57 protein-coding genes and 2 tRNA genes (2 of these 59 cut by a window edge) are annotated in these 56,760 nt (G+C 51.0%); 30 read left to right on the forward strand and 29 right to left on the reverse strand.

From position 1 onward, the window contains the following. The 3 genes from ACNA05_RS03735 to ahcY all read right to left on the reverse strand — a co-directional run. Positions 1 to 56 carry the 5' end (the start) of an amidohydrolase family protein gene (locus ACNA05_RS03735; protein ID WP_415810032.1) on the reverse strand. The gene continues 1,363 nt to the left of window position 1, outside the view, so the window shows 56 of its 1,419 coding nt (coding positions 1–56); the start codon lies at positions 54 to 56; its stop codon lies beyond the left edge, outside the window. 136 nt (positions 57 to 192) lie between these two features. After that, entirely contained in the window at positions 193 to 1,386 is a 1,194-nt protein-coding gene (metK, locus tag ACNA05_RS03740) for a methionine adenosyltransferase (protein WP_415810033.1), read from the reverse strand. Positions 1,387 to 1,513: 127 nt separating this feature from the next. Then, a complete protein-coding gene (ahcY, locus tag ACNA05_RS03745) occupies positions 1,514 to 2,923 on the reverse strand; it encodes an adenosylhomocysteinase (protein WP_415810034.1) in 1,410 nt (469 codons plus the stop codon). 205 nt (positions 2,924 to 3,128) lie between these two features. Here ahcY and ACNA05_RS03750 point away from each other — a divergent pair, with 205 nt between their 5' ends. The 3 genes from ACNA05_RS03750 to ACNA05_RS03760 are packed head-to-tail and all read left to right on the forward strand — an operon-like array spanning position 3,129 to position 7,398. Then, on the forward strand, positions 3,129 to 4,106 hold the full coding sequence (locus ACNA05_RS03750; protein ID WP_415810116.1) for a glycosyltransferase family 2 protein: 978 nt from the start codon (positions 3,129 to 3,131) through the stop codon (positions 4,104 to 4,106). 22 nt (positions 4,107 to 4,128) lie between these two features. After that, complete coding sequence (locus ACNA05_RS03755) at positions 4,129 to 5,649, forward strand: phosphomannomutase/phosphoglucomutase (protein ID WP_415810035.1); 1,521 nt, start codon at positions 4,129 to 4,131, stop codon at positions 5,647 to 5,649. A gap of 12 nt (positions 5,650 to 5,661) precedes the next feature. Then, positions 5,662 to 7,398 (forward strand): alkaline phosphatase D family protein, encoded by a 1,737-nt coding sequence (locus ACNA05_RS03760; protein ID WP_415810036.1) that lies wholly within the window; start codon positions 5,662 to 5,664, stop codon positions 7,396 to 7,398. On the opposite strand, the gene ACNA05_RS03765 is transcribed toward ACNA05_RS03760, so the two are convergent. Continuing rightward, positions 7,395 to 8,309, reverse strand: a complete 915-nt coding sequence (locus ACNA05_RS03765; protein ID WP_415810037.1) for a sterol desaturase family protein — start codon at positions 8,307 to 8,309, stop codon at positions 7,395 to 7,397. The two genes, ACNA05_RS03760 and ACNA05_RS03765, sit on opposite strands and share 4 nt — an antisense overlap. Before the next feature lie 114 nt (positions 8,310 to 8,423). Between ACNA05_RS03765 and ACNA05_RS03770 the strand changes: the two genes are divergently transcribed. Together ACNA05_RS03770 and galU are read left to right on the forward strand one after the other, a co-directional pair. Continuing rightward, a complete protein-coding gene (locus ACNA05_RS03770) occupies positions 8,424 to 9,743 on the forward strand; it encodes a UDP-glucose dehydrogenase family protein (RefSeq protein ID WP_415810038.1) in 1,320 nt (439 codons plus the stop codon). Positions 9,744 to 9,760: 17 nt separating this feature from the next. Continuing rightward, positions 9,761 to 10,660 (forward strand): UTP--glucose-1-phosphate uridylyltransferase GalU, encoded by a 900-nt coding sequence (gene galU, locus ACNA05_RS03775; RefSeq protein WP_415810039.1) that lies wholly within the window; start codon positions 9,761 to 9,763, stop codon positions 10,658 to 10,660. Here galU and ACNA05_RS03780 read toward each other — a convergent pair. Next, complete coding sequence (locus ACNA05_RS03780; protein WP_415810040.1) at positions 10,657 to 11,679, reverse strand: zinc-binding dehydrogenase; 1,023 nt, start codon at positions 11,677 to 11,679, stop codon at positions 10,657 to 10,659. The genes galU and ACNA05_RS03780 overlap by 4 nt on opposite strands. A gap of 253 nt (positions 11,680 to 11,932) precedes the next feature. On the opposite strand from ACNA05_RS03780, the gene ACNA05_RS03785 reads away from it, so the two are divergent. Further along, entirely contained in the window at positions 11,933 to 12,349 is a 417-nt protein-coding gene (locus tag ACNA05_RS03785) for an SET domain-containing protein (RefSeq protein WP_415810041.1), read from the forward strand. A gap of 123 nt (positions 12,350 to 12,472) precedes the next feature. Here the strand turns inward: ACNA05_RS03785 and ACNA05_RS03790 are convergent. After that, positions 12,473 to 12,548 (reverse strand) — tRNA-Ala (locus tag ACNA05_RS03790). 98 nt (positions 12,549 to 12,646) lie between these two features. Further along, on the reverse strand, positions 12,647 to 13,117 hold the full coding sequence (locus ACNA05_RS03795) for an FYDLN acid domain-containing protein (protein ID WP_415810042.1): 471 nt from the start codon (positions 13,115 to 13,117) through the stop codon (positions 12,647 to 12,649). 169 nt (positions 13,118 to 13,286) lie between these two features. On the opposite strand from ACNA05_RS03795, the gene aroA reads away from it, so the two are divergent. From aroA to ACNA05_RS03845, 10 genes are all read left to right on the forward strand, one after another. Beyond that, positions 13,287 to 14,636 (forward strand): 3-phosphoshikimate 1-carboxyvinyltransferase, encoded by a 1,350-nt coding sequence (aroA, locus tag ACNA05_RS03800; protein WP_415810043.1) that lies wholly within the window; start codon positions 13,287 to 13,289, stop codon positions 14,634 to 14,636. Next, positions 14,633 to 15,304 carry a (d)CMP kinase gene (gene cmk / locus ACNA05_RS03805; RefSeq protein ID WP_415810044.1) on the forward strand — a complete coding sequence of 224 codons (672 nt, stop codon included), beginning with the start codon at positions 14,633 to 14,635 and terminating at the stop codon, positions 15,302 to 15,304. Before aroA ends, cmk begins: the two co-directional genes overlap by 4 nt. 28 nt (positions 15,305 to 15,332) lie before the next feature. Beyond that, entirely contained in the window at positions 15,333 to 15,887 is a 555-nt protein-coding gene (locus tag ACNA05_RS03810) for a hypothetical protein (RefSeq protein ID WP_415810045.1), read from the forward strand. Positions 15,888 to 16,026: 139 nt separating this feature from the next. Beyond that, complete coding sequence (locus tag ACNA05_RS03815) at positions 16,027 to 17,127, forward strand: hypothetical protein (RefSeq protein ID WP_415810046.1); 1,101 nt, start codon at positions 16,027 to 16,029, stop codon at positions 17,125 to 17,127. A gap of 40 nt (positions 17,128 to 17,167) precedes the next feature. Further along, entirely contained in the window at positions 17,168 to 18,265 is a 1,098-nt protein-coding gene (locus ACNA05_RS03820; RefSeq protein ID WP_415810117.1) for a hypothetical protein, read from the forward strand. Between the two features lie 7 nt (positions 18,266 to 18,272). After that, positions 18,273 to 20,225, forward strand: coding sequence for an ATP-binding protein (locus ACNA05_RS03825; protein ID WP_415810047.1), 1,953 nt, complete (start codon positions 18,273 to 18,275; stop codon positions 20,223 to 20,225). Then, entirely contained in the window at positions 20,225 to 21,130 is a 906-nt protein-coding gene (locus tag ACNA05_RS03830; protein ID WP_415810048.1) for a restriction endonuclease, read from the forward strand. Before ACNA05_RS03825 ends, ACNA05_RS03830 begins: the two co-directional genes overlap by 1 nt. A gap of 3 nt (positions 21,131 to 21,133) precedes the next feature. Then, positions 21,134 to 22,588: a DUF6638 family protein gene (locus tag ACNA05_RS03835; RefSeq protein WP_415810049.1), complete on the forward strand. Its 1,455-nt coding sequence runs from the start codon at positions 21,134 to 21,136 to the stop codon at positions 22,586 to 22,588. A gap of 2 nt (positions 22,589 to 22,590) precedes the next feature. Then, positions 22,591 to 22,857, forward strand: coding sequence for a hypothetical protein (locus ACNA05_RS03840; protein ID WP_415810050.1), 267 nt, complete (start codon positions 22,591 to 22,593; stop codon positions 22,855 to 22,857). A 30-nt stretch (positions 22,858 to 22,887) separates the two neighbouring features. Beyond that, on the forward strand, positions 22,888 to 23,538 hold the full coding sequence (locus tag ACNA05_RS03845) for a DUF1523 family protein (RefSeq protein WP_415810051.1): 651 nt from the start codon (positions 22,888 to 22,890) through the stop codon (positions 23,536 to 23,538). A 22-nt stretch (positions 23,539 to 23,560) separates the two neighbouring features. On the opposite strand, the gene ACNA05_RS03850 is transcribed toward ACNA05_RS03845, so the two are convergent. Next, positions 23,561 to 24,382 (reverse strand): SDR family NAD(P)-dependent oxidoreductase, encoded by an 822-nt coding sequence (locus ACNA05_RS03850; protein WP_415810052.1) that lies wholly within the window; start codon positions 24,380 to 24,382, stop codon positions 23,561 to 23,563. Positions 24,383 to 24,462: 80 nt separating this feature from the next. Further along, the gene (locus tag ACNA05_RS03855) at positions 24,463 to 24,636 is read right to left on the reverse strand and encodes a YdcH family protein (RefSeq protein WP_415810053.1); all 174 of its coding nucleotides are present in this window, start codon (positions 24,634 to 24,636) and stop codon (positions 24,463 to 24,465) included. Between the two features lie 137 nt (positions 24,637 to 24,773). Between ACNA05_RS03855 and ACNA05_RS03860 the strand changes: the two genes are divergently transcribed. Beyond that, complete coding sequence (locus ACNA05_RS03860; protein ID WP_415810054.1) at positions 24,774 to 25,016, forward strand: YdcH family protein; 243 nt, start codon at positions 24,774 to 24,776, stop codon at positions 25,014 to 25,016. Here ACNA05_RS03860 and ACNA05_RS03865 read toward each other — a convergent pair. Continuing rightward, positions 25,013 to 25,654 (reverse strand): GGDEF domain-containing protein, encoded by a 642-nt coding sequence (locus ACNA05_RS03865; protein ID WP_415810055.1) that lies wholly within the window; start codon positions 25,652 to 25,654, stop codon positions 25,013 to 25,015. The two genes, ACNA05_RS03860 and ACNA05_RS03865, sit on opposite strands and share 4 nt — an antisense overlap. A gap of 173 nt (positions 25,655 to 25,827) precedes the next feature. On the opposite strand from ACNA05_RS03865, the gene purE reads away from it, so the two are divergent. After that, entirely contained in the window at positions 25,828 to 26,319 is a 492-nt protein-coding gene (purE, locus tag ACNA05_RS03870; protein ID WP_415810056.1) for a 5-(carboxyamino)imidazole ribonucleotide mutase, read from the forward strand. Positions 26,320 to 26,322: 3 nt separating this feature from the next. After that, positions 26,323 to 27,396, forward strand: a complete 1,074-nt coding sequence (locus ACNA05_RS03875; protein ID WP_415810057.1) for a 5-(carboxyamino)imidazole ribonucleotide synthase — start codon at positions 26,323 to 26,325, stop codon at positions 27,394 to 27,396. 29 nt (positions 27,397 to 27,425) lie between these two features. On the opposite strand, the gene ACNA05_RS03880 is transcribed toward ACNA05_RS03875, so the two are convergent. The 3 genes from ACNA05_RS03880 to ACNA05_RS03890 all read right to left on the reverse strand — a co-directional run bounded on the left by ACNA05_RS03880 (position 27,426) and on the right by ACNA05_RS03890 (position 30,635). Beyond that, positions 27,426 to 28,115 carry a COQ9 family protein gene (locus tag ACNA05_RS03880; protein ID WP_415810058.1) on the reverse strand — a complete coding sequence of 230 codons (690 nt, stop codon included), beginning with the start codon at positions 28,113 to 28,115 and terminating at the stop codon, positions 27,426 to 27,428. Between the two features lie 67 nt (positions 28,116 to 28,182). Further along, complete coding sequence (locus tag ACNA05_RS03885) at positions 28,183 to 29,658, reverse strand: ABC transporter permease (protein ID WP_415810059.1); 1,476 nt, start codon at positions 29,656 to 29,658, stop codon at positions 28,183 to 28,185. 2 nt (positions 29,659 to 29,660) lie between these two features. Then, complete coding sequence (locus ACNA05_RS03890; RefSeq protein WP_415810060.1) at positions 29,661 to 30,635, reverse strand: ABC transporter ATP-binding protein; 975 nt, start codon at positions 30,633 to 30,635, stop codon at positions 29,661 to 29,663. Between the two features lie 99 nt (positions 30,636 to 30,734). Between ACNA05_RS03890 and ACNA05_RS03895 the strand changes: the two genes are divergently transcribed. Continuing rightward, on the forward strand, positions 30,735 to 30,920 hold the full coding sequence (locus tag ACNA05_RS03895; protein ID WP_415810061.1) for a DUF3008 family protein: 186 nt from the start codon (positions 30,735 to 30,737) through the stop codon (positions 30,918 to 30,920). Here the strand turns inward: ACNA05_RS03895 and ACNA05_RS03900 are convergent. The 5 genes from ACNA05_RS03900 to ACNA05_RS03920 form a co-directional block, all read right to left on the reverse strand. Further along, complete coding sequence (locus tag ACNA05_RS03900) at positions 30,917 to 31,714, reverse strand: alpha/beta hydrolase (RefSeq protein WP_415810062.1); 798 nt, start codon at positions 31,712 to 31,714, stop codon at positions 30,917 to 30,919. The genes ACNA05_RS03895 and ACNA05_RS03900 overlap by 4 nt on opposite strands. Before the next feature lie 11 nt (positions 31,715 to 31,725). Next, positions 31,726 to 33,138, reverse strand: a complete 1,413-nt coding sequence (locus ACNA05_RS03905; RefSeq protein ID WP_415810063.1) for an NAD(P)(+) transhydrogenase (Re/Si-specific) subunit beta — start codon at positions 33,136 to 33,138, stop codon at positions 31,726 to 31,728. A gap of 2 nt (positions 33,139 to 33,140) precedes the next feature. Further along, positions 33,141 to 33,452, reverse strand: coding sequence for a proton-translocating transhydrogenase family protein (locus ACNA05_RS03910; protein ID WP_415810118.1), 312 nt, complete (start codon positions 33,450 to 33,452; stop codon positions 33,141 to 33,143). Between the two features lie 21 nt (positions 33,453 to 33,473). Then, the gene (locus ACNA05_RS03915) at positions 33,474 to 34,718 is read right to left on the reverse strand and encodes a Re/Si-specific NAD(P)(+) transhydrogenase subunit alpha (protein WP_415810064.1); all 1,245 of its coding nucleotides are present in this window, start codon (positions 34,716 to 34,718) and stop codon (positions 33,474 to 33,476) included. Positions 34,719 to 34,789: 71 nt separating this feature from the next. Continuing rightward, positions 34,790 to 35,092, reverse strand: a complete 303-nt coding sequence (locus ACNA05_RS03920; RefSeq protein WP_415810065.1) for an aa3-type cytochrome c oxidase subunit IV — start codon at positions 35,090 to 35,092, stop codon at positions 34,790 to 34,792. 281 nt (positions 35,093 to 35,373) lie between these two features. On the opposite strand from ACNA05_RS03920, the gene ACNA05_RS03925 reads away from it, so the two are divergent. From ACNA05_RS03925 to ACNA05_RS03940, 4 genes are all read left to right on the forward strand, one after another. Then, complete coding sequence (locus ACNA05_RS03925; RefSeq protein WP_415810066.1) at positions 35,374 to 36,855, forward strand: sigma-54-dependent transcriptional regulator; 1,482 nt, start codon at positions 35,374 to 35,376, stop codon at positions 36,853 to 36,855. 155 nt (positions 36,856 to 37,010) lie between these two features. After that, the gene (locus ACNA05_RS03930) at positions 37,011 to 37,397 is read left to right on the forward strand and encodes an EF-hand domain-containing protein (protein ID WP_415810067.1); all 387 of its coding nucleotides are present in this window, start codon (positions 37,011 to 37,013) and stop codon (positions 37,395 to 37,397) included. A gap of 194 nt (positions 37,398 to 37,591) precedes the next feature. After that, positions 37,592 to 38,434 carry a hypothetical protein gene (locus tag ACNA05_RS03935; RefSeq protein ID WP_415810068.1) on the forward strand — a complete coding sequence of 281 codons (843 nt, stop codon included), beginning with the start codon at positions 37,592 to 37,594 and terminating at the stop codon, positions 38,432 to 38,434. A 203-nt stretch (positions 38,435 to 38,637) separates the two neighbouring features. Next, positions 38,638 to 39,753, forward strand: coding sequence for a hypothetical protein (locus tag ACNA05_RS03940; RefSeq protein WP_415810069.1), 1,116 nt, complete (start codon positions 38,638 to 38,640; stop codon positions 39,751 to 39,753). 92 nt (positions 39,754 to 39,845) lie between these two features. Here the strand turns inward: ACNA05_RS03940 and ACNA05_RS03945 are convergent, their stop codons facing one another. Both ACNA05_RS03945 and ACNA05_RS03950 read right to left on the reverse strand, forming a co-directional pair. Then, entirely contained in the window at positions 39,846 to 40,472 is a 627-nt protein-coding gene (locus tag ACNA05_RS03945; protein WP_415810070.1) for a hypothetical protein, read from the reverse strand. A gap of 144 nt (positions 40,473 to 40,616) precedes the next feature. Next, complete coding sequence (locus ACNA05_RS03950; RefSeq protein ID WP_415810071.1) at positions 40,617 to 40,883, reverse strand: DUF2312 domain-containing protein; 267 nt, start codon at positions 40,881 to 40,883, stop codon at positions 40,617 to 40,619. A gap of 173 nt (positions 40,884 to 41,056) precedes the next feature. Here ACNA05_RS03950 and ACNA05_RS03955 point away from each other — a divergent pair, with 173 nt between their 5' ends. Further along, a complete protein-coding gene (locus tag ACNA05_RS03955; RefSeq protein ID WP_415810072.1) occupies positions 41,057 to 41,257 on the forward strand; it encodes an HIG1 domain-containing protein in 201 nt (66 codons plus the stop codon). 4 nt (positions 41,258 to 41,261) lie between these two features. Beyond that, on the forward strand, positions 41,262 to 41,837 hold the full coding sequence (locus ACNA05_RS03960) for a cob(I)yrinic acid a,c-diamide adenosyltransferase (protein WP_415810073.1): 576 nt from the start codon (positions 41,262 to 41,264) through the stop codon (positions 41,835 to 41,837). 51 nt (positions 41,838 to 41,888) lie between these two features. On the opposite strand, the gene ACNA05_RS03965 is transcribed toward ACNA05_RS03960, so the two are convergent. Continuing rightward, positions 41,889 to 42,509 (reverse strand): SCO family protein, encoded by a 621-nt coding sequence (locus ACNA05_RS03965; protein ID WP_415810074.1) that lies wholly within the window; start codon positions 42,507 to 42,509, stop codon positions 41,889 to 41,891. Positions 42,510 to 42,663: 154 nt separating this feature from the next. Between ACNA05_RS03965 and ACNA05_RS03970 the strand changes: the two genes are divergently transcribed. After that, positions 42,664 to 44,025, forward strand: a complete 1,362-nt coding sequence (locus ACNA05_RS03970; RefSeq protein ID WP_415810075.1) for an ActS/PrrB/RegB family redox-sensitive histidine kinase — start codon at positions 42,664 to 42,666, stop codon at positions 44,023 to 44,025. Positions 44,026 to 44,133: 108 nt separating this feature from the next. Then, positions 44,134 to 44,679 (forward strand): ActR/PrrA/RegA family redox response regulator transcription factor, encoded by a 546-nt coding sequence (locus ACNA05_RS03975; protein ID WP_415810076.1) that lies wholly within the window; start codon positions 44,134 to 44,136, stop codon positions 44,677 to 44,679. 65 nt (positions 44,680 to 44,744) lie between these two features. Here ACNA05_RS03975 and ACNA05_RS03980 read toward each other — a convergent pair whose 3' ends face one another. From ACNA05_RS03980 to ACNA05_RS04010, 7 genes are all read right to left on the reverse strand, one after another. Beyond that, entirely contained in the window at positions 44,745 to 45,818 is a 1,074-nt protein-coding gene (locus tag ACNA05_RS03980) for a phytase (RefSeq protein ID WP_415810077.1), read from the reverse strand. An 11-nt stretch (positions 45,819 to 45,829) separates the two neighbouring features. After that, on the reverse strand, positions 45,830 to 48,676 hold the full coding sequence (locus ACNA05_RS03985; protein WP_415810078.1) for a TonB-dependent receptor: 2,847 nt from the start codon (positions 48,674 to 48,676) through the stop codon (positions 45,830 to 45,832). A 144-nt stretch (positions 48,677 to 48,820) separates the two neighbouring features. Next, positions 48,821 to 49,921, reverse strand: coding sequence for a sensor histidine kinase (locus ACNA05_RS03990; RefSeq protein WP_415810079.1), 1,101 nt, complete (start codon positions 49,919 to 49,921; stop codon positions 48,821 to 48,823). Between the two features lie 128 nt (positions 49,922 to 50,049). Beyond that, a tRNA-Met gene (locus tag ACNA05_RS03995) sits at positions 50,050 to 50,123 on the reverse strand. A gap of 67 nt (positions 50,124 to 50,190) precedes the next feature. Next, positions 50,191 to 51,729 (reverse strand): 2-oxo acid dehydrogenase subunit E2, encoded by a 1,539-nt coding sequence (locus tag ACNA05_RS04000; protein WP_415810080.1) that lies wholly within the window; start codon positions 51,727 to 51,729, stop codon positions 50,191 to 50,193. Between the two features lie 3 nt (positions 51,730 to 51,732). Then, entirely contained in the window at positions 51,733 to 52,749 is a 1,017-nt protein-coding gene (locus ACNA05_RS04005) for an alpha-ketoacid dehydrogenase subunit beta (protein WP_415810081.1), read from the reverse strand. After that, a complete protein-coding gene (locus tag ACNA05_RS04010) occupies positions 52,749 to 54,026 on the reverse strand; it encodes a thiamine pyrophosphate-dependent enzyme (RefSeq protein ID WP_415810082.1) in 1,278 nt (425 codons plus the stop codon). Before ACNA05_RS04010 ends, ACNA05_RS04005 begins: the two co-directional genes overlap by 1 nt. A gap of 188 nt (positions 54,027 to 54,214) precedes the next feature. Here ACNA05_RS04010 and ACNA05_RS04015 point away from each other — a divergent pair, with 188 nt between their 5' ends. Together ACNA05_RS04015 and ACNA05_RS04020 are read left to right on the forward strand one after the other, a co-directional pair. Then, a complete protein-coding gene (locus ACNA05_RS04015) occupies positions 54,215 to 54,709 on the forward strand; it encodes an Lrp/AsnC family transcriptional regulator (RefSeq protein ID WP_415810083.1) in 495 nt (164 codons plus the stop codon). A gap of 129 nt (positions 54,710 to 54,838) precedes the next feature. After that, positions 54,839 to 56,506 (forward strand): homoserine dehydrogenase, encoded by a 1,668-nt coding sequence (locus tag ACNA05_RS04020; RefSeq protein ID WP_415810084.1) that lies wholly within the window; start codon positions 54,839 to 54,841, stop codon positions 56,504 to 56,506. An 18-nt stretch (positions 56,507 to 56,524) separates the two neighbouring features. Here the strand turns inward: ACNA05_RS04020 and ACNA05_RS04025 are convergent, their stop codons facing one another. Next, on the reverse strand, positions 56,525 to 56,760 hold the 3' portion of the coding sequence (locus tag ACNA05_RS04025) for a cation efflux transmembrane domain-containing protein (RefSeq protein WP_415810085.1). The gene runs 385 nt beyond the window's last position; only the last 236 of its 621 coding nucleotides appear in the window; its start codon lies off the right edge, out of view; the stop codon is at positions 56,525 to 56,527.

Raw genomic sequence — 56,760 nt, forward strand, 5'->3', positions numbered from 1 at the left:
TGATCACAGGCAATAAAGGTCAGGCTTGCCAAAAGGCCGAGATATAAAGATTTCATACGGCACCCCCGACATCTGCAGTGGATTGGTTTGTCACAATAGAAAACCCCATAACGCTCTCCAATTAATTCTGGGAGCCTTATGGGGTGATTTTCAAGGCCTGTCTATCAGACCATAAGATTAGCTGTTTAAACCTTAAACGGCCTTTTTGATCGCCTCGACCAAATCAGTCTTCTCCCAAGAGAAGTGACCTTCTTCCGTCGGCGTCCGGCCAAAGTGCCCGTAAGCAGAGGTCGGCGCATAAATCGCTTGGTTAAGGTTCAAATGCGAACGAATGCCGCGAGGCGTCAAAGACATCAGCTTGGGCAATACTTCCTCCAAACGCTCAGCGAGAGCAGAATGTTCTCCGTCTAGTTCAACATAAATAGACGTCGGCTCTGACACCCCAATCGCGTAGGAGAGTTGAATATTCGCCCAGTCAACGAGACCGGAGGCGACAATATTTTTCGCAAGGTAGCGAGACGCGTAGGCCGCAGAACGGTCAACCTTCGTTGGATCTTTACCGGAGAAAGCGCCGCCGCCATGAGGCGCCATTCCGCCGTAGGTATCGACAATAATTTTACGTCCTGTCAGTCCGGCGTCGCCATCTGGCCCGCCAATGACAAATTTACCTGTCGGGTTGATGTGGAAGATCGTTTCATCGGTGATCCAGCCTTCGGGCATGACTTCTCGGATGTAAGGCATGACAATGTCAGACACGTCGGCAGAGGATAGACCGTCTTTGTGCTGTGTCGACAACACAATCGCGGAGGCGCCGACTGGCTTACCATCTTCATACTTCACAGAAACCTGGGATTTCGCATCGGGCTCCAAGCCGGATTCTTTGCCGGAATGGCGAACTTCGGCCAAACGCTCAAGAATCTTGTGGCTGTAATAAACCGGGGCCGGCATTAACGCCTCCGGCACTTCATTCGAAGCATATCCGAACATGATGCCCTGATCCCCTGCACCCTCTTCTGTATGAAGCCCAGTACCTTCATCTACGCCCGCTGCAATATCAACGGACTGAGCGTGGAGAAGAACTTCGACATCTGCGTGGGCGTGGTGAAAGCCGGACTGCTCGTATCCAATGTCTTTAATGGCGGCGCGGGCGACAGCCTCAACATCGTCTTTGGACACATCCATCCCGCGCGTTTCACCTGCAATAACGACTTTATTGGTCGTCGTCAGAGTTTCAGCGGCCACACGTACCTCCCATGGGGACATGCCCGCTGCGATAGATCTGCGGAAATACAGATCAACAATTTCGTCGGAAATACGGTCGGCGACTTTATCCGGGTGACCTTCAGAAACAGACTCGGACGTGAAGTGATAGGTTTTACGGGCCATTTTGGGCACCTTTCAGATTTTAAGGCTCTTCGCTTTTTATTATTATTAAGAGGCTTTTGGATGGAAGCTTGATTTAAAAGGGTAAAACGGGGCGTTGCCGCCCCGCATTTTATTAGAAATACGCCGCCTAGTAGCGGTAATGTTCTGGCTTGTACGGCCCCTCTTTAGACACGCCGATATAATCAGCTTGTTCTTGAGACATTTCTGTGAGTTTCACGCCGATTTTTTCGAGGTGAAGACGGGCGACTTTTTCGTCCAGATGCTTAGGCAGCATATAGACCTTGTTTTCATATTTACGATTAGACGCTTTGGAGTCTTCCCAAAGTTCCATTTGTGCCAGAACCTGGTTTGTGAAAGAGGCTGACATCACAAAAGACGGATGGCCTGTTGCATTACCGAGGTTCAGCAAACGCCCTTGAGACAAGAGGATCATGCGGTTGCCTTTTGGGAAGGTCACCATATCCACTTGGTCCTTAATATTTGTCCATTGCAGGTTTTTCAGGGATGCGACTTGGATTTCATTATCAAAGTGACCGATATTGCCGACAATGGCCATGTCTTTCATCTCGCGCATATGCTCGAGGCGGATGACGTCTTTGTTGCCTGTGGTCGTGACAAAAATATCCGCCGTGGAAAGCGTGTCTTCGAGTGTCGTAACCTCAAACCCGTCCATAGCCGCTTGAAGCGCACAAATCGGATCAACTTCGGTGACCTTCACACGCGCGCCCGCACCGCGAAGAGAGGCGGCAGAGCCTTTGCCGACGTCGCCATATCCGAGCACAACGGCCGTTTTCCCTGCCATCATCGTGTCCGTCGCGCGGCGAATGCCGTCCACGAGAGACTCTTTACAGCCGTATTTATTATCGAATTTGGACTTGGTGACGGAGTCGTTCACGTTAATAGCCGGGAAAGGCAGACGACCTTCACGCTGTAATTCGTAAAGGCGGTGAACCCCTGTAGTGGTTTCTTCGGACACACCCACGATCTGGTCGCGCATTTTTGTAAACCAGCCCGGGCTGGCGTCCAGACGCTTCTTGATCTGAGCGAACACGGCCGCTTCTTCTTCGGAGCCGGGCTCGCCTTCGATCAGGTTTGTTTCCCCGGCTTCGACACGAGCGCCCATGATAATATAGAGCGTTGCGTCGCCGCCATCATCGAGAATGATATTTGGGCCGTCTTCGAACAGGAATGATTTGTCGAGATAATCCCAATGCTCTTCTAGTGTCTGGCCTTTGATAGCAAACACAGGGACGCCAGCAGCAGCAATAGCGGCAGCGGCGTGGTCTTGAGTTGAATAGATGTTGCAAGACGCCCAACGAACGTCTGCGCCCAAAGCGGTTAGCGTTTCAATCAGAACAGCGGTTTGAATTGTCATGTGCAGCGAGCCGACGATGCGGGCGCCCTTTAAAGGCTGTTCTGCGCCGAACTCTTCGCGCAGCGCCATAAGGCCCGGCATCTCAGTTTCAGCGATGTCCAGCTCTTTGCGGCCATATTCAGCCAGGCTGATGTCTTTGACGATGTAATCAGACTTACTCATATCAATATCGCCTCTTGGGCGCCTCTTAGGAAAAGGTTACGGTTTGAGGGGCCATTAGTCTGAAAGCAGTACAACGTCAACTGCATATAACGTTTTCTTTATATGCCCTCACAGTTAACGGGGCATTCAAACGACCCCTTGAATTTGCTTCATGACAGGTCAGTTTACAGGCCCTATACGAGGCCACCAAAAGTAGAGCGATCCGATTCCAAAATTTTCTGTTATTATTGTGAATTTCAATGCCGGCGATTGGCTAGCGCGAAGCGTCGCCTCCGTCGCCGCGCAGACATTTACGGACTTTGAGTGCTTTATAGTCGACAACGGATCTTCCGATAATTCATTTAGCGCTCTGCCTGAATTGGACGATCGGTTCACACTCCTTCCACAAAGCGAAAACACAGGATTTGCCAAAGGGAATAATATTGCGGCGCAGCAGGCCAAAGGCGAATGGCTCGTGCTCTTAAATCCGGATGCTTTTGCTCATTCCAACTGGTTAGAAAAATTGCTTCAAGCCGCGCAATGCTATCCCGAAGCCACCATGATCGGCAGCACCCAATACATGGCCTTAGAGCCAGAAATTTTTGATGGTCTTGGAGATGAATATCACGCCTTTGGCCTCGCATGGCGAGCCGGGTTTGGTCATCCGGTAGAGCCAGTATTTGATCGGGAATGCTTTGGCCCATGCGGGGCCGGGTCAGTATATCACCGGGAAACCTTCCTGAAGCTTGGCGGATTTGATGAAACGTTTTTTTGCTATCACGAAGACGTCGATATCGCTTTCCGGATGCGTCTGGATGGCGGCATGTGTGTGCAAAGCGCCGAAGCGAAAATTGACCATGTCAGCAGCGGCATTTCGGGTCGGGCCTCGGACTTCGCTGTCTATTATGGAACTCGAAACCGTATCTGGACTTTCGTCAAGAACATGCCCTTTCCTCTGCTCTTGTTTTTAGGGCCCGCCCATATCGCCACAAATCTGTTCGTTCTGGGGTGGTCGGCGTTTCGACCCGGACGGTTTGGACCGACTTTCCGCGGAATGCGCGACGGGTTTTTCAAACGCCCTAGAGCCGAACAGGTCATAGCCAAACGCAAAGTTCGTCTCATGAACCTTTTGCGAAGCTTTGGCTGGTCTCCTTTAAAAGTCTTGAAACGCGCCCCTGTAAAGACGAAAAGCCTCGACACATAAATTGCCTCACGGAACATATATTATGACCCGCAAACCCTCTCCCGCCATTTCGTCAAACACGATTGAGATTGAAACTCAGCCGCTTGTTAAACCGACGGGCTTTCGCGAATATGACGCCCGGTGGTGGTTTGGCCTGCCCTCAGAGGAAAAACCCTCAGAGCTGAACCTCTACGGCGTTCAGGCGCTCGGCGAAGGTTTAGGGACATTGATGTATGAGCGCGGGGTCGATCCAAAAATCGCGGTGGGGCATGATTTCCGGCATTACTCCCTCGGTATTAAACAGGCGCTGATGCTTGGTCTTATCAATGCCGGAATCGAGGTTCTGGATATCGGTCTCGCTCTCTCTCCTATGGCGTATTTCGCGCAATTTCACCTCGACGCCGCCGGAGTGGCTATGGTGACGGCCAGCCACAACAAAAACGGTTGGACGGGCGTCAAAATGGGGATCGAAGCGCCTTTGACCTTTGGCCCGGATGAAATGTCTCGATTAAAAAACATCGTTTTGAACGCGGAATCCAAAGCTCGATCAGGCGGATCATACAAATATGTCGACGGCGTCAGAGACGCGTATATTAAAGATTTAACCAAAGGCATTAAACTGGAGAATAAGATCAAAGTTGTCGCGGCTTGCGGTAATGGGACAGCGGGCGCGTTTGCTGAGGAGGTTCTGACGGCTATCGGCGCAGAGGTCGTGCCCGTTGAGTGCGAGCTTGATTACACCTTCCCAAATTATAATCCGAACCCCGAAGATATGAAAATGCTTCACGCTATGGCAGACGCCGTAAAAGCGAATAGCGCTGACGTCGGCTTGGGCTTTGACGGCGACGGTGACCGCTGCGGCGTAGTCGATAATGAGGGCGAGGAAATCTTCGCCGATAAGGTTGGCGTCATGCTCGCGCGCGATCTGTCCGCAATTCATAAGGACGCGCAATTTGTCGTCGATGTGAAGTCGACAGGTCTTTACAATACCGATCCCGTCTTAATTGAAAATGGTGCAAAAACGGATTATTACAAAACCGGTCATTCCTACATTAAACGCCGCGTTAATGAGCTTGACGCCTTGGTCGGCTTTGAAAAGTCAGGTCATTATTTCTTTAACGCTCCAATTGGGCGCGGCTATGATGACGGTCTCGTCAGCGCAATCGCCATTTTGCAAATGTTGGACCGCAACCCAGAAAAATCTATGGCAGACCTCCGACGCGACCTCCCGATGACGTGGGGCAGCCCTACCATGTCGCCTTATTGCGCGGATGAAGAGAAATACGACGTGATAGAGAAAATCATCGCCGAAGCGCAAAAGGACGCCCAGGCCGGAGAGACTATTCTCGGCCAAAAAATAGTCGATGTGAATACGGTCAATGGCGTGCGTATGACCTTGGAAGACGGGACGTGGGGCCTTATGCGGGCCAGCTCCAACACGCCAAACCTGGTCGTGGTTGTCGAAAGCCCGGCTTCAGAAGAAAATATGATTGGTATGTTCCGCGAGATTGAGCGCCGCCTTGCGGGGCACCCCGAAATCGGTGAGTTTGATCAAAAGATTTAAGTTAGTGAGCCCATGACAAAACCCTTTACCAACCTCCCTACTCGCCGCGGTATATTAGGCGGACTGGCCGGGGGCTCTCTAGCGGCTTGCTCCGATGCAAAAAGGACGCCCTTTACCGCAAAAAGCGAAACCCGAACGGGGCGCTTTTCCCACGGCGTCGCGTCCGGCGATCCGTTCACTGACTCTGTGATGCTTTGGACACGTATCACGCCAAAGGAAAACGGCGAGCTAACGGTCACATGGGAAGTCTCAGAAACTGACGAATTCACTTCTTTAGTATCCAATGGCGAAACTAAAACGGGCGTGGTCAAGGACTACACTGTCAAAATCGAAGCCAAAGGGCTTGAACCAGGTAAGTGGTATTTTTATCGTTTCCGGGTGAATGACACGGTCTCCCCTGTAGGACGCACGAGAACCTTACCGGACGGTCCAACAGACGAGGCGCGTTTTGCTGTCGTCTCCTGCGCTAACTGGCAGCACGGGTATTTTAATGTGTATGACCACATCGCCCGCGAAGCCAAGCAAGACCCTTTCGACGCGCTAATCCATCTCGGTGATTATTATTATGAATATGCCGCTGATGCGTCTCCAAGGTTGGCCGATCGGGTGCACGATCCGAAAACCGAAATTATTGCTTTAGAAGATTACCGCCGCCGTCATGCGCAATATCGATCTGACCCGAATTTACAGGACGCAACCGCGCAAATGCCGCTCATTGCCGTTTGGGATGATCACGAAAGTTCCAATGATAGCTGGAAAGGCGGAGCAGAAAACCACAATGACGGCGAAGGCTCTTGGGACGCGCGTAAGGAGGCGGCTCTTCGGGCTTATTATGAATGGATGCCTTTGCGCGAGCCTAAGTTTGGCCGCTCTCGATCTGATATTTACAGAGCGTTTGAATGGGGCGATCTTGCTAGCCTTGTTTGTGTCGAAACCCGCCTTACCGCGCGAGCGGAGCAAATCATCGTGGAAGATTACCTAGACGAGATTACAGCTCCCGGCGGCGCAGACAAATTCAAACGAGAAAAGCTCTACGACCCCAGCCGGGAAATGTTTGGCCATGATCAACAAAATTTTATTGTCGAAACTTTGAAGGAGTCCAAACAAGTCGGAAAGCCTTGGAGGTTTCTCCTGAACCAAGTCATTATGGGCCGTTTGCTGACGCCTGATTTCACACCATATATCGACGAAGCGGCCTTAGTGAAAATTGAAAAAGACTGGGCGGGCGTACGGGCCTTTTTGACCCTCTCGAAATACTCTCTGCCCGTCTATCCCGACAGTTGGGACGGTTATCCTGTCGCGCGACAAAACTTCTATGACGCTTTAACGGAAGCCGGCGTCAATGACATGGTCGTCCTGACCGGGGACGCGCATGAGTTTTGGGTCAATGATCTGAAATCGGAAAATGAAGAAAACAAATACGGGGTTGAACTTGTTACATCGTCTGTGTCGTCTCAGACGCTGCTTGCTTATCTAGGTGACGCTACGGCAGATCACAATCTGTTGCTGACGCAATCTAATGCCGATGCGCGCTACTACAACGCGTTGGTCAGCGGGTATATTGACTTACGACTGAGCCGAAAGAAAATAAAAACCCGTATGGTCGGCGTCAGCACAGTGCTAAGCCGCGACTATGAAGCCTTTGAAGCCGCTGCCTTCACGCTACGTAAAAGCGGAGAAACTGTAAAAGTGGGATCTCCCAAGGGATTAAATCTCAAACAGCGCGCGCTATTTTACGGATTAGGTTAATCCTGCTCGCTTCGGCGAGCGTAAAAATCTCGCTTGATATCTTCTGAGGTTTGCCGAGACCCGTCGTGAGAATATCCGGGCGGTCCAAAAATATATCCTAGCCTCTGGCGGAGGGTCAGGTTTTTCCTCGCCGCATCTCTGAAGACATTCCCCCATTCGGCGAAAGCTATCTTGGCGGGATTAAAGGTTTCAATCGGCTTAACAACGCCATACGCAATTTTGACATCGTCTTGTTCGCCAACAAATGTCCCAAAGAGTTTGTCCCAGATAATGAAAATTCCGGCATAATTCATATCCAGATATTGCGGATTGGTGCCGTGATGGACGCGGTGATGGCTCGGCGTATTGAAAACTGCCTCGAACCAATTCGGCATTTTGCCCACGGCCTCAGTATGAATCCAAAATTGATAGAGCAAATTTAAGCTAGCAACGAATCCAATCAGGAGGGGATGAAAGCCGAGTATCACCAAGGGAACGGACAACAAAATATGTCCCGTGAAATGATTATTCCAAGGCTGTCTCAGAGCAGTCGTGAGGTTGTAGTGCTCCGAGCTGTGATGAACGACATGCGCGCTCCAGAACCATCTCACGCGATGAGCAATACGGTGTTTCCAGTAATAGACGAAATCCTGCGCAATCAAAGCCAAGACAATAATCGGCAGGCTGTGGCCGAAATCAAAAATCCGAAAACGCCAAGCCAGAAGCAAAACGCCAAGGCTCAGAAACCCAAAGAGCAAATCACTGGCAAGATTGCCCACTCCCATCGTCATGGATGCAAAAGCGTCTCGCGTTTCATACCGTCCCGCCCATTTTTGACGGTGAACAAATATCCACTCCAACGCAACGCTCACAACAAAAAGAGGCGCGGCCCATGCCAATATCATCGGAAAACTAAGCTCGGCTTCGGACATGGGTCTTTATGGGGCTTTCATAAGAAAAAAGTCAAAATGGCGCTATGACGCAGGGGGTCTGTTCCCTATAGACAAACCTAACGCACTAATGGCCTAAACAGAAGGAAATAACGTATGCGTGTCGTGATGGTAGGGACAGGATATGTCGGTTTGGTGTCCGGAGTTTGTTTTGCAGATTTCGGCCATGAAGTTATCTGTGTAGACAAAGACCCCAAGAAAATAGAGACACTTAACCAAGGCGGCATTCCGATCTACGAGCCCGGGCTAGAAAGCCTGGTCGCTAAAAATGTCCGGGCTAAGCGCCTGTCTTTTACAACAAACCTTTCAGAGGCGATGAAAGGGGCGGACGCCGTCTTTATCGGCGTCGGAACGCCTTCAAGACGCGGGGATGGGCATGCGGATCTGACTTATGTCTACGCCGCCGCAGAAGAAATTGCTCATAATATCGCTTCCGGCGACTCTGAATTCACGGTTGTTATCACCAAGTCCACAGTGCCGGTCGGAACAGGGGATGAAGTCGAGGCGATTATTGCCAAACACGTCCAGCCCGGGCGTTACGCCGTGGCCTCCAATCCAGAGTTTCTGCGTGAAGGTGCCGCGATAAATGACTTTAAGCGTCCGGACCGTGTTGTGGTCGGAACAGAAAATGAGCGCGCCAAATCCGTCATGCGTGCGCTTTATCGTCCTCTCTTCATTAATGAAACGCCTATTTTATTTACAAGCCGGCGCACCTCCGAGTTAATTAAATATGCTGGCAACGCGTTTTTGGCGACCAAGATTACATTTATCAATGAAATGGCCGATCTCTGCGAAGCCGTTGGGGCCAATGTCCAAGAAGTTGCCCGCGGTATTGGGCTCGACAAGCGAATTGGGCCCAAGTTCCTTCACGCTGGGCCGGGTTATGGCGGTTCTTGCTTCCCGAAAGACACTCTGGCCTTAACCCAGACCGCGTCCGAAGCTGGAGCGCCTGTCACCATTGTTCAGGCGGTGATCGATGCCAATGACAAACGAAAATCCAACATGGCAGACAAGGTTATCAAGTCGATGGGCGGAGACGTCTCCGGCAAAACCATCGCCGTTCTGGGCCTTGCCTTTAAACCCAACACAGATGACATGCGCGACGCGCCGTCCCTGACAATTATTCCAAAACTACAAAATGCTGGGGCAACTATTCGCGCCTATGATCCCGAAGCCATGAAAGAAGCCAATCACCTGCTCTCTGATGTAGCCTATACGGACGGGCCTTATGAGGCGATAAACGGCGCAGATGCTTTGGTTATTATTACAGAATGGGATGAGTTCAGGGCCTTGAATTTACACCGCATAAAAACTTTGCTTAAAACACCTATCATTGTTGATTTGCGGAACATTTACCGTCCGGAAACAATGAAGATGCAGGGCTTCACTTATGCCAATATAGGTCGCCCCGTTTAGAAAATGGAAAGCCGATTATGAGCCCTGCCCCAACCTATAAACCTGTCAGAATTGCCGTTCTTCCCGTCGCTGGGTTTGGCACACGAGTCTTACCCGCCACAAAAACGGTACCAAAGGAAATGCTGCCCGTTGTGGACCGCCCGGCGCTGCAATATGTCGTGGATGAAGCGTTGGAGGCCGGGATTGAACACTTCGTTTTCATTACCGGTCGTCAGAAAAGCGCGATAGAGGATTATTTTGATAGTGCCTACGAACTTGAAGATGCCCTCGAGCGCAAACAAAAAACCGAAATCTTAAAAAATTTAAAAATTAAACAGCCGCGCGAAGGCTCTATGAGCTTTGTTCGTCAACAAGCCGCTAAAGGTCTAGGCCACGCCGTTTGGTGCGCACGCGACATTGTCGGCGATCAAGCCTTTGCAGTTCTCCTTCCGGATGTTCTTGTGCAGTCCAAGCGAAGCTGCCTCGCTCAAATGATGGACGCCTATAAAGAAGTCGGCGGCAACATTATCGCCGTTGATGCGGTGCCTGAAGACAAAGTTTCCAGCTACGGTGTCATCAAACCCAAAGCCGGGGAGGATTACCGTTCTAAAAACCTTATTCAAATGGATGGTATGGTTGAAAAGCCGGCTCAAGAAGACGCGCCGTCCAATTTGAAAATCACAGGCCGCTATATTTTGCAACCCGAACTGATGAGCCTTCTGAAAGACCAGGAGGCCGGCGCAGGCGGGGAAATCCAGCTCACTGACGCCATGGCGCGGTTAATGGACCAGCAGAGTTTCCACGCTTTTGTATATGAAGGCCAGGATTACGATTGCGGCAGTAAAATCGGTTATTTCGAGGCTGTAATGGCCTATGCCAAAATCCATCCGGAAATCAGCGACAGAGCCAAAGCTCTGATCAAGCGAATGGCGGATTAGACCGGCTCTCTGAGGTCCAGTATCGTTTTCCCGATATTGTGTCCGGACATCATATGATTCGCGGCGTCCGGCAAAGCAGACAGCCCTTTAAAAAGCGTTGGGTCAATAGAGACTTTTAGTTCCCCCTGTTCCATCATCGTATAAAGTCGTTTCGCCGCGTCGCGATGGTGCTCTGCCAATAAAGCATTCATGAAACCTCTGACAGAAGCCCCTTTCCAATATAATTTTTCATAAACACGCGGGTGTAATACAGGTTTGGCGCCTTCCACGACCTCAGATGCGTAACCGGAAACAACCAATCTTCCCAGGGGAGCGAGATTTTCTACCAAAGCATCAAAAATTGTCCCGCCGACGGTATCGACCGCAACATTTATAGCATCGGGACACAGCGTCTTAAGGCGCTCCGCGACATCCTCTTTGCGATAATTAATACAGTTTTCCGCGCCCAGGCTTCTAACAAAGTCACACTTTTCATTCCGCCCAGCGATCCCGATAACGCGGCAGCCCAGATTTACGGCGAGTTGGACCCAGATATGCCCTAAGCCGCCAGCGGCAGCCGTTATCACGACTGTTTCTCCAGGTTTTAACTCAGCAACCTGTTCCAACGCCACGAGGGCAGAAATCCCTGTCGGTACAATCGCCAAATATTGCGGATCAATGGACGGAATAGCATAAGCCTTTTCGCCTTTAACCACTTGAATATGACGATATGCACCGCCCAAACCTGTCGTTGCAACCGCATCTCCGACACTAAATCCGGAGTCAGGCCCGGCTGCCTCGACACGTCCAATAGCTTCCACCCCCAGATCAAACGGAAGGGACAGAGACATATAGCCGATCTTCCCCTGCATCGCCATATGATCAAACAAGCCATTTACCCCCGCAAATTGATTGCGGATCCGAATTTCATCAGAGCCCGGCTCTCTAAGGGGGTCTGAAACAATGTGACTAGCCTGCGAATAGTCCCGTCCGAATTTGTGAACTTCTACTTTCTGAGGGGATATAGCAGGGTCTTTCATATTGGTCTCCGATTGATCACTTAATGAACATGTTTGATATAGAGGTGGCAGACATAGACCTGACTATCCCGGAAGAGATTGCGCCGCCTCAATGCGTTTCAAATTATACTTTCGACCCTAAAATTTAACTTGCGAAACCGTAAAACAGGAATCAAATCGACGTCTGAACAGAAACAAGCAAGTCGGGATAAGCGAAGCTCTCGCCCAGACTAACGACTTTGCGTTGAGTTTTTGTTGCCGGAGACCAATTACAATGATGCTAATCCGTAGCTTTGTCGCGCCAAGCGGCATTGAAGGTGTTAGGGTGTTTGCCGCTGAAAATATCAAAAAAGGCGACGTCGTCTGGAAACTTGATACAAAATTTGACCGTCTGGTAGAGACAGACCAAATGAAAGAGTTTCCACCCCATATGCAGGAATTTATGACGCGTTATGCGTACCCGTTACACGACCAACCGAAAACACTGGTTCTGGAAGCCGATAATGGACGTTTCATGAACCACTCTCATAACCCAAATTCTGATTTCAAAGAAATCGTAGTGGGCTATGCGACCCGCGATATTGCGGAAGGCGAAGAAATCCTCTGCGATTATTCAGAGTTTGTTCCGTCGCACGAACTGCTTCCCTCTCTTTTACCGCTGATGACAAAAAAAGAGTCTGAGGTCGCATAAAGTTTTGCGCCGCGCCTCGCAGAGGGGCGGCGCTTTTCAGCCCGGAAAACGTCGGAGAGGTGAGACCTTTGCGAGGCCAGAAACTTTGAAGAAGAAACAGGAGCGGTTCGCCTTGCGAACCTTTGGTGGAGCCTAGGGGAGTCGAACCCCTGACCTCTTGCATGCCATGCAAGCGCTCTACCAACTGAGCTAAGGCCCCTTTCAGGAAAGGTTTGCGCCGTTTAATCTCCGGCACCGGAGCGGTCAAGACGGCAAATACCGTCTTGAGGAATTTAATTCATCAAAATGAAGGTTTGACTAGATTTCGATCTCTTCTGGCTCTTCATCGTCATCTGCATCATCTGGCGGCGGCATTTCATTGTCGTCGTCATCATCAGAAACCAGAGCGGCATCTTGATCTTCGTCTTCATCCTCGGAATAGCCGTCATAGCCAGGCTTGTCTTCGTCATCATCGCCAGACGCGCCGCCAACAACGGCCATATCATCTCCGTCTAGCTCAAGCTCTTTCGCGGCCTCCTCTTCTTCGTCGACATCATCTTCATCGACTTCTTTTTGCTCGTCATTATCCTCATCATCGTCGTCATCATCTTCATTTTTAGACTCTGGCGGCAACTGGGAAGACGGTAAGATAGGAGCCACTACAAATTCGTCCCATGCGGTTTCCGTTCCACACATTGGGCAAAGTGCTGGATCTTTTCCGAGATCATAAAACTTCGCTTCACATTCAGGGCAAACGCGTTTGGTGCCTAAATCAACCTTCTTTGCCATAGGGTCGGTCCTTCCTTTTTCACAGGGTATGGATTGCGCCGCCCTGAGATAAAAAATATTTTATGTTGCGTGGATGGATGGGCGTTGTAAAACCCGTCTCCCGCTGGTCAATCCGCGTCTTAGCGGCTCGGCTATTCAAGTCAACCGCCAATGGATGTCAGGCTGTTATATGTCCTCACCCGCTGCTCCCGCAACCGCTGTCCCCTCGAAGGCTCTAAAGGGAACTGTCAAAGCCCCCGGGGATAAGTCCATATCGCATCGCGCGATCATTTTTGGCGCTATGGCAGACGGGATCACAGATGTGTCCGGTCTATTACGAGGGGCCGATATATTATCTACCGTTGGGGCGATGCGTTCTTTCGGCGCAAAGATTACGGAAAACGAGACAGGTACATGGCGCATTGAAGGCGTTGGCGCGACCGGCTTTTCGTCTCCGGCGGAAGATGTCGACTGCGGAAATGCCGGAACTGGGGTGCGCCTGATAATGGGGGCTGCTGCAGGCTATGACCTTAAAGCGCGATTTACCGGCGACGCCTCTTTGTCCATTCGGCCGATGAACCGAATTCTAGACCCGTTGCGGGAAATGGGAGTTTCGGCGGAGGCACGCACCACGGAAAATGGCGAGCCAGGTCGCCTTCCGGTTATATTAAAAAGCAGTGGAGACCTTAAACCAATAGACTATCGCCCGCCCCATGCGTCGGCGCAGGTAAAGTCCGCTCTCCTTTTGGCAGGCCTCGGCGCGAAAGGAACAACTACCGTGATAGAATCTGTTCCGACGCGGGATCATACCGAAAACATGCTTCGCGCCTTCGGGGTTCCGGTAGACGTGAAGGTCGCTGGCGATGGTAACCATATCAGCGTAACTGGTCCGGCCAAGCTCCAAGCGACAACGATAAAGGTTCCCGGTGACCCTTCTTCTGCCGCCTTCCCGATCATCGCCGCCCTCATTACGCCTGGATCAGACATTCTGGTTGAAAATGTTATGATGAACCCGACCCGGACAGGCTTGTTTGATACGCTAAACGAAATGGGGGCCTTTCTCCGGGCGGATAATTTTCGCAAATCCGGCGGCGAAACGATTGCCGATATCCACGTTAAGCACTCACGCCTAAACGGCGTCACTGTTCCGGAAGGCCGCGCAGCCTCCATGATTGATGAATATCCAATTTTGGCGGTGGCCGCTGCGTTTGCGACAGGGAAAACCATAATGAACGGCATCGGAGAATTGCGTGTCAAAGAGAGTGACCGGATCGCGGCAACGGCGGCCCTCCTGTCAGAGAACGGCGTTACGGTGGCCGAAACTAAAGACGGCATGACCGTTACAGGCAGCGCAGGCAAAGCGCCGCTTGGAGGCGGAACAGTGAAAACCCATCATGACCACAGAATTGCGATGAGCGCGCTAATTTTGGGTTTGGCCACGCAAAACCCAGTTAGCATTGACGACGCGTCGATGATCGCGACAAGTTTTCCGACTTTCTTTGACTTGATGGCTTCCCTTGGGGCACACATTGAAAGATGACTAAAAAACCGAAAACGATCGCAATTGACGGAACCTTCGCCTCGGGCAAAGGCACGCTCGCCAAGCGTCTGGCCGCGCATTATGGCCTCGCCTATATGGATACGGGCAAGCTTTATCGGGCCACAGCAAAAGCCACTCTCGACGCCGGAGGGGATCCTGACAACGCCGCCGACGCCGCGAAAGCCGCAAAGTCCCTCGGGCAAGGTAATCTTGACGAAAAGCTCTCTGACCCTGTCCTGAAAAGCGGCGCTATCGGGGCAGCTGCTTCAAAAGTTGCCGTTCACCCCGACGTGCGCGCCGCGCTTCTAGACCTACAACGTGACTTCGCGGCTCAAGGCGCAGTCCTTGACGGACGAGATCTCGGCACGGTGATTTGTCCTGACGCAGATGTTAAACTCTATGTCGACGCTAAACCGGAAATTCGCGCGGAACGCCGTCATAAGGAACTGGTTGGATATGGTGAAGAGATTAGCTTTGATACCGTTCTCGCCCAACTCCGAGAACGCGACGCGCGCGATATGGGCCGTAAGGATGCGCCGCTCAAACCCGCAGAGGACGCGCACTTTCTTGACAGCTCGCATCTTTCAATTGAGGAAGCCTTTGACGGCGCTTGCCGAATTATAGACGCCGTCATGGCCGGAAAATTTGAAGCCCTGCCTAAGAATTAACTTTACCTAATTTTTTAAAGAGCCTGTTATGACCAATCCGAAAACTCGACGCCTTTTTATTCTGGCGCATCTTTGGTTGGCCGGTTTTTTAGCGCCCGCATTCCTACTGGTTGCGATTTCAGGCGGGCTTTACCTCCTCGGAAATAGCGGGAGCTTCACAACTGAGGACGTGACTTTGCCTGCGGGCGCTTCACTCAATTTTGAGAGTCCAACTCTGGAAACGGATGTACGCGAACTCTTGAACGCAGCAAAGATAAATCAAAAATTTGAATATATTCGAAACCGCGGCACGGTCATACAACTCCGCCCCACATCCCGAACGCATTTGGAATTTCGCCAAACGGATGATGGTCTGACCGCAATCCGTAAGGTGCCCGACTTCCAAGGCACATTAATAGAGCTGCACAAAGGTCACGGACCGTCCTGGTTTAAATTTTATCAAAAACTTGTCGCTCTTGGTCTGATTGGCGTTGTGTTTGGAGGTGTTCTTGTCGGGTTCTTGGCCAAGGCCTATCGCCGCCAGACCTCCATCGCAGTCGTGATCGGGAGTCTTATTTTCATTTTTCTGGCATTTTTTTCGTAATTACTTTTCCCGTGTAATTTCACGGGGAATCGTCGCTAACCCCCATAAAGCCTACGAATTTTCGACCAGTTTTAGATTGTAAATCCCAAATTTCCACCTATGTCTATTAGGTAGAACAATCGCAATGAAAGGGGGGACGATGTCCAATTTCGAGACCCAAATCGAACAGTCCAAAAAAGAAGTCGCAGAAGCCCAAGCCAAAATCAGCGCTCTGTCGTCAAAGATTGATACGGCGCGCCAGAAGATGGAAATGGGATCGGATATCACGATAGATATCGAAAATGCGTCACTGGATGATGTCCACGCCCACGCCGATACGATGAACGCAAATATCGCCGAGCTTATTTTAGGTCTCGACGATGTCACCTCAGGTTTCTCCAAAGATTTTGACGCAATGCGCGATAGAACTGGCTGGGAAAAATTCGTCGGAATTTTCTCTAAACAACGCGCCGAATCCTTGCGGGCAGAGCGCATTAGAACGGCGACAATCGAAGATAAATTACAGGACCTGATTTCCAAGTCCAACACCATCCAGACCATGCTTCAGGATCAGCTTAATCAGCTCAACATGCATAAGGATCAGGTTCAGGCTAATCTCGGCACCACATTGACCAATCGCGAAGCCGCCGTGACCGCTCTGGAAAACATCAAGGCCGAGCTTCTGTCTATGGACCCTAAAATCATTGAGCTTGAAGGCAAGCTGGCCGTCGAGCAGGACGCCAAGAAACGCGCCCAATTGGAGAGCGAGCTGGCCGCCGTCAACGCCAATTACAATGATTTGGCGCAGCAAGAGCAAGTAAAGCTTGCCGAGTCGCAAACGCTGGAGCGCTATATCGAGAAGGGGAAAACCTGGGTCGATAGTTTGCAAAACCAAGCCGCCACACAAATGGTGCTGATCAACAAGTTGCAAACCGACACCAAACAGCGCGTTATCCTCTATGATGCCTTGTCGAAGTCGTTGAAAACGGCGCAGCAACAAGACGTCGCGCATAAAATCAATGAGATCGGCGTTGCCACGGATAAAGAAGCGCAAGTCGCCATGTCTGCCATCGGCGCGGCCACCAATAATAAAATGGCCGAAATGATGGAAGCGCATGAAGACCACATAGTCTTTGCCCGTAAAGTCCTGGAAGAAAAGGCCAAGGCGGATGAGCGATTTGCCCGGCGGTTTGAAAAAATTGTCGAGAAACATGACGCCAACGCTTATGGCCGAGATGATCTTTCAGCAGGTGGTCAGTAGATAAGTGTCAGTCGTTCAAGACCTACATTTCGATCACAAAATGCTCGATAGCGCCCGGGCTACCCGGCGCTATTTCGCAAAGTTCGAGCGGATTATGGGTCACCTTTCCGAGGTGGCCATCCTCTCTAATAAAGAAAAGCTTATCACGACGGCAGAGGCCAAAATCCTCCTGACCTATCTGGACTCGCTGACACATACTTTCACCGCTCTATCCTATAAGTTTCTAATGTCCCACCGGATCGGCGGATCTGAACCCAGCGGAATGAGCATCGACAAAACCGAGAGCGGGTTTCCGGTTTTTGGTGAAGTCATGCAAATGGCGTCGGATGCCACTCAAGCTAAAAAGCATTTAAAATCTTTGCCCGGTCAAGAACGCCTGAAAAAAGATATGATCAATCATATCCTGACGCAGCGTTCGTCTCCGACGCAGCTGCAATATGCGATGAGTCAGCGGATTTATTATGAATGTCTGGCAGAAGAAAACCTCTTCCTGACCCAAAACCATCCGCAAATTGTTTGGGTCGGAAAAGACATGAATAGTGGCCGCCGAAGCTACCTCGTCCATTGGGCGGCCTATGACAGCCAAACAAACCTGCCCGCGATTTATCTAATGGAGCTAGAGGATACGGCGTCTCGCGCTCTGCCCCATGATGAACGTCGCTGGCCGCGCGTCCAAAGCCACCTCATGGCGCAGGCCGTTTCCGGGTTGAAATTGCTGACGATCGCCAAAGGCTTTGATACGGATTTTGATACGCTCCACCCGAAACTACTTCGACGTTTTCACCTTGGCCCGATGTACAGCCATGACTTTACGGAACAGCAAGGGCCCATTCGTGATGTGTTAGCCGATGCGAGCCATCAGGAAGGCAGCGATTGGGCGCTCGCCTGGACCGTCGAGTCACTTTTGTCCGAAGATACAAAAGTCGAGAAAACCGGCATTTTTAAAACTGCCACACGGCAAATCTATAAATTAGATAAATTCCTCGGCGGAGCCGATAGCGGCGCGACCGAAACCCAACGCGCGGTCATTCTGCCCCACCGCGCCTATCAGGTTCTCGAAGAGAAAAAGGCTCAGGCCTTCCAAGGCACACGCAAATATGTCGTGGGCGAGAACACAAAAATTTTAAGCTATAGCTAGGGTATCAATGTCTGACTCCGGAAATTTGATGGAATTAAAAGAAGCGCAAATCCGCGAGAACTACGCGGCGGCGGAGCAGCTATTGGGCGGATTTGATCACACGCCGCGTCTGGCGAAAAAACAGGACATAAAATCTGCGGCGTCCAAAGAACGCTCCCCTGGCATGGGGACGCGCCGCCGTTTCCGCTCCACGACCCCCGGCCTTGTCACCCAGTCCACAGCCCGTCCTGAAGGCGTGCATTTAATCGCCCGCGTGGAAAACGCTGATGATGGCGATGCCCTCATCAGCCCAATGCAGGCCAATGTTCTGCACAGCCTTCGCCGCGCCCTCGCAACAGGCTTGCTAGTCTCAGACCAATATGGCGAGCAGACGGGTCTCTCCGCACTGATGAAAGAGAACCTGCGAGGCAAGCTCCCGGCGGGCAAGCAAGCTGAGTTTACCGAAGGACTCGCCGCCTCCGCGGTCATCAGCCTTCACGTCTTTGCCAATATGGCGAGCTTCCTTTTATCTTCTGCCCATGCGGACGGGTCGGATTTAAATGTCGAAATCGGCGATGTTGAAGAGGTGCTTACCGATAACGCCCAGCTTGCGCTCACCGGCGCTCTATGGGAACTGGATCAAGATTTGGCGCTGTTCGTGGACAGCGAGGATAAGCTCGTCCCCGTCGTCACGGCCTTCCTCGAGAAACTTATGGATAAGGTCGCCTTGCGCGCGGCGAACCTGCCGCGCCTGAAACCTTTTACCTCTGTCAGCTACCGCGTCGAAGAGGATAATTTCGACATTAACGGCTTTACGCCTTTTGCCCGCGCCCAAAGCTCCAAGCTGACCATGACCTTCAAAAAACCGCATGAGGTGGTCGGCAACCATATTGCGAAATATCAGGCGATGAAGCTGTCCAAAATGCTCATGGCCTATGACTTCGAGCGGAAATTAAATCCTTTCGCAGAACTTGGCGGGTTTATCTTTACCTTTATGGGCGACGGCGCGCCGGGAACGGGGAAAACCACCCTCATCCAGATGATGGCGGGATTAATTTCCGAATATTGCGCCAATGCGGGATATGCCTTCCGCTATCAAAATCTATCCACGGATTCCATCGACAGCTATCAGGGGAAATCGGCGCAAAATGCCAAGGCTTTCATCAATAATGTAATTGATCCGAACGTGATTGGGTTCGGCACGATTGACGATATTGACCAGCTGGCCGGGAAACGGGGAGACCGCCAGTCCTCTGCCGGACAGCTCGAAATCACGGCTGTGCTGATGGAAAGCTTTGCAGGCGCAAATACGGTGGTACGCGGCAATTGCACCTTCGGCATGTTTTCAAACTATCCTGAAAATGTGGATGACGCGCTTCGCCAGCGCGCGGGCGCAAGGTTCCTGGTGGACGGGCCGCAAACGCGAGAGGACTATATCGACATTCTGCATCTCTTAATGGGAAAGAACCATGACATTCCCGTTGGCAAACATGACCTATTCGCCGCGCAGCAAATCAAAAAAGCCGTCGCCGCGAGCTATGACAGCTATGCCCGTCCGAAAGAGGACGGTCTGGTTGAGGTCTATGACAAAGTCTCCAAAGACATCGGCAAGCTCGACACCATTGCCAAGCTCGGCACTTATTTGAAAGGCATTCAGGAAGCTGACTCCCGCTTTACTGGCCGCGCCATAAAAAACATCACCGACGCGGTCAAAGTCCGCGCCATGGATTTCGAACTTCCCGATGAGTGGATGGAAAAGCCTGATCTCTTCCTGACCAAAGATTATGACACCAAGAAAAAAATGATCGCCGACCTCTCCCAGCCGATCACGGTCGATATGGTCATTCAGGAAATCAACCGCTACGCCGACTCAGAATTCCGCTACGCCGATAAGTCAGATGAAATCGCGATTGAGAATATGGTGCGGGATTACGCGCGGCAGGAAGAGGCGAAGAAGCGGTATTTGGGGGAGAAGGGGTGATGTCGAGACGATTCATAGTTGAAAAAAGTGGGCTGCCTGACCTTTCTGGAATGATGCTAGCCACAGTCGAAGCTTTGAAAGAAATTGGCAGTTCTGCAAATATACAAGAGTTAGATGAAAAAGTTGCTGAAATCGAAAACGTGACCGAAGAAGAGCAATCTTATACAATGTCTAATGAAGATCCTCGGGCACGTTTAAATTATTACCTTGCTTGGGCACGGACATATTTAAGGCGAGGTGACGCTATAGAAAACTCTTCTCGAGGTGTTTGGGCATTAACGGATACTGGTGAAGAAATTATATCTTACGAACAAACGAAAGCAATTTATGAAAAGGTTCAAGCCGAAGAACGTGAACGAGCGCGTCAGAAACGAGAAGCCCGCAACCAACTAGAAAACGATGAACCAAGCGCGTATTCAGATAATGATAGCGAAACTGAAAGCTTTACGGATTGGAAATCCCAATTACTGGAAACTCTAAAGTCAATGGAACCATCCGCGTTTGAGCGCCTCGCTCAAAGGTTGTTAAGAGAGAGCGGATTCACAAAAGTTGAAGTCAGAGGCAAATCCGGCGATGGGGGAATAGATGGAGTTGGAGTGCTTCGAGTAAATTTGGTCTCTTTCCAAATATTTTTTCAATGCAAAAGATACAAAGGCAGCGTTGGATCATCTGACATCCGTGACTTTAGAGGGGCCATGCAGGGCCGTGCAGATAAAGGTCTGTTTATAACGACAGGTAGCTTTACTGCTCAAGCTACCGATGAGGCGACACGAGACGGTGCGACAGCAATAGATTTAATAGATGGCGATAGACTTTGCGACCTTCTAAAAGAAAATGATTTAGGCGTCTCCACAAAAATGATCGAAAAAGTAATTATTAATGACTCCTGGTTCGCGAGCATTTAGCCCATGATGCGTCTCGTCAAAAAAGGGCTGATGTTCGGCAACCTGATTGAGGTGTCCTCTCCGGCTTTGGTGGAGCGTTATAATCGCGCCCTAAAGCATCTGATTGACCGCGAGACGGCATTGACCGGTTTTCATATTGATATGTCGGGATATTCACCTGAGATCGGAGACGAATTTGAGGATCAGCTCTATCTGAACCCGAAGGGATGCAATCAGATGTTCATCCTGCTGACGACGGATCAAATGAAAGCGCCTTTGCTCAATTCACAATTCTCGACTTCCCGGTCAATCTTGCGTCAATATATTGAGGAAAACGAAGATCAGCTTTTTGCTCTGACGGCACGCGAAGCCGTGGCTGGGGAATTAATGAATTCCGTCTTTCATATCTCGTCGCCTTCTGACCTCCTGCATATCAATCAGATCGAAATCGAAGCTGACACCATTCAAGAACATGTCGCCGAGGCGCATCAGCTCTCTGAGCAAATTGATCAATTCATGACCGAAGACGATGCGTGGTGGGATGACGTCTTAATCGCGCAAATGATTGAGCTGGCCAAGCGGACGGGGAATATTCAGCGCAATCCGGTGACATTGGACAATAAAACTTATGTCCAGGGAAATTACTACACAAGCCATTTCGGCGGGGTCTATATTTTCCGCGACGCAGAGACCCCCACAGTTATCGCGCGGGAACGCGTCGAAGGTTTGGACGATCTGTCCATTGAGCAAATTCTGACCTTTGACGACAGGGAAGCGATTGCTGATTTCCTCCGCGACGAAGACCTGAGCGAGTTAATTGTTCAAGCGCCAAACCAATCCACCGCGGCCATTATCAAGCAAAAACTGGATTTCATCACGATCACTATTGCCGCCGAACAGGGTCATGACCTGAGCGGATTATCACGGCAAAACATTCGCCATTTGGAGCGGCGTTTTGTCGAGGATCTACCCGAAGAGTTTCACGGCCTGATGGATGTCTGGCGCTGGGCCAGTATGGGTGGACGGCCCCCGAAAATGAGGCCGAACCATCCGGCCTTTTTCTACTGCCTCCGCTCCAGTCAGCATAAAGACCGCGATTTGGTGAATATGCTTTTATCCGATCTGTCCCGCCTGGATTTCCGTCAGCTCTTTATTTGTCACAAAGCGCTTTTCTATGACGCCTATAGGAGCTGGTCAGAGTCCAAGAAAGATTATGTCTCGGACTTTCTGGCGCAGGAATATGCCATGGATAAGGTCGGTGCGCGCGAAGCTTTGTTCGGCGATGAGCCGGCCATGGAAGAACCTGAGCCGGAACCAAAACCCAAGACGGAATTTACCAACCCTTGGGGAAAAGCCAAAGTCAAAGACGGTCTGTATAAGGTCAAACCTCATAACAAAAAAGAAGATGACTTTCGCGAACTCTATAAGGATTACCGCAAAAAAAATTACCGAAAGTCCAAAAAGGGTAAGAGGGATTAGGCATGGTCGGCTGGATAAGAAATATCGTCATTATTTTCGCCATTCTCAGCGCGGTCTATGCCGTTTTGAGCATCACGGCTAATCTGCGGCAGCGGCAGAAACTGCGCAGTGAGTACCACAAACAAGACGCGCTTGAGAGCCAACAGGACTTTGTCGAGCGAGGCTTACGTCAATATAATCGCTCCATACGCCCTAAAATGCTTTTGGGGATCTATTTTTTCCCTCTCGCTATTTTCGCGGGTTTGGCGTGGTTGGCGCAATTTGGGTAGGTTTGGGCCCGGTGATTTCAGGAGTGTCTTATGAAAACAGTTAAATGGTTTTTCGCCTTCTTGGCCTTTATCATTGTGGCGGTTCTCGCGCATTACTACTTACCGGATCGCGACATCGTTCAGATTGTCGACACTGATGTGAAGCGTATGGACATTTCTGATGTCTCGCCCTTTTGGGACCGACCCGATGTCGGCACAAACACGCAAATGACGCGCGATGTTCGCTTTATTTATACGGTCAAAAAAAATGGCCGGTCTATGACTTACCGGAATGAAGACACAGGCTGGTCTTTCCCGCCTTATTTCAAATTCGACAGCAGCGACGTGTCCGGCAATGCCGCCAATCTGGCCCGAGACCCAGATCAGTGGGTCGCGGTTCGCCATTATGGCTGGCGCATAAAACTCTTCTCAATTTTCCCGAATGCGACCTCTATAAAAAAAGTCAGCGGCCCGGACGCCCTCTTAATCCCTTGGTTTAATATCGTCTTTCTCGGCCTTATCGCGTTTCTGTTGTTCTTGATCTTCCGCATGGCTAACCGGTGGAAGACTAAAAATGTTGACCCCATCACAGACAGAATTGGCGAAGAGTTTGACGATGCCGGAGAGGCTTTGTCCAAGCGCGGATCGGCCATAGGCAGAGGGTGGCGGAAAATCTTTGGAACGACGAAGCCGCGAAAATAAACTTCGCCGCTAAACTGAAACTTTAGGAGACGCTCTTACGAGAGCGTCTTTTTTCCATAGTGTAATTGAGCGCCAATCGCCCCCCATCCACATAGATACACTGGCCCGTAATATAGCTTGCATCTTCGGAAAGCAGAAACGACGCCACGCTCGCCACTTCATCCGGGAGAGCCACGCGGCCCAACGGCGTACGCGCTGCAATTTTATCCATCGCATCTTCATTCCCAACGACCCCGTCAAGCATGTCCGTTTTGACAGAGCCGGGGCCAATCGCATTGACGCGAATACCGTAAGGCGCGAGTTCCAGCGCCATCGCCTTTGTCATTTGGAGCAAACCGCCTTTGGACACGGTGTAGGCGATATAATCAGGTATAGCGACGGTATCATTAATCGACGACATATTGACGATAGCGTAGGGGCGGTCTGACAAACGTGAGCGGTCTTCGCGGTCTTCTATTTCCTTGACCATATGTTTGGCCACGGCTTTCGAGACCAAGAACGCCCCCCGAAGGTTTACCGCCAAATTTCGGTCAAAATCTTCCACGCTCATATCCAGCGCGCCGCCCTTCATGGCCACACCGGCATTGTTGACCAAGCCGTCAATTCGTCCGAACGCACCCAGCGTTTCGGCAATCAGATTATGCACCTGCAATTTATCAGACACGTCACATTCCACAAACACGGCGCGGTCCGTACCTTCTGCTAGCTCCTCGCCCGCGCGATACCCCTGATCTGTGTCCTGATCAGCCAAGACGACGCGATGGCCATCCTCGACCAGACGCTGCGCGCAGGCAAATCCGATACCGCGCGCCGCTCCTGTGACAATGAAAACCTGATCCGACATAGTGCCTCCCAAATAACTTAACGGGCAATAAAAAAGCCCACCCAATAGGGTGAGCCCGTATAACATCAAATTTATGAAATTTAAGAGACCAGAACCTGTTTGTCTGAAATCTCGTCCTTAATTTGTAGTTTTTGCTTTTTGAGCTGTGATATTCGCAAATGATCGGGCATGGGACTTCGCATTTCGTCCTGGATCTTTTGCTCCAGCGAGGCGTGTTTCGAATTTAGTTGGGTCAAATGCGCTGATAATGCCATTCACATCTCCTTAGGTTAGGTGACTTAAGCCCTTTTCTTATAGCACAAAACTTTGCCTGAGTCTTAATCGAATTCAAATTCGGACATTAAACCCTGTTCAGCTTGCTCATTTGCGCCGAAGTCTTTATTAAACTCTGGTGACGGACGAGACCCCAGACGCCAGCAATGATGAAACCCTAGAGCCGACCCAAGAGGAGCTACAGGCTCTGCTGGACCGTTTGCGCACGGAACATCGCCGGATTGACGATGAAATCAGGGCTTTATCGGAAAACGGCGTATCGGATATGCTCAAACTCCGACGGATGAAAAAAATAAAACTCTCGATGAAAGATCAGATAGTTTACTTAGAAAATCAAATCACGCCGGACATTATCGCCTAAACTGTCTGAAGTTTGTCTGGACGGGAGCGTTTTGCCTTGTACATGGCCTGATCAGCTCGGTGTAAAATTTCATCCGCCGCGATGCCGGGGTCACACGGCGCAACGCCCCAAGACGCGGAAATATTGACATAGCCATTGCCGGAGAAAATGCGTTCTTCTCTCATACGGCAGGACAAAGCCGAGGCTTTTGCCCGCGCAATTTCCGGTGAAGACTTAAACAACAGCACGCCAAACTCGTCTCCGCCCAGACGCGCGACCATATCGCATTGTCTGACACCGTTAAGCAGAACGTCGCCCACCGCCTTCAGGAGATTATCCCCCACAGTATGACCATGAGCGTCATTAATGGCTTTAAACCCGTTCAAATCAAAGAAAATCAGGGAGCTCACCATGTCATACCGCTCCATAACCGTTTGCGCCCGCGAGACTTCTCGCATAAAGGCCCGCCGGTTGAAAACAGGGACAAGGGGATCCGTATCCGCCGCGCGTTCCAGTTCCAACACGCGATAGCGAAGGCGGGTAATTTCCGCCTGAAGAGATATATTATCCTGGCTGAGTTGAGCATCAGTCACACCTGTCCGGTCAATCGCGCGAAAGCTAGCTTCGTTTAAAGCGCTGGAGACGCGGCTAAGCGGCATATGGTGGACCCCTAAAGTTCAACTTGCCGTCATCATTAGTCGCCCAGAGTTAAGAAACGGAAAAGAGGCGGTCTAAAGGAAACGTAAACCGGCTAAAAATGGCGGTTGGATTCTATTGGGTCATCCTTTAGAAGATATCGCTTTCCAGCCACTCTTATGGGGACTGCAAAGTCATGACTGCTAAAACTGCTCCTATCGCCATTATCATGGGCTCCACGTCCGATTGGCCGACCATGGAACATGCCGCCAATATTCTGGATGATTTGCAGGTAGCCTATGAAGCCAAAGTCATTTCCGCCCACAGAACCCCTGATAGATTATATGATTTTGCCACAGGCGCCGCCAAGGCGGGTCATAAGGTAATTATTGCCGGGGCGGGCGGGGCCGCGCATTTGCCCGGCATGGCAGCCTCCATGACACCCCTGCCTGTTCTCGGCGTCCCCGTAGAAAGTAAAGCCTTGTCCGGAATGGACAGTCTTTTATCTATTGCCCAAATGCCGGGGGGCGTGCCTGTCGGCACTTTGGCGATTGGCAAATCCGGCGCCAAGAACGCAGCCTTACTCGCCGCCGCTATTCTGGCCTTGTCAGATGAGGCGCTTGCAAAACAGCTCAATGATTGGCGCAGCAAGCAGACCGAGTCAGTCGCTCACGATCCGAAAGGTTAAGACGTGCGAACAGGCTTCCCTCTCCCGCCCGGGTCAACCATCGGAATTTTCGGAAGTGGCCAGCTGGGCCGGATGCTGGCTTTGGCGGCGGCGCGGCTTGGTTTAAAAACTCATATTTTCGCCCCGACTGGAATTGACAGTCCCGCCGCCCAAGTGGCGCATAGCTATACGGATGCTGAATATGACGATCTCAACACGGTGAAGTTTTTTACAGAGAATTGTGATGCGCTGACTTATGAATTTGAAAATGTTCCGGCTCAGACCGCGATGTTCGCGGCAGAGTGCAAACCGCTTCACCCCAGCGCTAATTGCCTCACCGTTGCCCAAGACCGCTTGACCGAAAAGCAGTTTATTTCCAATGAAGCTGGCGTCCCCGTCGCACCCTTTGAGGCTGTTGAAAATAAGTTTGACTTGAAACGGGGTCTGCGACGACTTGGCGGAACTGGGGTGCTTAAAACCCGCAGGTTTGGCTATGACGGTAAAGGTCAGGTCATTATTCGGGACGAAGCTGAAATTGAAGCCGCTTGGGAGAAGTTAGGGGATTACTCCCTCATTCTCGAGGCGTTTATCCCTTTTACGCGCGAAGTTTCCATTGTTTGCGCGAGGGGCGTGGATGGACACATGGCGGCCTATCCCTTGGTCGAAAATGTCCACCAGAACCATATTCTGCACACCAGCACAGCCCCGGCCCCAAGAGATTTGGGGAGCGCCAAAGATCTAGCTCAGAACATCATGCAGGCTCTGGATTATGTCGGCGTAATGGCGACAGAATTTTTTGAGCTGGAGGACGGAAGTCTGATAGTCAATGAAATCGCCCCACGCGTTCACAATTCAGGTCACTGGACGCAAGATGCGGGTTGTACAGATCAATTCGAGCAACACATCCGTGCGGTAGCCGGCTGGCCACTAGGTAATCCCAACCCTAAACACGGCGTCGTTATGACCAACCTTATCGGCGAGGACGTAAATGACTGGCAAAACCTGGCTCGTGAAGAAAACACTTTTCTGCATTTATATGGCAAAAAAGAAGCTCGGTCGGGGCGAAAAATGGGCCATATCAACCGGATCGTGCCATAGCTGTTGTTTATCGGATGTAGCCTACTGGCTTATCCCCGACGTCTGCGCCGTTTAAACTTCGGCGGACCACCATATCGTAAAGAGCCTAAAACACTTGCGGGGCTCGGCCAGTCTTTGGTTTTGGTTTTGACCTGCCATTTGAATTTTTCAAACTGCATGACATTTGCAATCCGTGCGTCCAGAAACTCCCGCCCTTTTGACTTATCTGGGTCGTCGTCATTGATCCAGACAGGTAAGGTCGTCCCTATAACGCCGGACAATATCGTGCGTTTGGAATAATAATTGGCATCTGTCGAAGTATCGCCAATGGCGCGCCAGATCGTGTCCGCCGCCGCCCAGAGCTGACCCGGCCCGCTAAGCCGCCCGGCCAATAACGTGTCTGGCAAAGCCAAGCGGGACAAAGCGCGGTGAGCCGCTTCTTCGAAAGGGTGAATGGCTTCCAATCTGGCCACGACGCCTTGCGTCACGCGGTCTCGAATTTTCATGTTTTCGATATCTAGCGCGGCGATTGATTCTTCTGTTTTAGAATTTAGCTGGTCTGACCAGTAAGCCAGTAAATCAAGCGCACCTTCGGGAAAATAGAGGGCTTCTGCGCCGTTGGGCAATCCGGCGGCTTTGACAGATTGGCGGAGCATTTTATCCGTCCAGCCTTCGAAGGCGGCCATAGGCAAGGCCGCCTGCAAAATGCGCTCGCGGGGGGATGGGCCTGTTTCGGTCATAAATCCCATATAGGATGGCAGGACCGCCCTGTCACCTCTCTGTCGCTTTATGCCGCAGAGAAACCGCTCAGCTTTGACGCAAAATCGTCCGCTTAAACCAACCTGTGACAGCGCTCATACCGGAACCAGACAGGACGCCGTAACGAAAAACGCGCCCAGCCGCCCAAACAACGCCGAGAGAAAGAAGCCCGAGAAGCACCGCAGATAAAATCAGCTCCCAAAGCGGGGGATCGGACGGCAAACGCACAAGGACCGCAAACGGCGCCGAGAGCGGAAACAGGCTCGCCAGCCGTAATAACGGACTGTCCGGCGTTGCGAGGCCCAATGGCACCACTAAAACGCAGAGAGTTAGCACAATGACGATCGGAGTCGTCATGGTTTGGGCATCCTGCATGGATTGGCTGAGCGCGCCGAGTGCGATGAAACAGGCCCCATAGAAGATATATCCAAGGACAAGAAAAATGAAAAAGAAGATGAGGAGTTTTGGCGTGAAGCTTTGCGTAAAGGCCTGCGTCATTTCGCTGTCCCCTTTTAGCGCAATCGCTGTTCCTGCGAAAATGGCAAGCAGTATATATGGCGCCATGGCGGTAAGTGTAAGAGCCGCCACACCCAAAAGTTTCCCGAAAATAATTTCGGAAAAACGTGTTGACGCCAACATCATTTCAAGAAGCTTATTTAACTTTTCTTCCAGCATGGAAGTCAGCAGCATATAAGCGCCTGAAAAGACCGACAGCCATAGAAAGATCGATAAACCTGCCGCCACATAATACGGCACTTTATCGGCGTCCGTCACGGCTTGCGACGTCGTGTCATCAGACACTTTCGTCGGGTCAAAACTTTCGACTTCAAGGCGGCCTTTCTTGGCCTCGGCCAACCCTTCCGGCGTTAAATTGCCTGTCGCCAGGTAATTTTCTTCTGCCCGGTTTTCAAAATAATCTCTGGCTAGATTCTTTAGATCAGGTGCGTTGATATTTTTTGACCAGTAATCCGCCTTTGGGCCTTCCTCCGTTTGGGTAATATAGAGAAGTCCGTCCAGAGGCCGGGATTTCCCGTCCACCTGCACTAGGCTTTCACCTTTTAAATACTCTTGCGAGCCGGCCAGAGTCTCCGCAGGGGGATCAACAAAATTAATTTTGCTGTCGAGGGATTTTAACTGACCTTGCAGAGAAGGCACTTCTCGCTCTATCTGAGCTTTCGCCGCGGCTGACCCGTCACGTTCCAGAGTCTCGCGAATATCTATTTCTTGCGCCTCCGTCATAGTAACGGCCCCTAGGCCGTCTATGAAACGTTCGACTTTTTGGCTCTGATTGTCCTCATGCAAAGCCAGAATACCGTCGGCATATTGACCCGTTTCGTCCAGAATTGTCTCGTAACGCGGCGGCGATAGTTCAACATCAAGCGTCGCGAAACCAATGCCGAATCCCATTCCGATAAAGGGCATTAAAAAAGAAATCCAAAACCCCCACGTTTTGATATAACCGAGATAATCCCGGCGGGCGATGAGGAAGGTGCGGCGTAAATTGACAGCAGGCAAAACAGACATAATTACGCCTCCTCTTGATCAAGATTAGTCTGGGCAAGGTCATGCGCCATGTCGGCCTGCAAATCCGCGCGGGCGTCTCCGCCGACAAGCGCCACGAAAGCCTCATGCAGAGTCGGCTGCTTCGGCTCGAATTGGGTGAGTTTAATTTTCTCTGCAACGCAACGCTCCAAAACAGCTTGGCTCTGAGCGGTCTCTTTCAAAATAACGTTCAATCCCCCGTCCCGGCGCTCTTCGACGTCTTCAGCAAAAGGCCTGACGATTTCCAGTAATCTGTCATCCTCCGACGCGATCACCATACGGCGCGGCGCTTTGGACAGAGCCGCCTCAGTAGAGCCGTCAAAGACAACTTCCCCGCCTCCCATAAGGATAATTCGGTCACAGAGACGTTCAGCGTGCTCCATAACATGGGTCGAGAAAATAATGGTTTTGCCGCGTCCGGCAATTTCGCTGACAATGCCTTCAAGCACGCGTTGATTGACGGGGTCGAGGCCGGAAAACGGCTCGTCTAGAATGTAAAACTCCGGATCATGCGCAATCGCAGAGAGCAGCTGCACCTTCTGCGCCATACCCTTGGACATGTCTTTATTCTTCTTGCGTTTGGCCTCTGACAGGCCGTATCGGTCCAACAGATCATCGGCCAGCGAGAACGCTTCTTTCTTACCAATACCGTTCAGTCGCGCCATATGGGCAATGCTTTCGCGGGCGGTCTGTTTCTTATAGAGTCCGCGTTCTTCAGGCAAAAATCCAATCCGGCCAAAGGCATTTTCGCCCGGCTTTTCACCGAACAAAGCGACCTCACCCGTGTCCGGCGGGATGAGGCCCAGCGCCATACGAATCGTTGTTGTTTTCCCCGCTCCGTTCGGGCCAAGAAAGCCGACCACTTCGCCGCGTTTTATAGTGAAGCTGACATCTCTGACGGCGGATTTTCCGCCGAAGCTTTTGGAGACATTTTGGAGGGAGAGCGGAGATGAGGACATAAGGGTCTTTAGCGCCATTGAAATCCTTCTGACAAGGTGAGTTTCAAAAACGGGAACCAAATATTCAGGAAAGGTGTATTTTCAAAAAAGGAGACCGATATGAAAGCCAAATCCAAAGCCCAGCAAAAAGCCGCCGGCGCCGCGCTCTCGGCCAAACGCGGAGAGATCAAGAAAAGCGAACTCCAAGGCGCGTCCGTCGAAATGTATGAAACAATGACCGAGGAAGAACTCGACGATATGGCCTCTACCGAGCGCGAAGATTTGCCGGACAAGATCGAGGACTAATTTGGTTGGGATTTGAGCGCCTTAAGGACAATATCGCGGCCGCCCAGGCCCCAGAGGTTATTGTGCAAACCGTCTTCTATTCTATAGGCGGTTTTCGGCCCTTTATATCCTTCGAATAAAAGCTCGCCGAATTTCAGAGGCACAATTGTGTCTTTTGTACCATGTATCCAGATCAGCGGAAATGAACCGTTCTGAAGGGCTTCATCAGAAAGAAACTTATCCTTCAGCAAAAATCTGACGGGCAGAAAGGGCATTGCTTCTGCCCCCACGGCGACAATTGAATTGAAAGACGCATCCGCAACAAAAAGTGACGGTTCGTGAGTAATAGAAAGTTGGGCTGCCACACCTGAACCAAGCGAGGTACCATAAAAAACAATATTTTCTGGTAAAATGTCCTGGTCAACCACCCATTCATACTGACGTTTCGCAGCTTCCGTTAGGCTTTCTTGCGTACTCACACCGCCTTGTCCCGGATAGCCGGGATAACCAACAGATAAGACGCCATGCCCAGCCTCTATTAAGTCATTGAAAATGTCGTAATTGCTATAAATCGCTGACCCATTGCCATGAAACACCATGACGGTTTTCCCAGTCGGGCTTGTCGGCGGTGTCCACCAAGAAATTATATCATCTTGGGCATTTCTAATTTCCTCCATCTCGACATCAACATCGGCAGGAGAAAGGTAATTTTCAGGTGGAAAGTAAAGCAGCTTTCGCTGCATCACATAGGCCCCAATCACAAGCAGAATGTATAATCCAATGAGAACCGCAAGAATGCCGATAACCCATTTCATGACTATTAACTCTATAAAGTCTTAATAATACTCTCGACCATTTTCTTAGCGTCTGACAGGAGCATCATCGTCTTGTCTTCATAGAACAGGTCATTGTCGATACCGGCATAGCCTGTGGACATAGAGCGTTTGACGACGAGCACGGTACCGGCCTTATCGACGTCCAGAATAGGCATGCCGAAAATCGGGCTGGACGGATCGGTTTTGGCGGACGGGTTCGTCACATCATTCGCGCCGATTACAAAAGCGACATCCGCATTGGAGAATTCAGAGTTGATGTCTTCCAGCTCGAACACTTCGTCATAAGGAACATTCGCTTCGGCGAGGAGCACGTTCATATGGCCCGGCATCCGCCCCGCAACCGGGTGGATAGCGTAGACCACATCGACGCCTTCCTCTTTCAGCGTATCGGCCATTTCGCGAATGGCGTGTTGAGCCTGCGCCACAGCGAGGCCGTAGCCCGGCACGATGATGACTTTGGAGGCGTTTTTCATGATGAACGCCGCGTCTTCGGCAGAGCCCTGTTTGAACGGGCGCTGTTCCTTGTCGCCGCCTGCAGCGGAGGATGTGTCGCCGCCAAACCCGCCGAGAATGACGGAAATAAAGCTCCGGTTCATGGCTTTACACATGATGTAAGACAGGATCGCGCCCGAAGAGCCAACCAGCGCGCCAGTCACGATGAGCGCCATATTGCCAAGCGTGAAGCCGAGCGCCGCCGCCGCCCAACCGGAATAGCTGTTGAGCATGGACACCACGACGGGCATATCCGCGCCGCCGATCGGAATGATAAGCAGGAAGCCGAGAATAAATGTGATAGCGACAAGGCTCCAGAGGATTGTCGGATCCGAACCGCCGGATTTCATCAACATCCCGATGAGCACAGCTACGCCGAGGCCCAGCGCGATATTAATCAAATGCCGGAAAGGCAGCATGATCGGCGCGCCGGACATGTTCCCGTTCAGCTTAGCAAAGGCGATGACAGAGCCGGAAAAGGTAATCGCGCCAATGGCCGCGCCGAGCGATAGCTCGAGCAAGCTCCCGGCCTTAATCGTGCCTTCGTCGTTCAGGATGCCGAAGCTATCCGGCGAGAAAAAGGCGGCAACGGCTACAAGAACAGCGGCCAATCCGACCAAGGAGTGAAACGCGGCCACAAGTTGCGGCATATCCGTCATGGGGATTTTTTTCGCAATCACCGCGCCGACAACGCCGCCGACAGCGAGGCCAGCTCCGGCGAAAAGGAAACCTGTACCGCCCATCCCTGCGACCAAAAATGTCGTCACGATTGCAATGGCAATACCGACCATACCGTAATAATTCCCGCGGCGGGAGGTTTCAGGGGAGCTTAGGCCCCGCAAGGCCAGAATGAAGAGAACTGCCGAGACTGTGTAGAGAATCGCGGCGAGATTAGCAGATAGTTCAGGCATGATTATTTCGCCTTCTTCTTATACATGGCGAGCATGCGCTGAGTGACGAGGAAGCCGCCGAAAATATTGACGGCGCAGAGCGCCACGGCAATCGCGCCGGTCCAGGTTGAGACGGAAGAGCCGCCTTGCGCTCCGGCCGCAACGGCAATGAGCGCGCCCACAATAATCACGGAGGAAATGGCGTTGGTGACCGCCATAAGCGGCGTATGGAGAGCGGGCGTAACCGACCAGACAACATAATATCCGACGAAAATCGCCAGAACGAAAATAGTCAGTTGGAAAACGATCGGGCTGACGGCGGCGCCTCCCGCCATGATAAGAGCGAAGGTCATACTCTAGCCTTTCTTTTTCCCGGCGTTTTTTGCGGCAGGCTTTTTAGGAGCCGCCTTTTTCGCAGGAGCTTTTTTTGGTGTCGCTTTTTTAGCGGCTGGTTTTTTCGTTGCAGTTGGTAAAGCGAGCAACCGCTCATGAACCACGGCGCCCTCTTTAGTCAGGGCGCAGCCTTGGATAATTTCGTCGTCCCAATTGGGCGCGTAAGCTCCGTCCTCGGATGTAACCAGAGGCAAGAACGCTTTGAGGTTACGTGCAAACATGTTGGAGGCATCCGCCGCCATACGGGACGGCCAGTTGAGATAGCCGACAATATGCACGCCGTTCTTGGTCGTGACGATTTCGCCTTTCTTGGAGCCTTCAACATTTCCGCCGCGCTCTACCGCCAGATCGACAATGACAGAGCCGGGCTTCATGGAATCCAGCATGGCCTTATCAATCAATTTCGGTGCGGGGCGTCCCGGAATAAGGGCGGTCGTAATCACCACATCCTGTTTGGCGACGTGGGACGCGGTCAGCTCGGCCTGTGCCTTTTGATATTCCGGCGACATTTCCTTGGCATATCCGCCTGAGGTTTCGGCAGCTTTGAATTCTTCGTTTTCCACGGCGACAAATTTCGCGCCGAGAGAGGCAACCTGTTCCTTGGCGGCGGGGCGAACGTCAGTCGCCGTTGTCACCGCGCCAAGACGGCGGGACGTTGCAATGGCTTGTAGTCCTGCGACCCCCGCGCCCATGACAAAAACTTTGGCCGGCGCGATTGTGCCCGCCGCCGTCATCATCATTGGCAGAGCGCGGCCATAAATCCCGGCCGCTTCGACCACGGCGCGGTAGCCGGACAAATTGGACTGCGAGGACAATACATCCATCGCCTGCGCGCGCGAAATTCGCGGTATATAATCGAGAGCAAAAGCCGTGACGCCCGCTTTAGCGCAAGCCTGAGCGTATTTTGGATTGTCCGTCGGGCTCATGGCTCCGGTAATCCCGGCGCCTTTTTTAAGACTGCCAACCAATTTAGCGTCCGCCCCGTTTACCGAAAACACAAGATCTGCATTTTTGACGCAAGCCGTATTGCTGGCGGAAATCGTCGCGCCAGCCTCTTTATACGCGGCGTCAGAAAAATCCGCCTCGGCCCCTGCGCCCTTGGTCATCGTAATTTTATGACCTGCAGCAACATAGCCCTTTACTGTATCGGGCGTAGCGGCGACGCGGCGTTCTGCCGGTCCGGAATCTTTTATAACGGCTATATGCAAGACAAATCCCCTTCGATTGAAGTCTTTAATCTATCGGCCCAAACGGCATCTCCCGATCAGGCAAAAAGCGCTTACCCCGCGAGGAGGCTTAGTAGAAGTGAGATTACACCGACAAAGATAGCGAGACCAACCAGTGTCACGTACCAAATCGCCTTAAATTTTAGCGCAAGTCCAATGACGAACCCTACCACAACACTGATGATAAGAGCGCTTAGCCAGCTCATCCCGACGGCGAAAACCAGTGTCGGCATAAGAACGATGAGAGCAACTAAAGCGCCGCCATATTTCGTCATGCCCATAAATCCGCCAAATGTGCCTGATTGCGCTTTGACGTTCATTTCACCGCGATTGTAATTTGAAGAACCAGCTGCCATTTTTCTTTCCTGATGTCTTTCCCAGAGGGTTGTTTGCTCCAACCTCCAACCGAAGGTGACGGAGCCAAAAATTTCGCTTCTGCTATCATGCGGCCATCCAACCGACAATAGCGCCCGAGCCTTATAGGGGCATATTTTTCCTCTAAATTGGATTTAACTTCCTGCTAACCCTGATCTTTGGCCAAAAATTCACCTGTTTGTCCCATATTCTTACGAACAACCTCTGGCGTCGCCTCTCACTTTAGGGGGGACTGTCCAATTTAAGAGTAGAAGGTATTTTGATGGCAAAAACTGTCCTGATTGTGGATGACGACCCGACCCAAAGGCGCCTTTTACAGGCCGTGGTCGAAAAAAGCGGGTTTTCGACTCTGCAGGCCGATAATGGCGACGGGGCTCTGGATATCGCGCTTGGTACCAATTCAGACAAAGTTAGCGTCATGTTGCTCGATCTTGTCATGCCGGGCCGTGACGGGATGGATACATTAAATGAATTAGCTCTTAAACGGCCTGACCTACCCGTCATTGTCCTGACCGCGAAAGGCTCCATCGAGACGGTTGTCACGGCCATGAAAGCGGGGGCCCGAGATTTCATTGTCAAACCGGCCTCACCCGAGCGGATTATCGTCTCTATCCGTAACGCGCTTGAAATGAATACGCTCGTCACCGAAGTCACTCGACTAAAGAAAACATCCGAAGGCAGTCTGCAATTTGATGATCTGATCGGGAATGCCGGCGCGATGCGCACCGTGGTCGCCATGGGCGAGCGCGGCGCAAAAGCCAATATCCCTATTTTGATCACAGGTGAGTCCGGAGTTGGTAAAGAAGTTATCGCCCGCGCCATTCAAGGCGCGTCAGACCGCGCCGGGCGCCCCTTCATTACGGTCAATTGCGGCGCGATCCCCGAAAATCTGGTTGAGAGCATTTTATTCGGCCATGAAAAAGGATCTTTCACCGGCGCAAATACGAAACATTTAGGGAAATTTCAGGAAGCTCATACGGGAACGCTTTTCTTGGATGAGATCGGTGAACTCCCTTTGGATATGCAGGTTAAACTCCTGCGGGTTCTGCAAGAAGGCGAAGTTGACCCTATTGGGGCGAAACGTCCGACACCTGTCGATGTCCGCATTATCAGCGCGACAAACCGTGATCTTCAAGACTGCGTCTCGGACGGCTCTTTCCGCGAAGACCTTTATTACAGGCTAAATGTGTTTCCGGTTGCTGTTCCGCCCTTGCGCGAGCGCCGCGAAGACATTCCGGCGCTGACGGATCATTTCATCAAGCGTTTTAACGCTCAAGAGCGTCTCAACGTATCGGGCGCGGCGCGTGAAACTATTGAGTTGCTTCAAAATTATGAGTGGAAGGGAAATGTCCGTCAATTAGAGAATATGATTTTCCGAGCCATGATTTTATCAAATGGCGAAACTCTTCTGCCGCAGGACTTCCCGCAAATTACGGGTCTGGCGCCTTCGCTGTCAGAAGCTTCCGCGACGCCTCCTCCCCAATCAGATTTGGATTCCTTGACGCAAACATGGGAAACCCAGACAGCGAAAGCGGCAGATGGAGATAAAGCTGTCCATGTGCTTGATCGCGAAGGACACCTTCGTAGTCTGGAAGATGTTGAGCGTGACCTTATTCAATTCGCAATCCAGAATTATTCCGGCCATATGAGCGAGATTGCGCGGCGACTAGGAATTGGGCGATCTACCCTTTACCGAAAAGTCCGGGAGCACTCCCTTGATGTTGATGACGTGCGCTCTGCGTAACCCAATCAGCTCTAAGTTTAACAAATAGTGCCTGTCTGAATTGTAAGCTTTCAAACAGGGGTTTGCCGCAATCCAGCCCTATTTTTTTGATGTTATCAGTGCCAAACTGACTTATTGCCCGTTTCCATTCGGGTCTCAAATGAAAGGACTGCGTGATGCGTTTACCTGTTTATTGCTTAGCTCTTTTAGGCGGACTTTCTTTGACAAGCCCCGCCTTGGCTGCAGACCTGCCAAAAGATTTCTCTGCTCTGGATACAAATTCGGACGGCCGTGTGACTTTCTCTGAATATCAAACCTTTGCCAAAGCTAAAGGCGTGTCGGCCACTGAAGCGGCCCAAGACTTTGTTCGGGCGGCTCAAGGCGACGCCGTGCTCACAAAAGACGAATTAAATTTAGCGCTTATGGTAGAGGGGCAGGCTTATGCTCTTAAACCGAAGAATACGCCGAAAGCAGCTATTCCTTCAGGTCCGCAACCGCTCTCCGAGGTGCAGGACGTGAATGAAGAGCCTATTTTCGCATATGAAGCGATACCGGTAGACTAACATTTCTTCTCCGTCTTCTCTTAAAATGGGGGCTTAAATGATGGCGGGTTTGAAGAATCGCTATCTTGCGGACATTTAATGAAACGATTACGGGGCCGCCTCGTTATTAGTATGACGGTCGCAGGCGAAAAACATTCCTCCCCCCTTCAAACTGTTTTTTCTGCGGCCGTCGCATAATAACAAAGGAGATTTCAATGACCTATCGTAATTCTGCCGCCATCGCCGCTTTTTCCGCCGTTTTATTCGCCGCCCCAGCTTATGCGGGGTCTCATATGGAAGGCGAAAAAGCCGACATGTCTAAAAAAGATGTGTTTATGAAAATCGATGCCAATAGCGATAGCAAATTGACTTTCACAGAATTTGCAGACTTCAGCGAAGCGCACGGCGTAAGCTCTTCGGACGCCGCGATGGAATTTACACGTCTGGCCGGCGAGCAAACGACTATTAACATGGAAGGCTTCGAAGAGCTCGACATGAAGGCTTATAAAGGCCACAAAAAGGATAAGATGAAATCCTCCATGAAGGACAAGGGGATGAAGGACAAAGAGGCGAAAATGTCTGCGCCGGAATCCATGAACCAGTCAGCCAGTGCATCTGCTGAAACCTCCGCTATGATGAACGCCGAATATGGTGATTTTGCTAAGCTGGACAGCGATTCTGATGGCAGCGTAAGTTTTAAAGAATATCATAAAATGCGCAAATCGCAGGGCGTAACAAGCACGACCCAAGTTGCTCAGGAATTTACCCGCTTAAGCGGGGGGGAAGCTATGTTGAGCGCGGATCAATATCAGATGGCAAAAGCCAATGATGTCCTAAACCGACCTTCATATCGTGCCCAGACGAACTCCCAAGTCCGGGGCTCTGTAATATCTAATATGAAAGAAGCGGAAACAGTAGACTTGCCAATCGATAATAATCCGGCCGGTTTAAATCAAATGAATAGCTCTGAACTAGAGTCAAATATGACTAATTCGGGGGCTGACACAGATTTGGAAAAAAGCTCCAATCCACAGATGGAAGTCTGGGGCGATAAGTAATACCCGATCAAGCAAAACCAATTTTTTTAGCCCGCCTATGGCGGGCTTTTTTGTGTCCGCGAGACTTTGACCGCATACCACGTTTGCCTTGATGCCACCGTAGCTACCATTGTTTTTTAACGCAACGAACCGGCGCGTCGGGCATTACATATACAGATACACACTCAACTGGGGGTGTTTGCTGATAAGAAAGGAATTTCAACATGACTTATTTAAAATCAACGTCCATCGCAATGGCCCTCACGGCTATACTGGGCGCCTCTAGCGCTTTTGCCGGAGAAACGCCTCCAACATTTTCAGAGCTTGATGCCGATGCCAATGGGCAAGTCTCATTTTCTGAGTTCGCAAAACACAAAGAGAAAAAAGGAAAGACACTCACGAACGCTCAGCGTCAGTTTAATGTGATTTCCGGCGGCAATGAAAGCTTTACAGCTGAGCAATATAAAAGCTCATTTGCTGTAAAGGGCGAAGTGGACGCTATGGACACTGATCCTGTTGTCGTCATGCCGTCTGAGACAACCGACGTGAAAGACGCCGTAGATTCTTCAGATTCTGGTGTTGTGGTCGATGAATTTGATGAAACCCCAGACGCCGAGCCAAAGGTTCAAGTTGATGAGTCTATGGATACCGAATCTATGGCAGACGATGCCATGGAAGCTGAAGAGGATGCCATGGAAGTAGAATCTGACGCTATCGAAGCCGAAACCGACGTCATGGAAATGGAAAATGATGCCGTGGAAGTCGAAACTCTGGACAGTGACGCTGTGATAGAGTCAGATTCAGTCGACAGTGAGACAAAAGTGAACACTGAAATGGACATTCAGACCGAAACAGATGTCGAGACTGAGATGGGTTTAGAAGAAAATGAAATAGCTCTAGAGCCTGAGATCCCTTCAACGATAGATACTACGACCGAATCTGACGCACAGCTAGAAACCGATGTAGAAGGCGATGCTGTCTTAGAAACGGATCCGGCACTTGAAAGCCCGATGCTTGAGGACCCCGTTCTTGACAACGAAGTTATGACGGACACTGAGACGACGATTGATTCCCCGCAAGTGGAAGATTCCGAGCTCAACATAGATCCGACTGTAGACGCAGTGACGGGAGAGAACGATGCTTCTTACGAGACTGAGTTCTCCGTACCGGAAGCTCCAGAAACGCCGTCTTTGGACGAGACCGACCCAGTGGTGGAGTCCGAGATGGAAAGTGATGTTGAGTTACAAGAGAATATGACTCTGGAAGAAAATTCTGGTGTGGATCTCGACATTAAATCAGATGTCGAAACAAATTTGGAAACTGAAACCGACCCTAACTAAGATTTGTCTCTCCTGACAAATAACCCGTTCCACGAAAGTGGGGCGGGTCTTTTTTTTGCCTGCGACTAAGCCTAGATTTTAGTCCGACCTAATTAGCCGTCAGATTTGACTAAGCGTAAAAATGGCTTCTTAGGGTTAGGCGTTTTCGGCGGTTCCGGAACATATTCAGGCAAAAAGGGTTCGATTTTCGGATCACTGAAATCAACATCCGGCTTTTTCAGCGCCGGTTCTTCAGGCATGTCCTCTTCAATCTGCCGGACGCGAGGGGAATAGCCTTTTCCGCCGAAACCTTTTTTGGTGCTTAAACCCTTTTTCGGTTTTGACTTCCAGCTGCCCGCCGAACGGCTGTAATCTGCATCGGGATCGTCATCTTGATCTCCATCGGCCTTCTTCGCTTTCAGCTCTTTGACCTTTTTATTCATGCGCGACACAACCTGTTTTTGGGCCAAGGACAGCGCATCACCGGCGCGTCCTTTTTCCGGATCGTGAAAAGCGGAACCATAGGTTTCGAGACGTTCTAATACGCTCTCGCCAAACTCATCTTCGAAATCGCTAATATGGCCCAGCTCGGTCAATTTAGCATGAAGTCTGGCAATTTTGCGGCGGGCATTCCGAGCAGAACGTTCCCGCGCTTTGGCCATTTTATCACGAAAGGCCGTTTGCGCTTCGTCCCGCGCTACCTGTTCCGCTTGCCATTGTTGCTTGTCATAATCGGACATAAACATCGTCTAGCAGATACAGAACAGAAGCGGAACACTTAATTTGTTTAGCTTGCCTTTTGCGGCAGGAGAAAAATCAAAGGAAGCCGGATGGCTTTCAAGATTTTAACGACGCCCCGAAAAAGGTGAGATAGGCAAATTAAACTATTGGTCGGCAACGACTTCCATATACATATCAAGCAACGCTTCTTGTTCCGCCCGCTCAGACTCGTCCTGTTTGCGCAAAGAAACAACTTTGCGCATGACTTTGGTATCAAACCCAAAACTTTTCACTTCGGAATAAACTTCTCGGATATCCGTTGCCAGCTCGGCCTTTTCGGCTTCCAAACGTTCAATACGAGCGATAAATTGTTTCAGTTTTTCACGGGTGGCCTGACCCATTTGGTCAGCGCGGTCTGCATCGGAAATCATATTGGCCTCTTTATCCTAAAATCCTATGGAAAGGTCTGGTATCGTGTCAAAGCGCCCCCTGCTATGGGCGGGTGCAGAGGAAATTGTGGACAAGCGAATTAGTCGCAATTTTATCCCTGCCCCTATGACGTATAACCCCCTATAAGGGTTGGCAAATTTATAAGGAGAGCCTGATGCTCTATATTTTATACGCACTGACACTTGCTTCGTTTCTTTATGTTTTATTCACGCTCGTCATGGGCGCTAAATCCATGGGCGGAAAGAAAACGGGCGACCGAGAGAAGTCCAATATCTGGATGCGCCGCCGGATCGTGGGCCAAGTTATCGCTATTGGCCTGCTTATTTTGACTGTTTACGTCAAAACCAGAGCCTAGCCCATTGGTTAAACTGAACAAGATATATACGCGCACCGGCGATGATGGATCGACAGGCTTGGTTGACGGCTCCCGCCTGTCTAAATCTGCCTTGCGCGTCAGAGCTTACGGCGATGTTGACGAAACCAATGCCGTTATCGGATTGGTTCGCCTCCATTTAGAGAACCGAAAAATTGATGACATGCTCTCGCGCATCCAAAATGACCTTTTCGACCTCGGCGCAGACCTGGCAACCCCACTGCCGAAAGAGGGAGAAGCAGACAGTGAATACGCCCTACGAATGGTAGAGAGCCAAGTCACGCGCCTCGAGAAAGAACTGGACGGTCTGAATGAGGATCTGCAACCGCTCAAAAGCTTCGTTCTTCCGGGCGGACATCCGCCGGCCGCCTATTTACATCAGGCCCGCACGGTTTGCCGCCGCGCCGAACGTATATGTGTGGCCTTAGGCGAAGTAGATGAGGTCAATCCGCAAGCCATCCAATATTTAAACCGCCTGTCCGATTTCCTTTTCGTCGCGGCGCGTTGGACGAATGACCAAGGCGAAGCGGATGTAAAATGGGTGCCGGGCGAAAATAGATAAGCCAAGAATAGATAGGCTCCGGCCTAAGGCAGGCCGGGTTTAGACGCTATATTATGACCCCGTTTTCAGCAGCGTTTTAACACGCGCCGCCATCTCCGCCGGCGTGCTCCGTCCGTAGAAATAATCAACAAATTTCCCGTCTTCGCCCATCAAATACATAATGTCTGAATGATCGACCGTATATTCTGCGGCGCTGTCAGGCGTGGGAACTTTGGTAGCGTAAACTTTATAGGCGGATTTGGCGGCGGCAATTTCGTCTTCCGTTCCGGTAAAGCCCTGTAGCCCCTCTGGAAACCCATTAGCCTCGACATATTGAGACAAGGTTTCGGTGGTATCCCGATCCGGGTCTACGCTAATCAGAATATAGCCGACGTCATCGCCTTGCTCACCCAGGAGAGACTGCGTTTGCCCCATTTTCTGCAAGGCCGTCGGACACACATCTGGGCAATAGGTAAAACCAAAATAGATCAAATGCGGTTTCCCGGTCAGCGCGTCCTCGCTTACGCGGACGCCGTCCTGATTGACCAAAGAAAACTCGCCGCCAATATCCGCTTGACCAGAGGTGACTGTCTTGCCCGCTTGCCCAGAAGCATTCGGCGTTCCTTCCGGTTGTCCGCACGCCAAAAGGCTCAGCGCGGCGAGGCTCACCATGGAAAATTTAACAAAAGGCATATTGGGTCTCTAAGAATAGGGTCAGACTAAAAAGTTCTTTGCTTGGCATATCCAAGCCAGCTCCAAACGCGTATAGACCAAATATGGCCTGCACACTATCCCTTCTGACCTGTCAGATTGACGCTCTAGAATTCGAGAGCAGAAAGAAAGTATTGTGAATACGGCTCTGGACCCAACCCTGCCCCTCGGCCTCCTTGAAATGGCTGATCCACCGAAACGGCCTGCGCGCTCCATGGGCCGCTTGCGGCGTTATACATTGGTCCTTTTGCGTTGGGGCGCCATTGGCGGGCAGGCTCTGGCTTTATTAATTGTCAGCCAAATTTTCGACTACCCCCTTCCGGCGCTCGCTTGTTCTGTCGTCGTCGGTTTGAGTGTGGTCGTAAATCTGGCGTTGACCACTTTGTTTCCCTTGGATCGCCGCGTCGGAGACTTCGAGGCGCTGCTTCAACTTGGGTTTGATATCATTCAGCTCGCCGCTTTGCTCTGGCTGACCGGAGGTATAACCAACCCTTTCGCCCTTCTCTTTCTGGCCCCGGTTGTGACCAGCGCCACGACCTTGTCTAAACCTGTCCTCCTGACCCTCGCTAGCCTGGCCACGGTCTTATCGCTTTTTCTTGTTTTCCATTACCGTCCTCTACCTTGGGATCCCGCCTCTCCATTAGACCTGCCCTTATTATTTCGCGTGGGGGTCTGGGTCGCCATCATCGTGGGCTCAATCTTTACCTCCCTCTATGCTTGGCGGGCAACGAAGGAGAGCCGAAAAATGGCTGCCGCTTTGGCCGCCACTGAAACTTTATTGGCGCATGAACATAAACTTTCTGCCTTGGGCGGCCTCGCCGCCGCAGCCGCGCATGAATTAGGAACGCCTCTTGCAACTATTCAGGTTGTCGCCAAAGAGATGAGCCGCGAAATTCCGGAAGGAACGTCCCTTTCAGAAGACGCCGCCCTGCTTTTATCACAAGCCCAACGGTGCCGCTCCATATTGGAGCAGCTTTCTTTGCGCGGCGATGAGGGCGACGCCATTCATGACCAGCTCTCAATTGAGGACTTATTCGAAGAAGCCGCCGAACCTTTCATTGATATTGAACCGGATATAGCGATTGATACGGACGGGGTCGGGCCTGAACCTGCACTGCGCCGCCAAGCCGAGCTGGTTTATGCCATGAAAAACTTTGTCGAAAACGCCGTTGATTTCGCTCGCGACCAAGTCAACCTCACCGGACATTGGACCGAAGATTACATCACTTTGACGATTGATGATGACGGACCAGGGTTCGAGCCAACGATTTTAGGCCGTTTGGGTCAACCCTATGTGACCATGCGAAATCGACAAAAAGCTAAACCCGAACGCGCTGGGGGGTTAGGACTTGGGGTGTTTATCGCTTCGACCCTGATAGAACGGACAGGCGGCACAGTGCGTTTCACACGGGCCCCAATTGGCGGAGCGCGAGTTCAAGCAAAATGGCCGCGAAAGACCTTGATAGCACCGCCAACGCCTCAAGAGACCTCTCCTTAATGCATATCAATTCAGCCTTTTTCACCCTGCCATACGTATCGAAAATAAGGTAAAGAAGAAAAAGTTCTGTTAGAAAGATCGCCAGACAGAGAAGGTGAGACTAGAAATATGACTGAATATAACCTGCCGGACGACGCCAGCCTGTTAATTCTTGATGATGATGGGCCGTTCCGTACCCGACTGGGCCGGGCGCTGGAACAACGCGGCTTTACTGTGACGACAGCAGAAACGGTGACGGAAGCGAAAGTCCTTGCCCGTTCCAAACCGCCCGCTTTCGCCGTGCTTGATATGCGGCTTGATGACGGGAACGGCTTAGACGTTATTGACCTACTTCACGAAACGCGGCCTGATTGCCGTATGGTGATGCTCACAGGGTATGGGAATCTGGCAACAGCCGTCTCTGCGGTGAAACGCGGGGCCGTCGATTACCTGGCGAAACCCGCTGACGCTGATGATGTTTGCAAAGCTCTCCTCGCCAGCAAAGGCGAAGCGCCCGAGCCACCGGAGAACCCCATGAGCGCGGACCGCGTGAGATGGGAACATATTCAGCGTGTTTATGAGCTTTGCGGGAAAAATGTGTCCGAAACAGCGCGGCGGCTAAATATGCACAGACGGACTTTACAACGCATTCTCGCCAAACGCGCCCCGAGATAATTTTAGATCATTGAATCAAAAAAGCCGCCCGAAAGGCGGCTTTCTTTTCATTCGGCATATAACGTTTATCTCAACCCAGCTTCAATATCGCGCCAATCGACAACCTTAAAGTTTTGCTGCTCGAAATCTTCGGCAGCATCCTCGGAGTTTTGGTTGTCTTGGACGACAAAGAAACCATCTGGAAAACGCTCGGTCGATTTTGCTGTGACATCGATACCGTCCGTCACAGTAGTCCGGTCCACGACGCCCTCGACAATCTCAAACTGTCCTGCAAACTGATGGTCAGGAAGCGTAAAGGCAACATAGCTGTCATTCCCTTGGGAAGAGACAAGCAAGTAACCGCCATCTTCTCCTTCTGGGTAGACCGTCACGCCCTCCAGATCTGCCATAAGGCCGAACTGCCCTGGACGGCCAATGACGGTTTGATCGTCACCCGCTGATGGGGCAGCGGCGTAGCGGTACAGACCCCCAGCTTCTTCGGCGATATAAAGCGTTTGGGTTCGGTCATCAAAAACACAACCTTCTGTCTTAGTGCCTGTTGGAAATTCACGAACTTTTGAAAGCGCGAAACCTTCAGAGTTGTAGGCAATATTATATTGATAATATATCCCCGCTTTCGTGGTGACTCCGACTTGATAGTCTTCACCCACCATCCCTAAACAAATACCGTAAGGTTCAGGCTTGATAGCCAAGAGGGATGTCATGTCTGTTAGAAACACATCTGTTGCCGGATTGTACAAAAGTGCGGTTATGTTTTTCTTCTCATCATTGCTGGCCACCAAGAGAACATGGGGATTTCCATCCACGACAAAATCCTCTCGAAGGTCCACATTATTTAATGTTCCAAGCGGAAAGAAGTCGCGTGCCTCTCCCTCCAGAGTGTAAATATGAAGGCCGGCTTGTTTGTCAGTTCCGGCGATAAAACCGCTGCCGTTTTCATGAACGAAAATAGCGGGATCGTCAGCCGAGTCACCCGCACTGCCGACGAGAGGCGTTTCGAATGCCGCCGTAACAGGGAACATTCCCTCTGTCGGAGCGACATATGGCGCTTCCTGCTCTAATGTGGCGCAAGAAGCTAACCCCAAAATCAATCCAGCCGTCAGTCCGAAAATCGCTGTTTTATTATAGATATCTGTCATGATTTTTCCCCTTAATAGGTGAAGCGCGCGCCGAGATTAACGCTGGTCCCAAACTCGTCATATTGAGACAGACGAGACTCATCGCCAAAATAATAATATTCCGGCTCGTCTGTGAGGTTCTTACCCTCTAGATATATTTGAAGGCTATCTGTGACTTTGTACTTGGCCGAGGCTTCCACCATCAGTCGGCCGTCCGTATAGCGGTCGAGGCTGCCATATTCCGGGTCTCCCGGGTCACCTTCTGACGTCAATTCATCCAAGTAGTCGCCACGATAGTTTGCTGAGACGCGCAGATCCCATGGACCCTTGTCGTAAGCGAGCGCCACATTCCAAACGGAGTCGGATTGCTTTAAGAATGGAACATTGCGAAAGCCTTCGCCGTCCGGGATGGTCGCTTCGGATTCTGTTAGGGTCAGGTTCGCAGAAATCAGGAAGCCATCCAGAGCTTCGCTTATCGCGTTGAGGTCCTGCACAAAGTTGAACTCCACACCGTAGAGGTCAACTGTATCCACATTGATAGAGGTTGTGATCTCTTCAACCGTCAAAAGTTGCGCCGCATTTAGACTGGAGAGGTCAATCTGTCCGGGCTCATTCCCAACATCAAACGTCGCCTGGTATATTGCGTTATCAATCGTCTTGTAAAAACCACCAATCGACATAATGGATAGGCTGGAAGGATAAAATTCCAGTGCCAGGTCAAAGTTATCTGCCTCATAAGGTTGAAGACTTGGGTTTCCGATTTCGGCTTCATCCTCATCGTCATTTAGGCGCGCAAAGGGCGCCATGTCGCCAAACCCCGGGCGAACGACAGCGGCGTAATAAGCTGCGCGGCCAACAAGCTTATCCGTGAAGTCATATTTGACATTCAAGCTTGGCAGAAAATTGGTATAATCATTTTCAAAATTTAGAACAGTTACATCATTGATGTCGGCTTCTTCTGCATAGTTATTGCCGGTCATGTCAATTTTGGTTTGCTCAACCCGGGCGCCAGCTACGATTGTCGCATTACCCACTCTAAATGTCCCCATACCATATGCCGCGAGAATTTGCTCGTTAACTTCGAAGTCCTCTGAGAGGCTTCCGAAATTAGAGTCATCATCTTCAAACTCTAAGTTACCTTGGGCGTTTCCGCGAAGGCTCGCCGTGAGGTCACCGTCAGGATAGGCAGGCATAGGATTGGCGAGACGCCAATTATCAATGAATTCATTTTCAACAAAGCCAGACAAATTGATATCTTCGGCGCCGCTATAAATATCAAGATTTACATCCCGAATTTTCTCTCGGTCTCGTATTTTTGCCCCGGCTTTCCAGGTGACTTGTGTATTCCCAAAGAGGGATTCTTTGGAAACATCTAATTTCGCACTTAGCTCCGTATCTTGATTGATGGAATTCTCTTCTTCAAACGAGGCCAAGAAATAATTTGACGGCGTAAAGATTGAGCCAAGCGCTTCACTTCCGCTCAGGAAAGGCTGCTGTGGATTGGAAGTGTCAAATATTAGATCCCCCACATTATTGTCTTGAATATCTTCGTATCGGAAAGCGACATCATGATTGTCGCTGTCGTCTTCCTCAGCGTAGGCATAGGCCCCCTCGTACTCAAACGTCCAGGTATCAATTCCTGTGGTGCCGCCCAGAGCGTAAGTCTGAATTTGACGAACCTCTTTACGTTTGCGCATCTCAGTATCGACTTCATTTATTGGGACAGTGGATGACGACTGTGACGTCGCCATGCCGTCATCTAGGTCTTTGTATTCAAATTTATTGCGGACTTCATCATCCGCATAATTGTTGAACAAGGTACGTAGATAAAGGCGCGTGTTCTCGTTCACATCCAGATCAAAGTTAGCAACAAGGCCAATCCGCTCCCGGTCAATATCATACCAACGCTGCTCATAATCATCATTGAGGAAAAACTCTCCGGCATCTTCATCAAATCCCCAAGCGCCTGTTTCATTATTGTGGGATTCAATGTCCAGATCTTGGTAATTTGCTGAGACGGCCACGCCTAGCTGATCACCAAAGACATTTGAGTATGTGAGCGTGCCCTTCGGAGAGATGGTGTCTGAAATCTCATTGTATCGCCCTTCGGCTTTCGCTCGGAAATAAACGCCGCCGCGGTCAAAAGCAGAAATTGTTTTCAGATTAATAACGCCCCCGAGACTGTCAGCATCCACATCTGGCGTCAGAGATTTTTGAATTTCGATACCGTCCAACAGGTCAGACGGCACGCCGTCCAACAGGACGCCGCGGCGGTCCTCAGGGGATGGGGTACGCACGCCATTGATGGAAGAGGAAATCAAATCCGTATTGATACCGCGGATAGAGACATAGCGGCCCTCACCTTGGTCAGTTTCAATGGACAATCCAACAGCGCGCGACAATGAATCCGCCACGGTTGTATCTGGAAAGTTTCCGAGGCCATCGGAGTCGATGACAGTCAATATTGAGTCCGCAGCCCTTTGTTGGTTTAAGGCGCCGGCCTGCGCCGCGCGTGTCCCGACAACAATTATGTTGTCGATGTAATCGACATTGTCGCCAACGATGATGTCGAGCACTGTACCGTCTTTGGTAACCTCAACCGTGTTACGAACGGTCCGGGCCCCAATATAGCTCGAAGTGACTGTGTAGCTGCCCGGAGGGATATTGAAGAGTTTATAATTCCCATACCGATCTGACGTCGTGGCCCGGTTTAAATCATCCACACTCACCACGACACCCTCGAAAGGCGCGTTTCCAGTTGAATCAGTGACTTTACCGCTAATTGTTTGTGCAGAGGCTTGCGAGGCAATAGCGAACGCCAGAACTGGCAAAGACGTAGATATAAGTTGGCGCATGAGACGCGACTGGAAGTGTGACATTTAGAAAATCCCTGAGTTAACTACTGAGCGGGGATATTCAAAACTTTCACGACACCTGCGTGTCAGAATCGTGACGGCTTAGCTACGGTCCGGTGAATTATTTAAGACAGGTTAAATTTTATGGCTAAGCAGAGACGGCTAAACCTATTCAGAACCTTTATCCAGAATTTCTGTGAGCGTAAAAATCGTGCCCGTCTCGAAGCTCTTCGTTTCCATTTTCGCATCAAGGTTTCGCGCGAATGTTTTTATCAGCCGCGTTCCCAGTCCCCTTTTATTTGCTTTTTTAACTGCAGGCTTCGCTGAAGAGGCAGAGCTTTCGGATTTTGATTTCGAGGATTTTGTTTTTCGTTTCTTTATACCGCACCCATTATCTGATATGGAGAGTATCCAAGGCTGCTGAGGGTCAGCTGTAAAGGAAATATGGATAGTCCCTTCGCGCTGATCTGGAAACGCATGTTTGATGGCATTAGTCACGATCTCGTTCAGGATCAGACCAAGCGCCACGGCCTTATCCCGACTCATCCTATAAGAGGCCGCGGAAAGTGTGATTTTGATATTGGCGTTGGATGCAAAGGCTTTCCGCAAGCTTTCGCAAAGCGAATTTAGATAGTCCGAAACATCAAGTTCTTCTTGAAAGTCTCGAGAACTGTAAATTGAATCATGGATTGCAGAGAAACTATTCACGCGGGAGGATGCCAATTTCAGTGCTTGTTTAACGTCTTGAGAATGATGATCGCGGCTTTGCATATTGAGTAGGCCAGACACCATCGCAAAGTTATTTTTCGTTCGGTGCTCTAATTCTTGGATCAAGATTTTTGTCATTTTCAACTGACGGTCGCGCTCAAGAGTCGCAACGCTTATACCGCGTCTAAAAATCTCAGCAAAAAGCAAGATGAACAAAGCCGCACATCCATTGACAATTGTTCGGGCGCCGTCGCCCGCTATCTCAAAAGAGAAAGAATAAGGCATTGGCAAGACAACATACCATGCATGGAGGAAAGCGAGTAAAAAGGTAGTCAAGCCAGAGGCCCAACGCCCGTAAAGCGTGGAAATAAGAATTGCAGGATATATTAGAGAAAAAGGCCCCGCCGATGTCCATATTGCATCGACGACCGCCCGGGCCAAGACGGCAAAAAGAAAGCAAAACAGGCCGAAGGCCATTTGCACCCAGATCGCTGAAATTTTTCCTGCAAACCTGTCAGCTATGTCGAATTCGACGAGCTGTTCACTGCGCTTTTTTCGCACTGCGCCTCCAAGTGGTGCTTCCCCGCAACACCTGAACGAGCATTCCAATATTTTTGACTTTTTAGCAATCGTATTTTTAATCGCCGGGGCCAAATCGGATAGTAATTTAAAGGAAAATATCCGCACCGTAGTGGGAGGGGGACTTGAACCCCCGACCTCAGGATTATGAGTCCTGCGCTCTAACCAGCTGAGCTACCCCACCATACGGTGCGAAGCGCGGCATATAGGACAGACGCAAGCGTCTGCCAAGCAGAAAAGTAAGTCCGTGACTAGGCCAAGAACATCATTTGCGGGTCTTGCAGCAAAGCTTTCAGGTCCTGCATCATCTTAGCCGCATCATAACCATCAATAACCCTGTGGTCACAAGACACAGAGAAGTTCATGACTTTACGCTCTACCACCTGACCGTCTTCCATCACCAATTTCGGGCGAATTTTATTCGGACCGAAAATCGCGACTTCGGGGCGGTTGATAACAGGCGTCGTCACTATCCCGCCTAAGGGGCCCAGAGACGTTAGCGTCGTTGTCGCGCCGCTCATTTCTTCAGGCTTGAGCTTATTATTACGGGCGCCTTCAGCCAAACGGCCTAACTCTTCAGCCATTTTCCAGACAGAGAGCGTCTGGGCTTTTCTCAACACAGGCACGACCAAGCCAATGTCGGTTTGCGTGGCGATACCCAAGTTGAAGTCTGAGAATTGCGAGACATAGCCCTGCTCGTCCATATAACGCGCATTGAATTGCGGCCAATCACGTAGCAAGACAGCCATCGCCCGTATCATGAGCGGAAGCACGGTCAGCTTGGGCTTATCTTCGGATTTTTTCTGATTGATGCGCGCGCGGAAAGCTTCCAGCTCGGTTACGTCTATTTCTTCCACATAGGTGAAATGCGGAATATTGCGTTTGGCTTCCTGCATACGCTGCGCGATGACGCGGCGTAGGCCAATCACCTTGATGCGCGTTTCGCCGTCTTCCGGCTCTGCCGCTTTTTCTAGCAAATCGAGGTCGTCATGCGTGACCTGTCCTTCGCCGCCGCTGGCTTTGGCTTTGGACAAATCAAGACCGGAATCCATGGCGCGTTTACGAACGGCCGGACTCGCCAATACTTTCTCTGAGGATGACTTTTTCTTTGAAGTTGATGGGGGCGTCGACGGTGTTTTCGACGCCGAGGAGGAAGGCTTTGCAGGCGCTTCCGCTTTTTTCGGAGCGTCTTTTGTCTCGCTTTCCGGCGCGGGCGCAGACCCTTCGACTTCCAAAGTTACAAGATGGCCTCCAACGGAAAACACATCCCCCTCTTCACAGCCAAGCGCTAAAATCTTGCCGCTCACCGGGGAGGTAAGCTCGATTGTGGCTTTGTCTGTCATCGCATCCGCAAGAGGCGCGTCTTCTTCGACTTCATCGCCGACAGAAACATGCCAGGCTGTAATTTCGGCTTCAACAACGCCTTCGCCAATATCGGGAAGTTTGAAAATAAACTCTCCCGCTCCGGCAGATGCTGAAGAGCTTTCAGTTTGCTCTATCGCGTCATCCTCGGACGTTTCTTCTGTCTCTTCGTCTAGGGCGACCTCACCTTCAGTTTCCAAAACGACCAAATGACCGCCAACAGAGAATACGTCGCCCTCTTCACACCCAAGGGATTTAACAACGCCTTCCACGGGCGAAGTAAGCTCAATGGTCGCCTTATCCGTCATCGCGTCGGCTAGAGGCGCGTCTTCTTCGACTTTATCACCGACAGAAACATGCCACGCCGTAATCTCGGCTTCGACAACGCCTTCGCCGATATCCGGCAGTTTGAAAATAAATTCGCCCATAATTTAAGCGGCCTTCATGACAGTTTTGACGGCCCGTGTCAGACGTTTCTGTCCCGGGAAGAATGCCCATTCCTGCGCGTGCGGATAAGGCGTATCCCACCCTGTCACGCGCTGAATAGGGGCTTCAAGGTAATAAAAACAGTGTTCCTGAACAAGAGCGGAGAGTTCCCCGCCAAAGCCGGAGGTGCGTGTCGCTTCGTGGATGATAACGCAACGTCCTGTTTTCTTCACGGATTCGACAATTGCGTCGAGGTCGAGCGGCAATAAAGATCGAAGATCCAGAACATCCGCGCTGATGCCCATATTCTTCACAACCGCCTCAGCAACCCAAACCATAGTGCCATAAGCCAAGATAGTGAGATCATTGCCTTCGGTAATTTTGCGGGCCTTTGCCAGAGGCACAGTATAATGACCTTCAGGAACTTCGCCGAGCTCATGGCTTTTCCAACCAACGGACGGTTTCTGATGGTCGCCATCAAATGGGCCATTATATAGCCGTTTGGGCTCCAGGAATAAAACCGGGTCATTGTCTTCAATCGCCGAAATCAAAAGACCTTTCGCGTCATATGGATTTGACGGAATGACAGTTTTCAAACCGGAAATATGCGTGAACAGCGCTTCGGGGCTTTGACTGTGCGTTGTGCCGCCATAGATGCCGCCGCCAACAGGTGTGCGGATGGTCAAAGGCGCGGTGAAATCGCCATTTGAGCGATAGCGGAGACGCGAAGCCTCAGACGCAATCTGGTCATAAGCCGGATAGATATAATCGGCGAACTGGATTTCCGCGACAGGCCGCAGGCCGTTGGCCGCCATACCGATCGCAATACCGACAATACCGCCCTCGGAAATCGGCGTATCAAAACAGCGGTGAAGGCCATGCTTTTCCTGTAGTCCAGCCGTGCAGCGGAACACCCCGCCGAAATAGCCGACATCTTCGCCGAAAACCAAGACGTCGCGGTCTTCGGTCATTTTTACATCCATCGCGTCGCGGATGGCTTCGATCATGCTCATTTTAGCCATTAGTCTATCTCCCCCTGAAACATCTCTCTTTGACGAAGAAGGTGATCTGGCTCTGTTTCATAAACTTGTTCAAACATCGTGCTATCAGGAAGTTGCGTGGAATTGGCAACGGAGCCCATGGCTTCGGCCGCCTTGAAAGTTTCGCGAACTTCTTTTTTCAGCTCTTCGGCTAAGGCCTCATGTTTTTCTTCAGTCCATTCATCGATATGGATGAGGTGATTCTTCAGGCGCTCCACCGGATCGCCAAACGGCCAGACATCGCCTTCATTTTCCGGGCGATACTTAGACGGGTCATCCGACGTGGAATGACCTTCTTTGCGGTAAGTGTAATGCTCAATAATTGTTGCGCCGCCGCCTTGGCGCGCGCGATCCGCCGCCCACTTGGTCGCCGCATACACAGCCAGCAGGTCATTACCGTCGACCCGCAATGTCGCGAGGCCGTAGCCCGTTCCGCGGGCGGCAAAAGTTTCACCGCGGCCCGCCGCGATACCTTGGAAACTGGAAATCGCCCACTGATTATTCACGACGTTAATAATGCACGGCGCGCGGTAAGTAGACGCAAAGTTTAGTGCATAATGGAAGTCACCTTCGGCGGTTGCGCCCTCGCCCGTGAAGACAGAGGCAATACCGTCTGTATTTTTATAAGCTTCGGCCATCGCCCAGCCGACGCCCTGAATAAGCTGCGTCGCCAAATTGCCAGAGATCGAAAAGAAACCGTGTTTCTTGAAAGAGTAGAGAACTGGGATAGACTTGCCGTCTAGCGGATCACCGGAATTTGAAAGAACCTGACACATCATTTCTTTCATGGACGCGCCGCGGGCAATCAAAATGCCTTGCTGGCGATAGGTCGGGAACGTCATATCTTCATCACGGAGCGCCATAGCGTGGCCCACGCTAACGGCTTCTTCGCCGGTGGACTTCATATAAAAGCTCATTTTGCCCTGACGCTGCATCGTAAACATGCGCTCATCCATCGCGCGGGTGCGCATCATGTGGCGCAGGCCCTCACGCATTTGATCTGCGGACAGGTCCGGTTTCCAGTCACCGTCCGCTTCGCCGTTAAAGCGAAGGACGCGAATAAGCTTCAGCGCGTGCTCAACGGTATCATGCGCGTCGCAGAGCGGGTCGGGGCGCGAAGGGGAATGGTTCGTCGGAATCGAAATATGAGAATAGTCCGGCGTATCTCCCGGACGAAATTGCGGCTCCGGCACAAAGAGCTTTGATTGATTGGAAAGATTTCGCTCTGCTCGAGCTTTATTTTCAGCTGACTGACCCATTCTATCCCTTTTAGCGGTTTTTCGCGTTATTCTTATCACATTTACGTGCAATCCACCGTAATCGTTGCGGAAAGATTGACTTTGGAATGTAATTTATCCAAAAATCACGCTATAATCATAACGCTTTACAGCTATAACAAGGGACAGACGCTAATTTTTTGCGTAAATTCTTAGTATCAGAGGTTCACATGCCCGAAATTATCGACAACATCGACGCCAAAATTCTGCACTTAATCCAGAATAATGCCGGATTATCCGTCGCGGATATCTCTGAACAAGTCGGGCTTTCCTCTTCCCCTTGCTGGCGGCGCATCAAGCGTATGGAAGAACTCGGCATTATTGAAAACCGTGTTACCATTTTAAACCGCTCTAAACTAGGGCTGGATTTCGAAGTTTTCGTCGCCGTAAAACTCGGTCTTCCCAATCGCGCCAATATGGAAAAATTTGAAAATTCTGTCGCGCGAATGCCGGAAGTTATTCAATGCGCCGTTGTGACAGGAGCCGTGGATTTCATGCTGCGTATCGTGACGAAAGATATGCACTCTTACGAGGATTTTCTGCGCGAAACCCTTCTCTCCATTGATCTCATTTCAGATGTTCAGTCGCGCATTGTCCTGCGCCAGAGCAAGGACACGAATGCGATACCCTTAAACCTTATAAGCAATGCTGTGCCTCGCCATTAGCCTATTTCTTCATTTACGGTAAAATCTTCCCGTGACGACCCCTTTTGAGGTCGCTTTTGTTGACTTAGAGGTGCAGCGGCCTTAACCGCACAGTTTGTTTAAGCTGTCATTTATTGCGGAAAGTTTGTCATGCCCGTTCCCGTTATTGTCCTCAACTTCGGCCACAGCGTTTTGCGGACACTAGAAGATTACACCAATGCGGCCTCAGAGATTTACCGGCATTACCGACAAGGCCAAAACGTGGTCGCCGTTACCTCCGCGCAAGGCGACCAAAGCGATGTTTTGCTCGCCGAAGCCCGTCGAATTGGCCCCGAAGGTCAAGCTAAGAACCTACCAGAACTTATTCAACTCGGTGAACGCCGCTCCGCCGCTCTTTTAGCGCTCGCGCTGGAGCGTATCGGCGCCCCAGCATTTGTGCGCCAAGCCCGTGATTTGGGCCTCACCGCAAAAGGGAGTTCGACGGAGGCAGAGCTAACCGGGTTAGACGCCGACCAACTCCACCAGGATTTGAAAGATCATGATATTGTCGTAATGCCCGGCTATGTGGCAATTGGCGATAAGGACCGAACTGTTCTTCTCGGCCAAGGCGGATCGGATTTGACGGCTTTGTTCGTGGCGGACCAAATCGACTCCCCGGCCCTGCTTCTCAAAGATGTCGACGGCGTTTACGCCCGCGACCCGAAACAATCCGGAGACAGTCCAGAGCGTTACAGCGATATCAGCTGGGACGACATGGCAAAAGTCGCCGGCCCGCTTGTCGAACCCAAAGCCTTGGGGTTTGCCAAAAAGCACGAACAATCTTTCCGTATCGGGCGGCCCGGCATCCCGCTTTACACTACCATCGGCTCAAAAACAGGCCCGCTTTCTGCGGCCCCGAAGTTTAAAAAACTGCGCGTCGCTATGATGGGCTGCGGCGTCGTCGGCGGCGGTGTGTTCCGGCGGATGAAAGCCTCCCCCGATAAGTTCGAGATGGTCAAAATCATGGTGCGCGATATCGAAAAATATATCGACCAAGGCTATAGTCCCGACCTACTGACAACAGAATTTGACGACCTCGCGGCGGCCAAGCCGGATATCTTTATTGATGTCTCCGGCGGTATAGAACCTGCTCTATCAAACACTCGCGCTATGATTGAGGCGGGCGTTCATGTCGTCAGTGCCAATAAACAAGCCATCGCCAAAGGCGGACGCGAGTTAATTAATCTGGCAGAAAGCAAAGGCGTAGAGCTGCTTTTCTCAGCTTCTGCCGGCGGCGGAATGCCGGTTCTAGAAATGTGCAAACGTGAAAAGGGGCGCATAACCCGCGTTCAGGCTTTGCTTAACGGGACAACCAACTTCATGCTCGGCGAAATCAGCAAGGGACGGTCTTATGAAGACGCTCTGGCCGACGCGCAGGAAAAAGGGTTTGCCGAAGCCGATCCGTCCAATGACGTGAACGGGGCCGATGCCGGCGCTAAAATTCTACTTGTCGCCCTGCTCGGCTTTGACGAAGAAATCACCATTGACGACATCCACCGCGACTCTATCGAAAACTTCAACCCAACGGAGCCGCCAAAGGGATCGATAAAGCGCATCGCGACTGTCTGGAAAGATTCCAACGGGTTCTCGTCCCGGCTCGATTTAAAAGACCTCAGCCTAAATAACTTTTTGGCCAAAGCCGAAGGCGAAGAAGCCCACGCTGTTTTTGATTTTGATGACGGCGATCAATATCGCATCCGCGGCAAAGGCGCCGGGCGTTGGCCGACGACAGAATCGGTCATGGCAGATCTATTCGACATTTCGGCCCTCAATTTATAGACGCGGCTAGCCTTTAGTCTAAGCCGTGCTTTCGGCTTGCTTCAATTCAGTTCGCGCCTGCATTATGATAGAGGCGGCGGATTGCAAGAAGATCGCCGCCATCAATCCAGCGACAATTAAATCCGGCCAAGCAGAGCCCGTAAAGGCTACCGCAAAGCCGGCCAATATAACTCCGACATTTCCGATGGCGTCATTGCGCGAACAAAGCCAAACAGAGCGGACATTTGAATCCCCGTCTCGCCATTTCAAAAGAA

The organism is Litorimonas haliclonae, assembly GCF_965138505.1.
Lineage (GTDB): Bacteria > Pseudomonadota > Alphaproteobacteria > Caulobacterales > Maricaulaceae > Litorimonas > Litorimonas haliclonae.

Bases quoted from the DNA above. Each gene is read 5' to 3' on its own strand.
- metK (WP_415810033.1), bottom strand. From the start codon at position 1,386: ATGGCCCGTAAAACCTATCACTTCACGTCCGAGTCTGTTTCTGAAGGT.
- ahcY (WP_415810034.1), bottom strand. From the start codon at position 2,923: ATGAGTAAGTCTGATTACATCGTCAAAGACATCAGCCTGGCTGAATAT.
- ACNA05_RS03755 (WP_415810035.1), top strand. From the start codon at position 4,129: ATGACCCGCAAACCCTCTCCCGCCATTTCGTCAAACACGATTGAGATT.
- ACNA05_RS03760 (WP_415810036.1), top strand. From the start codon at position 5,662: ATGACAAAACCCTTTACCAACCTCCCTACTCGCCGCGGTATATTAGGC.
- ACNA05_RS03765 (WP_415810037.1), bottom strand. From the start codon at position 8,309: ATGTCCGAAGCCGAGCTTAGTTTTCCGATGATATTGGCATGGGCCGCG.
- ACNA05_RS03770 (WP_415810038.1), top strand. From the start codon at position 8,424: ATGCGTGTCGTGATGGTAGGGACAGGATATGTCGGTTTGGTGTCCGGA.
- galU (WP_415810039.1), top strand. From the start codon at position 9,761: ATGAGCCCTGCCCCAACCTATAAACCTGTCAGAATTGCCGTTCTTCCC.
- ACNA05_RS03780 (WP_415810040.1), bottom strand. From the start codon at position 11,679: ATGAAAGACCCTGCTATATCCCCTCAGAAAGTAGAAGTTCACAAATTC.
- ACNA05_RS03785 (WP_415810041.1), top strand. From the start codon at position 11,933: ATGATGCTAATCCGTAGCTTTGTCGCGCCAAGCGGCATTGAAGGTGTT.
- ACNA05_RS03795 (WP_415810042.1), bottom strand. From the start codon at position 13,117: ATGGCAAAGAAGGTTGATTTAGGCACCAAACGCGTTTGCCCTGAATGT.
- aroA (WP_415810043.1), top strand. From the start codon at position 13,287: ATGTCCTCACCCGCTGCTCCCGCAACCGCTGTCCCCTCGAAGGCTCTA.
- cmk (WP_415810044.1), top strand. From the start codon at position 14,633: ATGACTAAAAAACCGAAAACGATCGCAATTGACGGAACCTTCGCCTCG.
- ACNA05_RS03810 (WP_415810045.1), top strand. From the start codon at position 15,333: ATGACCAATCCGAAAACTCGACGCCTTTTTATTCTGGCGCATCTTTGG.
- ACNA05_RS03815 (WP_415810046.1), top strand. From the start codon at position 16,027: ATGTCCAATTTCGAGACCCAAATCGAACAGTCCAAAAAAGAAGTCGCA.
- ACNA05_RS03820 (WP_415810117.1), top strand. From the start codon at position 17,168: ATGCTCGATAGCGCCCGGGCTACCCGGCGCTATTTCGCAAAGTTCGAG.
- ACNA05_RS03825 (WP_415810047.1), top strand. From the start codon at position 18,273: ATGTCTGACTCCGGAAATTTGATGGAATTAAAAGAAGCGCAAATCCGC.
- ACNA05_RS03830 (WP_415810048.1), top strand. From the start codon at position 20,225: ATGTCGAGACGATTCATAGTTGAAAAAAGTGGGCTGCCTGACCTTTCT.
- ACNA05_RS03835 (WP_415810049.1), top strand. From the start codon at position 21,134: ATGATGCGTCTCGTCAAAAAAGGGCTGATGTTCGGCAACCTGATTGAG.
- ACNA05_RS03840 (WP_415810050.1), top strand. From the start codon at position 22,591: ATGGTCGGCTGGATAAGAAATATCGTCATTATTTTCGCCATTCTCAGC.
- ACNA05_RS03845 (WP_415810051.1), top strand. From the start codon at position 22,888: ATGAAAACAGTTAAATGGTTTTTCGCCTTCTTGGCCTTTATCATTGTG.
- ACNA05_RS03850 (WP_415810052.1), bottom strand. From the start codon at position 24,382: ATGTCGGATCAGGTTTTCATTGTCACAGGAGCGGCGCGCGGTATCGGA.
- ACNA05_RS03855 (WP_415810053.1), bottom strand. From the start codon at position 24,636: ATGGCATTATCAGCGCATTTGACCCAACTAAATTCGAAACACGCCTCG.
- ACNA05_RS03865 (WP_415810055.1), bottom strand. From the start codon at position 25,654: ATGCCGCTTAGCCGCGTCTCCAGCGCTTTAAACGAAGCTAGCTTTCGC.
- purE (WP_415810056.1), top strand. From the start codon at position 25,828: ATGACTGCTAAAACTGCTCCTATCGCCATTATCATGGGCTCCACGTCC.
- ACNA05_RS03880 (WP_415810058.1), bottom strand. From the start codon at position 28,115: ATGACCGAAACAGGCCCATCCCCCCGCGAGCGCATTTTGCAGGCGGCC.
- ACNA05_RS03885 (WP_415810059.1), bottom strand. From the start codon at position 29,658: ATGTCTGTTTTGCCTGCTGTCAATTTACGCCGCACCTTCCTCATCGCC.
- ACNA05_RS03890 (WP_415810060.1), bottom strand. From the start codon at position 30,635: ATGTCCTCATCTCCGCTCTCCCTCCAAAATGTCTCCAAAAGCTTCGGC.
- ACNA05_RS03895 (WP_415810061.1), top strand. From the start codon at position 30,735: ATGAAAGCCAAATCCAAAGCCCAGCAAAAAGCCGCCGGCGCCGCGCTC.
- ACNA05_RS03900 (WP_415810062.1), bottom strand. From the start codon at position 31,714: ATGAAATGGGTTATCGGCATTCTTGCGGTTCTCATTGGATTATACATT.
- ACNA05_RS03905 (WP_415810063.1), bottom strand. From the start codon at position 33,138: ATGCCTGAACTATCTGCTAATCTCGCCGCGATTCTCTACACAGTCTCG.
- ACNA05_RS03910 (WP_415810118.1), bottom strand. From the start codon at position 33,452: ATGGCGGGAGGCGCCGCCGTCAGCCCGATCGTTTTCCAACTGACTATT.
- ACNA05_RS03920 (WP_415810065.1), bottom strand. From the start codon at position 35,092: ATGGCAGCTGGTTCTTCAAATTACAATCGCGGTGAAATGAACGTCAAA.
- ACNA05_RS03925 (WP_415810066.1), top strand. From the start codon at position 35,374: ATGGCAAAAACTGTCCTGATTGTGGATGACGACCCGACCCAAAGGCGC.
- ACNA05_RS03930 (WP_415810067.1), top strand. From the start codon at position 37,011: ATGCGTTTACCTGTTTATTGCTTAGCTCTTTTAGGCGGACTTTCTTTG.
- ACNA05_RS03935 (WP_415810068.1), top strand. From the start codon at position 37,592: ATGACCTATCGTAATTCTGCCGCCATCGCCGCTTTTTCCGCCGTTTTA.
- ACNA05_RS03940 (WP_415810069.1), top strand. From the start codon at position 38,638: ATGACTTATTTAAAATCAACGTCCATCGCAATGGCCCTCACGGCTATA.
- ACNA05_RS03945 (WP_415810070.1), bottom strand. From the start codon at position 40,472: ATGTCCGATTATGACAAGCAACAATGGCAAGCGGAACAGGTAGCGCGG.
- ACNA05_RS03950 (WP_415810071.1), bottom strand. From the start codon at position 40,883: ATGATTTCCGATGCAGACCGCGCTGACCAAATGGGTCAGGCCACCCGT.
- ACNA05_RS03955 (WP_415810072.1), top strand. From the start codon at position 41,057: ATGCTCTATATTTTATACGCACTGACACTTGCTTCGTTTCTTTATGTT.
- ACNA05_RS03965 (WP_415810074.1), bottom strand. From the start codon at position 42,509: ATGCCTTTTGTTAAATTTTCCATGGTGAGCCTCGCCGCGCTGAGCCTT.
- ACNA05_RS03975 (WP_415810076.1), top strand. From the start codon at position 44,134: ATGACTGAATATAACCTGCCGGACGACGCCAGCCTGTTAATTCTTGAT.
- ACNA05_RS03980 (WP_415810077.1), bottom strand. From the start codon at position 45,818: ATGACAGATATCTATAATAAAACAGCGATTTTCGGACTGACGGCTGGA.
- ACNA05_RS03985 (WP_415810078.1), bottom strand. From the start codon at position 48,676: ATGTCACACTTCCAGTCGCGTCTCATGCGCCAACTTATATCTACGTCT.
- ACNA05_RS04000 (WP_415810080.1), bottom strand. From the start codon at position 51,729: ATGGGCGAATTTATTTTCAAACTGCCGGATATCGGCGAAGGCGTTGTC.
- ACNA05_RS04005 (WP_415810081.1), bottom strand. From the start codon at position 52,749: ATGGCTAAAATGAGCATGATCGAAGCCATCCGCGACGCGATGGATGTA.
- ACNA05_RS04010 (WP_415810082.1), bottom strand. From the start codon at position 54,026: ATGGGTCAGTCAGCTGAAAATAAAGCTCGAGCAGAGCGAAATCTTTCC.
- ACNA05_RS04015 (WP_415810083.1), top strand. From the start codon at position 54,215: ATGCCCGAAATTATCGACAACATCGACGCCAAAATTCTGCACTTAATC.
- ACNA05_RS04020 (WP_415810084.1), top strand. From the start codon at position 54,839: ATGCCCGTTCCCGTTATTGTCCTCAACTTCGGCCACAGCGTTTTGCGG.